Source organism: Xanthomonas sp. 3498 (assembly GCF_014199795.1).
Taxonomy (GTDB): domain Bacteria; phylum Pseudomonadota; class Gammaproteobacteria; order Xanthomonadales; family Xanthomonadaceae; genus Xanthomonas_A; species Xanthomonas_A rydalmerensis.
Genome location: NZ_JACHOH010000003.1, coordinates 225,877 through 283,356 on the forward strand (window position 1 = coordinate 225,877; position 57,480 = coordinate 283,356).

General features: G+C 69.6%; 50 protein-coding genes (2 of these 50 cut by a window edge). 18 read left to right on the plus strand and 32 right to left on the minus strand.

The window, feature by feature from the left end:
* The 9 genes from GGR66_RS10720 to GGR66_RS10760 form a co-directional block, all read right to left on the minus strand.
* Positions 1-441 carry the 5' portion of a hypothetical protein gene (locus tag GGR66_RS10720; RefSeq protein WP_160966159.1) on the minus strand. It extends 51 nt beyond the left edge of the window, so the window shows 441 of its 492 coding nt (coding positions 1-441); its start codon is at positions 439-441; its stop codon lies off the left edge, out of view.
* Positions 442-582: 141 nt separating this feature from the next.
* Entirely contained in the window at positions 583-1,827 is a 1,245-nt protein-coding gene (locus tag GGR66_RS10725) for a zinc-dependent metalloprotease (protein WP_184448249.1), read from the minus strand.
* 233 nt (positions 1,828-2,060) lie between these two features.
* The gene (locus GGR66_RS10730; protein ID WP_184448250.1) at positions 2,061-2,867 is read right to left on the minus strand and encodes a ferritin-like domain-containing protein; all 807 of its coding nucleotides are present in this window, start codon (positions 2,865-2,867) and stop codon (positions 2,061-2,063) included.
* A 117-nt stretch (positions 2,868-2,984) separates the two neighbouring features.
* Positions 2,985-4,451, minus strand: a complete 1,467-nt coding sequence (purF, locus tag GGR66_RS10735; protein ID WP_160966153.1) for an amidophosphoribosyltransferase — start codon at positions 4,449-4,451, stop codon at positions 2,985-2,987.
* Positions 4,452-4,479: 28 nt separating this feature from the next.
* Positions 4,480-5,241: a CvpA family protein gene (locus GGR66_RS10740; protein ID WP_160966151.1), complete on the minus strand. Its 762-nt coding sequence runs from the start codon at positions 5,239-5,241 to the stop codon at positions 4,480-4,482.
* A gap of 95 nt (positions 5,242-5,336) precedes the next feature.
* Positions 5,337-6,434, minus strand: coding sequence for an SPOR domain-containing protein (locus tag GGR66_RS10745; protein ID WP_184448251.1), 1,098 nt, complete (start codon positions 6,432-6,434; stop codon positions 5,337-5,339).
* Positions 6,435-6,503: 69 nt separating this feature from the next.
* Positions 6,504-7,772, minus strand: a complete 1,269-nt coding sequence (gene folC, locus GGR66_RS10750; protein WP_184448478.1) for a bifunctional tetrahydrofolate synthase/dihydrofolate synthase — start codon at positions 7,770-7,772, stop codon at positions 6,504-6,506.
* Between the two features lie 475 nt (positions 7,773-8,247).
* Entirely contained in the window at positions 8,248-8,892 is a 645-nt protein-coding gene (locus GGR66_RS10755) for a histidine phosphatase family protein (protein WP_160966147.1), read from the minus strand.
* Between the two features lie 162 nt (positions 8,893-9,054).
* On the minus strand, positions 9,055-11,214 hold the full coding sequence (locus tag GGR66_RS10760) for a S46 family peptidase (protein WP_184448252.1): 2,160 nt from the start codon (positions 11,212-11,214) through the stop codon (positions 9,055-9,057).
* A 182-nt stretch (positions 11,215-11,396) separates the two neighbouring features.
* On the opposite strand from GGR66_RS10760, the gene tdh reads away from it, so the two are divergent.
* Positions 11,397-12,428, plus strand: coding sequence for an L-threonine 3-dehydrogenase (gene tdh, locus GGR66_RS10765; RefSeq protein ID WP_160966143.1), 1,032 nt, complete (start codon positions 11,397-11,399; stop codon positions 12,426-12,428).
* Between the two features lie 85 nt (positions 12,429-12,513).
* On the opposite strand, the gene GGR66_RS10770 is transcribed toward tdh, so the two are convergent.
* The 6 genes from GGR66_RS10770 to GGR66_RS10800 are packed head-to-tail and all read right to left on the minus strand — an operon-like array spanning position 12,514 to position 17,649.
* Positions 12,514-13,212, minus strand: a complete 699-nt coding sequence (locus tag GGR66_RS10770; RefSeq protein WP_160966141.1) for a TorF family putative porin — start codon at positions 13,210-13,212, stop codon at positions 12,514-12,516.
* Positions 13,213-13,269: 57 nt separating this feature from the next.
* Complete coding sequence (locus tag GGR66_RS10775) at positions 13,270-13,503, minus strand: hypothetical protein (protein WP_184448253.1); 234 nt, start codon at positions 13,501-13,503, stop codon at positions 13,270-13,272.
* Positions 13,504-13,517: 14 nt separating this feature from the next.
* On the minus strand, positions 13,518-14,558 hold the full coding sequence (locus tag GGR66_RS10780) for a sulfate/molybdate ABC transporter ATP-binding protein (protein WP_184448254.1): 1,041 nt from the start codon (positions 14,556-14,558) through the stop codon (positions 13,518-13,520).
* A 7-nt stretch (positions 14,559-14,565) separates the two neighbouring features.
* A complete protein-coding gene (gene cysW, locus GGR66_RS10785) occupies positions 14,566-15,522 on the minus strand; it encodes a sulfate ABC transporter permease subunit CysW (protein ID WP_160966135.1) in 957 nt (318 codons plus the stop codon).
* The gene (locus tag GGR66_RS21190; RefSeq protein WP_237475279.1) at positions 15,522-16,622 is read right to left on the minus strand and encodes an ABC transporter permease subunit; all 1,101 of its coding nucleotides are present in this window, start codon (positions 16,620-16,622) and stop codon (positions 15,522-15,524) included. Before GGR66_RS21190 ends, cysW begins: the two co-directional genes overlap by 1 nt.
* 4 nt (positions 16,623-16,626) lie before the next feature.
* Entirely contained in the window at positions 16,627-17,649 is a 1,023-nt protein-coding gene (locus GGR66_RS10800; protein WP_184448255.1) for a sulfate ABC transporter substrate-binding protein, read from the minus strand.
* A 193-nt stretch (positions 17,650-17,842) separates the two neighbouring features.
* Here GGR66_RS10800 and kbl point away from each other — a divergent pair, with 193 nt between their 5' ends.
* Entirely contained in the window at positions 17,843-19,045 is a 1,203-nt protein-coding gene (gene kbl / locus GGR66_RS10805; protein WP_184448256.1) for a glycine C-acetyltransferase, read from the plus strand.
* Position 19,046: 1 nt separating this feature from the next.
* Positions 19,047-19,439 (plus strand): HNH endonuclease, encoded by a 393-nt coding sequence (locus GGR66_RS10810; RefSeq protein WP_160966129.1) that lies wholly within the window; start codon positions 19,047-19,049, stop codon positions 19,437-19,439.
* Here GGR66_RS10810 and GGR66_RS10815 read toward each other — a convergent pair.
* The 4 genes from GGR66_RS10815 to GGR66_RS10830 form a co-directional block, all read right to left on the minus strand.
* Entirely contained in the window at positions 19,390-20,178 is a 789-nt protein-coding gene (locus GGR66_RS10815; protein ID WP_317843686.1) for a pseudouridine synthase, read from the minus strand. The two genes, GGR66_RS10810 and GGR66_RS10815, sit on opposite strands and share 50 nt — an antisense overlap.
* Before the next feature lie 91 nt (positions 20,179-20,269).
* A complete protein-coding gene (locus tag GGR66_RS10820) occupies positions 20,270-20,764 on the minus strand; it encodes a hypothetical protein (protein WP_160966125.1) in 495 nt (164 codons plus the stop codon).
* 290 nt (positions 20,765-21,054) lie between these two features.
* Positions 21,055-22,152, minus strand: a complete 1,098-nt coding sequence (locus tag GGR66_RS10825) for an OmpA family protein (protein ID WP_160966123.1) — start codon at positions 22,150-22,152, stop codon at positions 21,055-21,057.
* Between the two features lie 277 nt (positions 22,153-22,429).
* Entirely contained in the window at positions 22,430-23,341 is a 912-nt protein-coding gene (locus tag GGR66_RS10830; protein WP_184448258.1) for a LysR family transcriptional regulator, read from the minus strand.
* A gap of 99 nt (positions 23,342-23,440) precedes the next feature.
* Between GGR66_RS10830 and GGR66_RS10835 the strand changes: the two genes are divergently transcribed.
* The 5 genes from GGR66_RS10835 (at position 23,441) to GGR66_RS10855 (ending at position 30,769) form a co-directional block, all read left to right on the plus strand.
* Positions 23,441-24,691, plus strand: a complete 1,251-nt coding sequence (locus tag GGR66_RS10835; RefSeq protein WP_184448259.1) for an MFS transporter — start codon at positions 23,441-23,443, stop codon at positions 24,689-24,691.
* Positions 24,688-25,992 (plus strand): SGNH/GDSL hydrolase family protein, encoded by a 1,305-nt coding sequence (locus tag GGR66_RS10840; RefSeq protein ID WP_184448260.1) that lies wholly within the window; start codon positions 24,688-24,690, stop codon positions 25,990-25,992. Before GGR66_RS10835 ends, GGR66_RS10840 begins: the two co-directional genes overlap by 4 nt.
* Positions 25,993-26,034: 42 nt before the next feature.
* Entirely contained in the window at positions 26,035-27,069 is a 1,035-nt protein-coding gene (locus tag GGR66_RS10845) for an aldo/keto reductase (protein WP_184448261.1), read from the plus strand.
* A gap of 42 nt (positions 27,070-27,111) precedes the next feature.
* The gene (locus GGR66_RS10850) at positions 27,112-28,134 is read left to right on the plus strand and encodes a zinc-binding alcohol dehydrogenase family protein (RefSeq protein ID WP_184448262.1); all 1,023 of its coding nucleotides are present in this window, start codon (positions 27,112-27,114) and stop codon (positions 28,132-28,134) included.
* A 586-nt stretch (positions 28,135-28,720) separates the two neighbouring features.
* Positions 28,721-30,769 carry an NADPH-dependent 2,4-dienoyl-CoA reductase gene (locus GGR66_RS10855; RefSeq protein WP_184448263.1) on the plus strand — a complete coding sequence of 683 codons (2,049 nt, stop codon included), beginning with the start codon at positions 28,721-28,723 and terminating at the stop codon, positions 30,767-30,769.
* 168 nt (positions 30,770-30,937) lie between these two features.
* Here the strand turns inward: GGR66_RS10855 and GGR66_RS10860 are convergent, their stop codons facing one another.
* Complete coding sequence (locus GGR66_RS10860) at positions 30,938-31,348, minus strand: Rap1a/Tai family immunity protein (RefSeq protein WP_184448264.1); 411 nt, start codon at positions 31,346-31,348, stop codon at positions 30,938-30,940.
* Between the two features lie 98 nt (positions 31,349-31,446).
* Between GGR66_RS10860 and GGR66_RS10865 the strand changes: the two genes are divergently transcribed.
* Positions 31,447-32,778 carry an MFS transporter gene (locus GGR66_RS10865; RefSeq protein WP_184448265.1) on the plus strand — a complete coding sequence of 444 codons (1,332 nt, stop codon included), beginning with the start codon at positions 31,447-31,449 and terminating at the stop codon, positions 32,776-32,778.
* 127 nt (positions 32,779-32,905) lie between these two features.
* Here GGR66_RS10865 and GGR66_RS10870 read toward each other — a convergent pair whose 3' ends face one another.
* Complete coding sequence (locus GGR66_RS10870; RefSeq protein WP_184448266.1) at positions 32,906-34,027, minus strand: ROK family protein; 1,122 nt, start codon at positions 34,025-34,027, stop codon at positions 32,906-32,908.
* Positions 34,028-34,138: 111 nt separating this feature from the next.
* Here GGR66_RS10870 and GGR66_RS10875 point away from each other — a divergent pair, with 111 nt between their 5' ends.
* The 6 genes from GGR66_RS10875 to GGR66_RS10900 all read left to right on the plus strand — a co-directional run bounded on the left by GGR66_RS10875 (position 34,139) and on the right by GGR66_RS10900 (position 41,995).
* The gene (locus GGR66_RS10875) at positions 34,139-36,637 is read left to right on the plus strand and encodes a TonB-dependent receptor (RefSeq protein ID WP_184448267.1); all 2,499 of its coding nucleotides are present in this window, start codon (positions 34,139-34,141) and stop codon (positions 36,635-36,637) included.
* A 23-nt stretch (positions 36,638-36,660) separates the two neighbouring features.
* Positions 36,661-37,557 (plus strand): glycerophosphodiester phosphodiesterase family protein, encoded by an 897-nt coding sequence (locus GGR66_RS10880; RefSeq protein ID WP_184448268.1) that lies wholly within the window; start codon positions 36,661-36,663, stop codon positions 37,555-37,557.
* A 208-nt stretch (positions 37,558-37,765) separates the two neighbouring features.
* Positions 37,766-38,920, plus strand: a complete 1,155-nt coding sequence (locus GGR66_RS10885; RefSeq protein ID WP_160967057.1) for a glycerophosphodiester phosphodiesterase family protein — start codon at positions 37,766-37,768, stop codon at positions 38,918-38,920.
* Between the two features lie 90 nt (positions 38,921-39,010).
* Entirely contained in the window at positions 39,011-40,501 is a 1,491-nt protein-coding gene (locus GGR66_RS10890) for a hypothetical protein (protein ID WP_221236412.1), read from the plus strand.
* Between the two features lie 299 nt (positions 40,502-40,800).
* Positions 40,801-41,262, plus strand: coding sequence for a cell wall hydrolase (locus GGR66_RS10895; RefSeq protein WP_019797714.1), 462 nt, complete (start codon positions 40,801-40,803; stop codon positions 41,260-41,262).
* Between the two features lie 124 nt (positions 41,263-41,386).
* Complete coding sequence (locus GGR66_RS10900; protein WP_160967055.1) at positions 41,387-41,995, plus strand: glutathione S-transferase N-terminal domain-containing protein; 609 nt, start codon at positions 41,387-41,389, stop codon at positions 41,993-41,995.
* A gap of 48 nt (positions 41,996-42,043) precedes the next feature.
* Here GGR66_RS10900 and prpE read toward each other — a convergent pair whose 3' ends face one another.
* The 10 genes from prpE to GGR66_RS10950 form a co-directional block, all read right to left on the minus strand.
* Positions 42,044-43,915, minus strand: a complete 1,872-nt coding sequence (gene prpE, locus GGR66_RS10905; protein WP_184448269.1) for a propionate--CoA ligase — start codon at positions 43,913-43,915, stop codon at positions 42,044-42,046.
* Between the two features lie 163 nt (positions 43,916-44,078).
* Positions 44,079-44,363: a hypothetical protein gene (locus GGR66_RS10910; RefSeq protein ID WP_184448270.1), complete on the minus strand. Its 285-nt coding sequence runs from the start codon at positions 44,361-44,363 to the stop codon at positions 44,079-44,081.
* A 62-nt stretch (positions 44,364-44,425) separates the two neighbouring features.
* Positions 44,426-44,692: a hypothetical protein gene (locus tag GGR66_RS10915; RefSeq protein ID WP_184448271.1), complete on the minus strand. Its 267-nt coding sequence runs from the start codon at positions 44,690-44,692 to the stop codon at positions 44,426-44,428.
* Positions 44,693-44,762: 70 nt separating this feature from the next.
* Positions 44,763-45,071 (minus strand): hypothetical protein, encoded by a 309-nt coding sequence (locus GGR66_RS10920; RefSeq protein ID WP_184448272.1) that lies wholly within the window; start codon positions 45,069-45,071, stop codon positions 44,763-44,765.
* A gap of 22 nt (positions 45,072-45,093) precedes the next feature.
* Positions 45,094-47,610, minus strand: coding sequence for a prolyl oligopeptidase family serine peptidase (locus GGR66_RS10925; protein WP_184448273.1), 2,517 nt, complete (start codon positions 47,608-47,610; stop codon positions 45,094-45,096).
* Positions 47,611-47,710: 100 nt separating this feature from the next.
* Positions 47,711-48,331 carry a glutathione transferase GstA gene (gene gstA / locus GGR66_RS10930; protein WP_184448274.1) on the minus strand — a complete coding sequence of 207 codons (621 nt, stop codon included), beginning with the start codon at positions 48,329-48,331 and terminating at the stop codon, positions 47,711-47,713.
* A gap of 79 nt (positions 48,332-48,410) precedes the next feature.
* A complete protein-coding gene (locus GGR66_RS10935) occupies positions 48,411-49,289 on the minus strand; it encodes a LysR family transcriptional regulator (protein ID WP_184448275.1) in 879 nt (292 codons plus the stop codon).
* A 70-nt stretch (positions 49,290-49,359) separates the two neighbouring features.
* Positions 49,360-50,346 carry a malate dehydrogenase gene (locus GGR66_RS10940; RefSeq protein ID WP_184448276.1) on the minus strand — a complete coding sequence of 329 codons (987 nt, stop codon included), beginning with the start codon at positions 50,344-50,346 and terminating at the stop codon, positions 49,360-49,362.
* Positions 50,347-50,382: 36 nt separating this feature from the next.
* A complete protein-coding gene (locus GGR66_RS10945) occupies positions 50,383-50,760 on the minus strand; it encodes a glutaredoxin family protein (protein WP_160967037.1) in 378 nt (125 codons plus the stop codon).
* A 90-nt stretch (positions 50,761-50,850) separates the two neighbouring features.
* A complete protein-coding gene (locus GGR66_RS10950) occupies positions 50,851-51,345 on the minus strand; it encodes a peptidylprolyl isomerase (RefSeq protein ID WP_048490063.1) in 495 nt (164 codons plus the stop codon).
* Positions 51,346-51,544: 199 nt separating this feature from the next.
* Between GGR66_RS10950 and typA the strand changes: the two genes are divergently transcribed.
* The 3 genes from typA (at position 51,545) to GGR66_RS10965 (ending at position 56,364) form a co-directional block, all read left to right on the plus strand.
* On the plus strand, positions 51,545-53,374 hold the full coding sequence (typA, locus tag GGR66_RS10955; protein ID WP_160967035.1) for a translational GTPase TypA: 1,830 nt from the start codon (positions 51,545-51,547) through the stop codon (positions 53,372-53,374).
* A 16-nt stretch (positions 53,375-53,390) separates the two neighbouring features.
* Positions 53,391-53,873, plus strand: a complete 483-nt coding sequence (locus GGR66_RS10960; RefSeq protein ID WP_184448277.1) for a DUF2127 domain-containing protein — start codon at positions 53,391-53,393, stop codon at positions 53,871-53,873.
* Positions 53,874-54,216: 343 nt separating this feature from the next.
* A complete protein-coding gene (locus GGR66_RS10965) occupies positions 54,217-56,364 on the plus strand; it encodes a ricin-type beta-trefoil lectin domain protein (protein WP_184448278.1) in 2,148 nt (715 codons plus the stop codon).
* Positions 56,365-56,448: 84 nt separating this feature from the next.
* Here the strand turns inward: GGR66_RS10965 and GGR66_RS10970 are convergent, their stop codons facing one another.
* Positions 56,449-57,480, minus strand: partial view of a mechanosensitive ion channel domain-containing protein gene (locus tag GGR66_RS10970; RefSeq protein ID WP_184448279.1) — the 3' portion only. The gene runs 126 nt beyond the window's last position; the window shows 1,032 of its 1,158 coding nt (coding positions 127-1,158); the start codon falls outside the window, past its right edge; its stop codon occupies positions 56,449-56,451.

Sequence of the window (57,480 nt, forward strand, 5' to 3'; positions counted from 1 at the left end):
GAAGTCGCCATCGACCACGTCGTACCAGCGGATCGCGCCGGAACGCTCGACGCGGAAACGGTCGCGGACCGGCTCGGTCTGTGGATCGCCCGGGCAACCGTCGCCGTGCTTCTCGCGCACCGCGATCTCGATCGCCGCCGGCGCGGAGGCCTTGGGTGCGGCCGGTGCAGAGGCTGTCGCGGAGGCCGCCTCGTCCTGCTCGTCCTCGATGGCATAGCCCAGGCACGGCAGGTCGGGATAGGCGTGATCGGCCGCCAGGCGCGCCTGCAGCAGATCCATTGCGCGGTTTTCGTCGAAGGTGTCGGCCGGCGGGGTCGCCCGCGGCGGGTCGGTCTTGGCCGTCGGCGACGGGCTATCGGCCTGCCGATCGGGGGCGGGGCCGCAGCCCGCGCTCAGCATCGCCAGCAGCAGTGTGGCCGGCAGTCGCATGCGCTTGAACATCGTCGATCCCAGGAAGTCAGTCGGCACCGACCGCGCCGGCGCCACTTCCCAGCATAGCGGAAGCGCACGCCACCGCGCCCGCTCCGCTCGTCTCCGTCACGCGTGGCGCAGGCGTGCGGCCTGCGCCACGCGCACGCCGGCTCAGCGGAACCCGGCCACCGTCGCCTTGGTGTTGACCAGCACACGCTGGTTGTCGGCGGTGCTGGCGTTGCCCATCGGCACGCCGTTGTAGGACACGTTCGGGTTGGACCAGTAGTTCAGCCGCGGGCAACTGCTGGTGCAGTTGTAGGCCATGATCGTTCGCCAGCTGTTGCCGTAGCGATAACCGTGGCCATAGGCGTACGGCGAGGTGCTGGAGTCGGTGGCCACATCGTGGCGCGCGCTCTGCAGATGGCCGATCTCGTGGGCGAAGCTGTAGTAGCCGGTGGCGCAATCCCAGTACACCGCCGCGAACGCGGTGGCGGCGGTGGAACCGATGCCCGAGGCGAGGCCGCAATAGGCGGAATTGTCGATGATCAGCACGCCGACGTCGGCCGCGGTGCTGTTGCGCGAGGTATGGATACTGTCCATGTAGCCGTCGCTGGTACCGCGGAAGCGGGTCAGGTCGGTGTTGAAGTCGCCGGACTCGGTGTAGTTGGTGGTCTCGTAGCCGGCCAGTTGCATGGTGATGCCGACGTTGCTGTTGGTGTAGCCCTGGTTGGACTCGGCCACCGCCAGTTGCACCAGCGACTGCATGTTGCCGCCGTAGCTGGTCACCGCCTTGTTGGTCGCCACCACCAGCACGCGAATGGTCGCGGGCGAACCGGACGAGGCGCCGGCGGCGGTCATGCGCTCGTCGATCACCGACTGCGGCATCTGCACGGTCGGCAGCAGGGCGTAGTCGGCCGGATGCTCGGCCGGCATGCGGCGTTCGTCGACTTCCACCAGCACATGGCCGCCGCCGGCGATCGGACGCAGGTGGAACAGCGTGCCGTTGCTGCGGATGCTGCCGGTGATGGTGTCGCCGCTGCGCACCAGGATCGCCGAGTTCAGCGGATCCAGGCCGGAGGGTGCGCGAGTCCGGGCCACCGCGGCATTGCCGAGGTTGCCGTACCAGATGCTGTTGCCGCCTTCCAACTGCTCGGTCTTCAACTGCGTGGCGGTGATGCGCTGGCCCAGCAGGTCCAGCTCGAGTTGCTGCTGTCCGGCGGTGACCGCGGCGGCGTTCACGCCAACGCGCTGCACCGCGCCGGTGGCGGGATTGGCCAGCAGGCGGCTCAGCGCCGGCTCGCCGGCGATGGACTTGGACACGTACTGGCTGCTCTGGAACAGGGGCGTTCCGGCCGCGGAGGCGGAACCGGCGACACACAGGGCAAGCATCGCGGTAAGGCTGCAGATCGACTTCATGTCGGACTCCTGGGTGGTGAGTAGGGACGAACGTCGCCCCGCGCGCGGCCGGAACGGGGAAGGCCGCGCGGGGGAGTTCGATTAGCCGCTCAGCCACCGTTCAGCGCAAGCAACAAATGCGGTCCAGGCATCAGTCGGAGATAGGCATCACGAAATCCACGCGACGCCCCTGGAATGTCGCCCACGTCGGCGCCTCGTTGCAGCACACGCCACGCCCTGTCGGCGGCGGCGCCTCAGCCGGCCTGTTGCTGCAGGGCCTGCAATTCGTCCTCGTCGAACCCGGCCAGCAGGCGCGCCTGCAGGTTGAACGGACCATGCAGGTAGCCGCCGGCGTATTCGCGCAGCAGGGCCGCGAAGCGGGCGCGCGGCTCGATCCCGGCCTGTGCGCAATACCAGCGATACCAGCGCGAGCCGGCGGCCACGTGCGCCACTTCCTCGCGCAGGATGATCTCTAGGATGTCGGCGGTGGCGTCGTCGTCGAGCGCGCGCAGCTTGGCGATCATGCCCGGGGTCACGTCCAGGCCGCGCGCCTCCAGCACCCGCGGCACCAGCGCCATCCGTGCCAGGCCGTCGTGCGCGGTCTTCTCGCACATCTCCCACAGGCCGTTGTGCGCGGCGAAATCGCCGTAGGCGTGGCCCAGCGCGCGCAGGCGGTCGCGCAGCAGCACGAAATGGCGCGACTCGTCGTCCGCCACCGCCACCCAGTCGGCATAGAACGCCGGCGGCAGGCCGCGGAAGCGGTAGACCGCGTCCCAGGCCAGATCGATGGCGTTGAGTTCGATGTGGGCGATGGCATGGATGAAGGCGGCGCGGCCTTCGGCGCTGCCGAGGCCGCGGCGCGGCAGCTCGCGCGGATGCACCAACAGCGGTCGCGGTGGCCGCCCGGGCATGCGGATCGGCTCGGGCGCCGGCGCCTCGGTCGGCATCGCCAAGTCGCCATGACGCCAGGCCGCGGCATGGCGCTGGGTCAGCGCGACCTTCTCGTCGGGGTCGGCCGCGTCCAGGCAGGCGCGCGCGGCCTGGTACAGGTCGCCGTTCACGGCGCCGCCGGCAGTTGCGCGGCCGCGGTCACCAGCGGCGCGCGACAGCCGCCGCACAACGCGGCCAGGCCCGCCAGCGCGCGCATGCGTCGCGCCCGGGCGCGGCCGCCGCGGGGCTCAGGCACGGCGCTTGCGCTTGGCCTCGTCCGAGCGCAACTGCATGATCCGCTCGAAATAGCCGGGCTCGATGCCGGTGGTGTACTGGCCGTTGAAGCACGAGGAGTCGAACGCCTTCAGTTCCGGATTGCCCTCGCGCACCGCGGTCTCCAGGTCTTCCAGGTCCTGGTAGATCAGCCAGTCGCAGCCGAGGAATTCCTGGATCTCCTGCTCGCTGCGGCCATGCGCCACCAGTTCGTCGGCGGCCGGCATGTCGATGCCGTAGATGTTGGGATAGCGCACCGGCGGCGCCGCGCTGGCCAGGTACACCTTGCGCGCGCCGGCGTCGCGCGCCATCTGCACGATCTGCCGGCTGGTGGTGCCGCGCACGATCGAATCGTCGACCAGCAGCACCACCCGGTTGCGGAATTCCAGGTGGATCGGGTTGAGCTTGCGGCGTACCGACTTCACCCGCTCGCCCTGCCCCGGCATGATGAAGGTGCGGCCGATGTAGCGGTTCTTGACGAAGCCCTCGCGGTACTTCACCCCGAGCACGTTGGACATCTCCAAGGCGGCGTCGCGCGAGGTGTCCGGGATCGGGATGATGGTGTCGATGTCGTGGTCCGGGCGCAGGCGCAGGATCTTCTCGCCCAGCTTCATGCCCATGCGCATGCGCGCCTTGTGCACCGAGACGTTGTCGATCATCGAGTCCGGGCGCGCGAAGTACACGTACTCGAAGATGCACGGGGTGTGGTCGGTCGGCGAGGCGCAGACCTCGGAGAACAGCTCGCCGCGGCCGGTGATGACCAGCGCTTCGCCGGGGCGCACGTCGCGCACGCGGGTGAAGCCGAGGATGTCCAGCGCCGAGGACTCGGAGGCGACGATGTACTCGTCGCCCTCCACGCTCTCGCGCTTGCCCAGCACCAGCGGGCGGATGCCGTGCGGATCGCGGAACGCGACCAGGCCCAGGCCCAGCACCACGCTGACCACCGCGTAGCCGCCCTTGCAGCGGCGGTGCACGCCGGCCACGGCGCGGATCGCCGCTTCCGGGGTCAGCATGCGCTGCGCGTCCAGCTCGTAGGCGAACACGTTCAGCAGCACTTCGCTGTCCGAATCGGTGTTGATGTTGCGGCGGTCGGCCTCGAACACCTGCTGGCGCAAGGATTCGGTATTGACCAGATTGCCGTTGTGGGCCAGTGCGATGCCGTACGGCGAATTCACGTAGAACGGCTGCGCCTCGTCCATGCCTTCCGAGCCGGCGGTCGGATAACGGCAGTGGGCGATGCCGACGCGGCCTTCCAGCACCGCCATGCGCTTCTCGTCGAAGACGTCGCGGACCAGGCCGTTGGCCTTCTGCACGCGCAGGCGGGTGCCGTCGGCGGTGGCGATGCCCGCCGCGTCCTGACCGCGATGCTGCAGCACGGCCAGGCCGTCATAGAGTTGCCCGGCCACGTTCTGGGTGCCGACGATTCCGACGATGCCACACATGTCAACGCTCTCCGCGGCGGGGACGCCGCTATTGGGAAGGTGGCCGTGCCTGGCCGTTGGGTTCGACCCGTGCCGGGTCGGATTGCGCCGGACGCGCCTGCGCCGGATCGATGTTCGCGGGCATCAGTTGCGACGGATCGCTCCCGGGCTGCGCGGACCGCACCCCGGGACGTCCCAGGGCCTTGGACATCATTTCCTGCAGCCCACTGGCCTGCAGGGCGTTGCCCAGCGCGGCATTATCGCCTGCCGCGGGCAAGTTGCCCAAATCCATCTGCGACACGTTCAGTTGCGGCATCTGCGACAGGTTCAACTGCGGCATCTGCGGCATGCGCCAGTCCGGCATCTGCGCGCGCATCCAGCCCACGCCGGGGCTGAGCACCGGCAGCACCATCGAATGCCGCCAGTCCGGCTCGCGGGTCAGCGGGGTGAAGCTCATCAGGAACGCCAGCACCGCGGCGAAGAAGCCGCCGCGCGCCGCGCCCAGGCCGAAGCCGAGCGCGCGGTCGGTGCCCGACAGCGCGGTCGAGCGCACCGCGGTGCGGATCACCATGCCGGTGATGCCGACCACCGCCATCACCGTCACGAAGGTCAGCGCGTAGCCGCCCAGGTAGTAGCTCATGCTCGGCCGTGAGCCGTTGGCCAACCACTGCCCGGCGTTGCCGCCGAACTGGAACGTGGCCCAGCCGGCCAGGAACCAGGACAGCGTGCCGACCACGATGCCGACGAATCCACGCAAGGCCCCGAGCAGGGCCGAGACCAGGATCACCGTCAACAGCACCATGTCGATCATGCGCGCCTCCCGCGGCCGAGCCGCTGCATCGCGCCGATCGCGCGTCGCGCCTGCCTTCCCTGGACCATCGTGCTACTCCATGGGCCGGGGCCCGATCAAGGATGTGGACGTACCATACCGCTGATGCCGACCTTGGCCGCCACCTGGGCGCGCAACTGCTCGGCATCGGCGCGGTTGGCGACCGGCCCGACCCGCACCCGGTTCAGCGCGCCCTTGTCGGTGCGCACCTGTTCGACGAAGGCGCTGAAGCCGGCCGCGCGCACCTTGTCGCGCAGGGCATTGGCGTCCTCGGCCTTGCCGAACGCGCCCAGCTGCACGGCGAAGCCGGTACCGGAAGCGGCAGGCGCAGCCGGCACGCTCGGCGCCGGCTTGGCGGCCGCCGTGGTGGCCGGCGTGGCCGCAGGCTTGGTGGGTTCGGGCTTGGTCACGGCCGGCTTGGCCGGTTCCGGCTTGGGCGCCGGCGGCGTCGCCGGCTTGGCGGTGGCGACCGGCTTGGCCGGCTCCGGCGGCAGCGCCTCGGTCTTGGCCGGGGCGGCGGGCGCGGCGGCGGCGACATGGCTGCCGGCGGCCGGCGTGGCGCTGGTCGGGGTCGCTTTGCTCGGCGCCGCGTCCAGGGTCACCACCTGGGCGTTGACGTCGTTGCGGACCTTGACCGCCTGCAGACGCACGGATTCGGCCTGGGCGCGATCGGCATACGGCCCGATCCGCACGCGCCAGGCCTGGCGCCCGCCGATGGTGGCCTGCTCGCGGAAGCCCGGCAGCTGCGCCTGCTTGAGCCGTGCGATCACCGCATCGGCGTCGGCGGCGGTGGCATAGGCGCCGAAGTTCACCGCGTAGTTGCCGGCGGCCACGCTCGGCGGCAACGGCTGCGCGGCGCTGCCGGCGGCCGGATCGGCCAGGTCGGCGGCATCGGGGTTGTTCTGGACCGGCGCCGGCGCGGCGGCGGCCGCGGGCGTGGCACCCGGCGACTTGGCCATGCCCACCGCCCCACCGCTGGGTGCATCGCCCGGGGTCACCAGCGGCAACTCGCGGGTCTGGAACTGGCCGTCGGCCGGCGCCTCGGGCGCCTTCAGCGGCACATTGGCCACGCCGCTGTCGGGCGCAGGCCCCTTCACCAGCATCGGCAGGAAGATCACGGCGAGCGCTACCAGGACGAGGGCGCCAATCAATCGCTGTTTCAGGACGGTATCCACGGAAAGGGTGAGGGGGCGGCGTGGCGGAGTGCCGTGCCGATTATAAGGTCGGCCCGCGCGAGGGCGGGATCAGCCGGCTGAATGCAGCCAGTGCAGGGCCTCGGCGGCGGTATGGAACGAGCCGAACACCAGCACGCGGTCGCCCGGCCGCGCCTGCGCCAGCACCGATTGCAGCGCCTGCGCCACGCTCTCGGCGGTGCCGGCCTCGGCGGCGGCCGTACCCGCCAGCCGCGCGCGCAACTGCGCACTACTCTGGCCGCGGCTGCCGCTCAAACCGGCCAGGTGCCAGGCATCGACCTGCGCGGCCAGCGCCTCCACCACGCCGGCGGCGTCCTTGTCGACCAGCGCCGCGAACACCGCGCAGGTGCGGCCGGCGACCGGCTGCGCCTGCAGCGCGGCGGCCAGCTCGCGCGCCGCCTGCGGGTTGTGGCCCACGTCGACCAGCACCTCCACGCCATCGCGCACGCACGGCTGCAGCCGTCCGCGCAGACGGGCGGCGGCGATGCCCTCGGCATAGGCGTTGCGCGGCAGCGACCGGCGCAACGCGCGCAGGGCGGCAATGGCGGTGGCGGCGTTGGCGCGCTGCACCGGCGCGCGCAACTGCGGCAACGGCAACTGCAGTTCGGTGCCGACGTCGCGCCAGCGCCAGCGTTCGGCGTCGATCGGCTCGTGGAAGAAGTCGCTGCCGGCGCGGATCGCGTTGGCGCCGATCGCGTAGGCGCGGCGCAGCACGCTGGAGGGCGGATCGATCTCGCCCAGCACCAGCGGCTTCCACGGCCGCGCGATGCCGGCTTTCTCCGCGCCGATCGCTTCGCGGTCGCTGCCGAGCCAGTCGGTGTGGTCGATGTCCACGGTGGTGATCACCGCCACGTCGGCGTCGACCAGGTTCACCGCGTCGAGCCGGCCGCCGAGGCCGACCTCCAGCACCGCCAACCCCAGCTTGGCCTGCTGGAACAGCCACAGCGCCGCCAGCGTGCCGTACTCGAAGTAGGTCAGCGCGGTCTCGCCGCGCGCGGCCTCCACTGCCGCAAAGGCAGTCATCAGGTCGGCATCGCTGGCCTCTTCGCCCTCGATGCGCACGCGCTCGTTGTAGCGCAGCAGGTGCGGCGAGGTGTAGCTGCCCACGCGCCAGCCGGCGGCACGCGCGATCGCCTCGATGAAGGCGACGGTCGAACCCTTGCCGTTGGTACCGCCGACGGTGATGACGTGTTTGGCCGGCCGGGTCAGGCGCATGCGCGCGGCGACCGCGCGCACCCGCTCCAGGCCCATGGCGATGTCCTGGGGATGTTGGCGCTCGATGTAGGCGAGCCATTCGGAGAGGGTGTTCATGGAGGCGATTGAACTCGACTGATGCGGCGACAGCACGCGTACCGAAGCCGCACTGCACTTTGCTGTTGTTAGGCGTCGGCGGTTGCTTGGCTTTGGCTTGGCTTTGGCTTGGCTTTGGCTTTTGCGGTTGATGTTGCTTTAGCTGTTCCGGATCCCGTGAGGCACGGCAAGCAGGCCGGACGAAAACCCCGCAGGGGCGGCGCGCAGGACGCGCGCCGTTTTTCGACGGCACATGGATGTGCCGCCGAAAAATGTCCGGCCTGCTTGCGCACCCGGAGCGCGCAGCGCGGAGGGCATGCCGCCCGGGTGTGCTTGACCAGCCTTCGGCTGTGGTAAAGCGCTTCTTTTGGTTACTTTGTTCAGCCTCTGGCTGCTGTAAAGCCTTCTTTGCACAAGCAAAGAAAAGTGACTCGCGCGCCAAGCGCGAAAGCATTTGATCTTGCCTTTGCATCAACTCAGCAGACCGTCGCAACGACCGGAAAACCTACAACGCCCGATGCTTCGCCTCGCCGAAGAACGGCGTGTGATGCGCGCAATCGTTCAGCCGCACCACTTCCAGATGCTCCACGTCCGGCCCTTCCAGCAGGTTCAGCGTGGTCGGCGCCTGGCGGAAGCTCCACAGCCGCGCGATCGGCAGGCCCAGCACCCGGCACAGGATCACCCGGTTGACCGCATCGTGGGCGACCACCAGCAGCGTGTCGTATTCGCCCAGGCCCTCGGCGGCGCGGGCCAGGCCGCGCCAGGAGCGCTCCAGCACCTGCCGCAGCGACTCGCCGCCCGGCATCAGCACCGTATCCGGCTCCTCGCGCCAGGCGCGCAGGCGCGCAGGATCCTTCTCGTTGATTTCGCTGGCCAGCAGACCTTCCCACTCGCCATGGGCGATCTCCTGCAGGTCCGGATCGGTCTGCAGCAGCGCCTCGCGCTCGGCGCCCAGGGCGAAGCGCGCGGTGCGTTGCGCGCGTGCCAGCGGCGAGGCCACGGCGCGGGTCAGCGGCACCTCGCGCAGGCGTGCGCCCAGCGCCTGCGCCTGGGCGTCGCCGACCGGCGACAGCGGGATGTCGATCTGGCCCTGGTAGCGGCCTTCGGCGTTCCACGGGGTTTCGCCATGGCGGGCGAGCAGAATGCGCATGCGCTGGATTCCTTGGGGGAAGGGCCCGTCTCGCAAACGAAAACGGAGCGGCATGATACCCGCTCCGTCGCCGGAAACCCTGCGCCGCATCCCGCGCGCCGCCGCAGCGCGCCGGGGCGGACACGCGGACGGCGGCCATGGCCGCCGTCCGTCGGGCCTGGCTCACTTGGCCAGGTTCAACTCCTTCAACAGCCGCGGCGCCGGCATCACTTCCTGCATGATCCAGTGCAGATAACGCGTGTCGACCGCGATCATCCGGGTCATCGCCGGGTCGAACACCCAGTTCGAACTCACCGACTCCCAATTGCCGTCGAAGGCCAGGCCGACCAGCTTGCCGTGCGCGTCCATCACCGGCGAGCCGGAGTTGCCGCCGGTGATGTCCAGGTCGGACAGGAAGTTGACCGGCACCGTGCCCAGCCGCTTGTCTTCCAGCCCGCCGTAACGCTTGGCCTTAGCCGCATCCAGCAGCGCCTTGGGCGAATTGAACGGCTCCACGCCGGTGTCCTTGGCGACCACGCCTTCCAGCGTGGTGAACGGGGTGTAGGCCACGCCGTCCTTGGGCACGTAGCCCTTGACGTTGCCGAAGGTGATGCGCAGCGAAGAGTTGGCGTCCGGATACACGGACTCGCCCTGGCTCTTCTTGTAGTCGGCCACGGCCTGCAGGTAGCGCGGACGCGCCAGCAGTTCCTCGCCCTCGCGGCGCTTCTGGTCCTGCTCGATCTGCAGCAGGGTCGGCATCAGCGCCACCGCATAGCGCAGCGCCGGATCGTCGCTGGCCTCGAACGCGGCGCGGTCGGCATGCAGCCACTTCAGGCGCGCATCGGTGTTGCCCAACTGGGTACCGGCCAGGCGCGCGGCGGCGGCCTGCGCATCGGCACCGGCCAGCCACTGGTCCAGCGCCGGCAGGCGCTGCGCCTTCGGCAACTTCAGGTACTGGTCGAACCAGTAGCGCTGCAACTGGCTGTCCATGGACGCGACGTAGCGGCGCTCCATCTGCTTCATCGCACCCTCGATCTCGGGCAGGTCGCGCTCCTGGTAGCCCGGCTCACGCTCGGCGTCCGGCTTGGCGCGTTCGATCGACAGGCGGTACAGCGACACCGCACTGCCGAGCGCGCCGGTACGCTGCATCTGCCGCAGCACCAGGTCGCGATCGCGCGTCGCCTTGGCCTGCTCGCCCAGCGCAAGCAGTTGCGCATGCGCCTGCAGCGCGGCCTTGCCCTCGCCGCCCTGGCGCTTGAGCCAGTCCAGCACCGCGCGTTCCTCGGCGTGCTTCTTGGCCGCCGCATCGATGCGCTTGAAGCCTTCCAACTGGCCTTCGTAGTTCTTGGCGACGTTGTTCCAGCTGGCCATGGTCGCCGCGTACTTCACCTGGATGTCCGGGTTCTGCTTGCCGGCCTGCTCGACCAGCGCGATCAGATCGCGGTACTGGCGCGCCGCGGTCGGATAGCCCCAGTCGGCGGTGGCGTCGAATTCGGAGGCCAGCGCATAGCGGTTGGTGCGGCCCGGGTAACCGGCGACCATGACGAAATCGCCGGCGCCCAGCGGCTGGTCGGCGAACTTCAGGAAGTGCTTGGGCTGGTACGGCACGTTGTCCTTGGCATAGGCGGCCGGCTTGCCGTCTTTGCCGACGTAGGCGCGGTAGAACGAGAAGTCGCCGGTGTGGCGCGGCCACATCCAGTTGTCGACGTCGCCGCCGAACTTGCCGATGCCCGACGGCGGCGCGTAGGCCAGACGCACGTCGCGGATTTCCAGGGTGCGGAACAGACGGTAGGTGTTGCCGCCGGAGAAGCTGTACAGCGCGCAGCGGTAGCCGGCATCGGCTTCGCACGCGGCGACCTGGGTCTTGTCGAAATCCTCCAGCGCCTGCGTGCGCTTGAGCGCGTCCTTGCCGGCGGCGGCCATCGCCGCCTTGGCCTGCGCGGTGACGTCGGTGATGCGGTCGAGCACATAGATGCGCGCGTTCGGGCCGGCACTCAGCTCCGCACCCTGGCTGGCGGCGCTGAAGCCGTCGCGGATCAGGTTCTTCTGCGGGGTCGAGTTGAGCTGGATCGCGCCGTAGGCGCAGTGGTGGTTGGTCACGACCAGGCCCTGCGGCGAGACGAAGCTGGCGGTGCAGCCGCCCAGCGAGACCACCGCGCCCATCGGGTCGCCGGTGAGGTCGGACAGTTGCTGCGGCGACAGCTTCAGGCCGGCCTGCTGCAGCGGCCCGGCGATGTCCGGCAACTGCTGCGGGACCCACATGCCCTCGCCGGCCTGGGCGGTGGAGACACCGGACAGGGCGGCCACGGCGGCGATGGCGACAGCCAACGAATTCGAACGCATCGAATAGCTTCCTTGATGACAGACGTTAGAGTGTAACGGCTGTCATCAATCGCCCGGACCGTGACCAATGGCACCCTGGGGCGTGTCGCCCAGTCCCGGGCACGTCCTGACCGCGCCGCAACATGGGCGCGCCGGCCGGGCGCTTATACTGCGCGCCCTCTTCCCATCGAATCTGCACCGACATGGCGCAAACAATGAAGGCGCTGGTCAAGCGCGACGCCGCCAAGGGCATCTGGCTGGAACAGGTGCCGGTGCCGGTCCCCGGCCCCAACGAGGTGCTGATCAAGCTGGAAAAGACCGCGATCTGCGGCACCGACCTGCACATCTACCTGTGGGACGAGTGGAGCCAGCGCACCATCAAGCCCGGCCTGACCATCGGCCACGAGTTCGTCGGCCGCATCGCCCAGCTCGGCTCGGCGGTCACCGGCTACGAGGTCGGCCAGCGCGTCTCGGCCGAAGGCCACATCGTCTGCGGCCACTGCCGCAACTGCCGCGGCGGACGTCCGCACCTGTGCCCGAACACGGTCGGCATCGGCGTCAACGTCAACGGCGCCTTCGCCGAGTACATGGTGATGCCGGCCTCCAACCTGTGGCCGATCCCCGACCAGATCCCCTCCGAACTGGCCGCGTTCTTCGACCCCTACGGCAACGCCGCGCACTGCGCGCTGGAGTTCGACGTGATCGGCGAGGACGTGCTGATCACCGGCGCCGGCCCGATCGGCATCATCGCCGCGGGCATCTGCAAGCACATCGGCGCGCGCAACGTGGTGGTCACCGACGTCAACGACTTCCGCCTGAAGCTGGCCGCGGACATGGGCGCGACCCGCGTGGTCAACGTCGCCAACACCTCGCTCAAGGACGTGATGGCCGACCTGCACATGGAAGGCTTCGACGTGGGCCTGGAGATGAGCGGCAATCCGCGCGCCTTCAACGACATGCTCGACTGCATGTACCACGGCGGCAAGATCGCCATGCTCGGCATCATGCCGCGCGGCGCCGGCGCCGACTGGGACAAGATCATCTTCAAGGGCCTGACCGTGCAGGGCATCTACGGCCGCAAGATGTACGAGACCTGGTACAAGATGACCCAGCTGGTGCTGTCCGGCTTCCCGCTGGGCAAGGTGCTGACCCACCAGCTGACCATCGACGAATTCCAGAAGGGCTTCGACCTGATGGAAGAAGGCAAGGCCGGCAAGGTCGTGCTGAGCTGGTAAGGCGCGCGCCGCGGCAACGCGGCGATACCGGAAAAACACGAAGGGCGCCTTGCGGCGCCCTTCGTCGTTTCACGAGACGATGCGATCAGAACGCGATCGTGCCCGAGACCACCACGCGGTGACCGGCCAGGCGCTCGGTGAAGTTCTCCGGGCCCTTGTTGTCGGTGTCGTAGTAACCCACGCTCAGCGCCAGCGGGCCGACCATCTTGCCCACGCTGACGTTGTAGTCGGTGTAGTCCTGGTACGCGGTCAGCGCGCTTTCGTAGGTGGTGCGGCCGACGTGCGCGCCGACGCTGAAGCCCTGCGGCAGCGCCCAGTTCCCGTCCAGCGCGTAGTAGAAGCTGTCGCGGTCGAGGTTGTACACGTTGTCGGTGTACGCCACGGTCAGGGTGTAGGTCTTGAGGAACTTGGTCTTGGTGATCAGTTCGTTGTAGTTCGACTTGCCGGCGCCCGGGTAGCCGTAACGGTTGACCATCACGTCGAAGTTCCAGTCCGGCGAGAAATCGACGTTGTAGCCGACGAAGCCGTCCACTTCCCAGTCCGGATCGCCCGCGCCGAAGTCGACGTTGGAGCCCCAGGTGCCCACGTACAGGCCGAACGGCGAGGTGTAGGTGAGGCCGGCCTGGAACGCCGGGCCCTTGTCGGTCTGGGAGACGCCGCGGAACACGTAGTCGCTGACCACGCCGTAGGAGCCGGTGATCGGCGAAGCCGGTTCGTCCTGGGCCAGGACGGTGAACGGCGAAGCGGCCAGTGCGACGGCCAGGGCGAGAGTGGTCTTGTTCACCGGTCATTCTCCTGTGGGTTGACGAGGGTGGGTTGCCGCAGCGGGACGCATGCGCTTTCACGCTTTTTTAACTGCTTTGATCTTGCAGTGCAACAACTTTTCGCCCAGCGCATGCCATGGCCTGACACAAGCCTGTCCTTTTGCGTCACGTGCGGACACGGCCGGCGCGCCGGCGTTGGCCTCGGACTCGACAGGCATGGACCCGGCCAGCGACCTGGCGGTCACGTCGAGGCCGATCGGGCCAGCCGCTGGTGGCACCGGCGCGCAGCCGCGCCAGTAGGCGATCGGCATGGCGCGATGGCGCCTCAGTCGGGCCGGGCGAACACCCCGAAGCGGCGCGCGCGCAGGTGCAGCGGCTGGCCCGGCGTGTAGTCCGGCACCCCCTCGCCCGCCGGCAGCTCCACCTCCACCTCGTCGTGGCCGTGCGCCAGTTGCGCGCGCAGGCGCAGGCGCGGGCCGCTGCGCTGGATCGACAGCACCGTCGCCGCCCAGCCCTCGCTGCCGGGCGCCAGGTCTTCCGGCCGGACATACAGTTCGACCGGGCCGCTGGATAGCGGCGTCGACGGCACCGGCAAGGCCAGCCCGCCGACCTGCACCGCACCGTCGTGCAGACGTGCCGGCAGCCGGTTCACCGCGCCCACGAAGGCGTACACGAACGGCGAGGCCGGCTGCTCGTAGACCTGCGCGGGACTGCCGATCTGCTCGATCCGGCCGCGGTTGAGGATCGCCACGCGATCGGCCAGTTCCAGTGCCTCTTCCTGATCATGGGTGACGAACACCGTGGTCAGGCCGGTGCGTTCGTGCAGTTCGCGCAGCCAGCGCCGCAGGTCGCGGCGGACCTGCGCGTCGAGCGCGCCGAACGGTTCGTCGAGCAGCAGCACGCGCGGCTCGATCGCCAGCGCGCGGGCCAGCGCCACGCGTTGGCGCTGGCCGCCGGACAGTTGCGCCGGGTAGCGCCGCTCCAGGTCGTGCAACTGCACCAGCGCCAGCAGCTCCTGCACCCGCGCACGAATGCGCGACTCGCTCCAGCGCGCCTCGCGGCGCACGCGCAGGCCGAAGGCGATGTTCTCGTACACGCTCATGTGCTTGAACAAGGCGTAGTGCTGGAATACGAAGCCGACCCGGCGCGCCTGCACCGACAACGCGGTGGCGTCCTCGCCGTGGATCAGCACGCGGCCGCGATCGGCGTGTTCCAGCCCGGCGATCACCCGCAGCAACGTGGTCTTGCCGGAGCCGGACGGCCCCAGCAGCGCCAGCAGTTCGCCCTGGCGGATATCCAGGCTGACGTCGTCGAGCGCGGCGAAATCGCCGAAGCGCTTGCCCAGGTGCTGCAGGCGGATGGTCATCGCAACCTCAATGTCGGTGAGTGGCGGCCAGCGCCGCGCCGTGGCGCCAGTGCAGCCAGGACTTCACGGCAAGCGTCAGCAGCGCGGTCAGCGCCAGCAGGCTGGCGCAGGCGAAGGCGGCGCTGTAGGCGTATTCGTTGTAGAGGATCTCCACATGCAGCGGCAGCGTATTGGTGCGCCCGCGGATGTGCCCGGACACCACCGACACCGCGCCGAACTCGCCCATCGCCCGCGCACTGCACAGCAGCACGCCGTACAGCAGGCCCCAGCGGATGTTCGGCAAGGTCACCCGGCGAAAGGTCTGCCAGCCGCTGGCGCCCAGGCTCAGCGCCGCCAGTTCCTCGTCGTCGCCCTGCTGCTCCATCAGCGGCATCAGTTCGCGCGCGATGAAGGGGAAGGTGACGAAGGTGGTCGCCAGCACGATGCCCGGCAGCGCGAACACGATCCGCGGCAAGCGCAGCACCACCTCGCCCAGCAGCGGCAGGGACAGCCGCACGCCCTCGTCGATCAGCGGCCAGGCCCAGCCGTTGCGGCCGAAGATCAGAATGAACAGCAACCCGGCGACCACTGGCGACACCGAGAATGGCAGATCGATCAGGCTCACCAGCAGGCGCTTGCCGGGGAAGCGGTGCTTGCTCACCGCCCAGGCCGCGGCCACGCCGAACACCAGGTTCAACGGCACCACGATCGCCGCGACCAGCAGGGTCAGGCGGATCGCCGCCAGCGCGTCCGGATCGGAGATCGCACGCCAGAACACGTCGGCGCCGCCGCGCAGCGCCTCGGTGAACACCAGCAGCAAGGGCAGCAGCAGAAACGCCAGCAGGAAGACGAGCGCGCCGCCGATCAGCAGCCGCTGCACCCAGCGCGGCTCGTCGACCACCGAGGCCTGCGCGTGCGCGGCGACGGCGGCAGCGCCGGCCTGCCCCGGGACGTGCGCGGCCAGCGCGGACACGACCGACGCCATCACGCCACCGCCCTGCCGCGCCGCGCGAACCAGGCCTGTGCCGCGTTGACCAGCAGCAACGACAGCAGCGACAACAGCAGCATCGCCGCGGCGATCGCGCTGGCGCCGCCGTAGTCGAATTCTTCCAGGCGGATGGTGATCAGCAACGGCGCGATCTCGGTGGCATTGGGCAGGTTGCCGGCGATGAAGATCACCGAACCGTACTCGCCGACGCCGCGCGCGAAAGCCAACGCGAATCCGGTCAGCACCGCCGGCCACAGCGTCGGCAGCAACACCCGGCGCACCGTCTGCCAGCGCCCGGCACCGAGCGTCGCGGCCGCCTCCTCCAACTCACGCTCGGCCTCGGCCAGCACCGGCTGCACGATCCGCACCACGAACGGCAGCCCCACGAACACCAGCGCCACCACGATGCCCAGCGGCGTGTAGGCGACCTTGACCCCGCCGGCGCCACTGCTCTGCATCAGCCCGGCATAACCGATCAGCAGGCCGCCGACGCCCAACGCGGCCAGGCCGAGCACGGCGACCGTGCCAAGCAGGCGCTGCAGTGCGCGCAATGGTGCCGGCAGCAGCGACTGGCTGCGCCGCAACAACGCGTAGCCGGTGGCCGACAGCGCCAGCAGCAACGCCAGCCGCGGCCACCACCAGGCCAGTGCCGGCAGGCTGGCCGCCAGCGCCTGCGCCGGCTGCTCCAGCCAGCGTCCGATCCAGCCGTTGCTGCCGTACAGCGCAGTCAGGGCGATGCCGGCCACCGCGGTCGGCAGGGCGAACGGCAGGTCGATCATCGCGTCGAACAGGCGCTTGCCGGGAAAGCGATAACGCACGAACACCCAGGCCACCCAGGTGCCCATCACCGCATTGAACGCCGCCGCGGCCAGCGCGGTGCCGAAGCTCAAGCGCAACGCCGCCAGCACCCGCGGCTCGCTCCACACCCGCCACACGCCGTCCCAGCCCAGCCCGCTGGTCTTGAGCAGCACCGCGAGCAAGGGGATCAGCACCACCAATCCCAGCCAGGTCAGGGTGATGCCCAGGCTCAACCCCAGGCCCGGCATCACCCGGCGCTGGCGCGGTGCACGGGCAACGGCGGCGGCGGTCACGGCCATCGCGTCACTTGCTCGCCTGGATCTGGTCGAACAGGCCGCCGTCGTCGAAGTGCGTGGCCTGCGCCTTGGCCCAGGAACCGAACGCCTGCTCGATGGTGACCAGGCGCACCTTCGGCAGCCGCGCCAGATCGGCGCGGTCGGCGTACTCGGGATGGCGCGGCCGGTAATAGTGCTTGGCCGCGATCTTCTGTCCTTCCGGCGAGTACAGGTACTTCAGGTATTCCTCGGCGACCGCGCGGGTGCCGTGCTTGTCCACGTTCCTGTCGACCAGCGCCACCGACGGCTCGGCCAGGATCGACAGCTTCGGCACCACGATCTCGAACTTGTCCTGGCCCAGTTCCTGCTGCGCCAGGAACGCCTCGTTCTCCCAGGCCAGCAGCACGTCGCCGATGCCGCGCTGGACGAAGGTGGTGGTGGCGCCGCGCGCGCCGGTGTCCAGCACCGGCACGTTGCGGAACAGCGCGCGCATGTAGGTGAGGATGCGCTCGCGATCGCCCTTGAAGATGTGGTCGGCGTAGGCCCAGGCGGCCAGGTAGTTCCAGCGCGCGCCGCCGGAGGTCTTGGGATTGGGCGTGATCACCGACACGCCGTTGCGCAGCAGGTCGGGCCAGTCCTTGATCCCCTTCGGATTGCCCTTGCGCACCAGGAACACGATGGTCGAGGTGTACGGCGCGCTGTTGTCCGGCAGGCGCGTGGCCCAGTTCGCATCGATCAGCTTGCTCTTGGCGGCGATCGCATCGACGTCGTAGGCCAATGCCAGCGTCACCACATCCGCCTCGACCCCGTCGATCACCGCGCGCGCCTGCTTGCCGGAGCCGCCGTGCGAGGTCTCCACCGCGACCTGCTCGCCGGGATGCAACTGCGCCCAATGCTTGGCGAAGGCGGCGTTGTAGTCCCGGTACAGCTCGCGGGTGGGATCGTAGGACACGTTGAGCAATTGCGTCTCGGCGGCGACCGCGGCCCCGGCGAACACGCACAGCGCGAGCGCGAGCAGCGGGCGCCAGCGGCGCGGCGGAAGGCTGGACATGGACGGTTCTCCGAAAACACACAGGCCGATGCCGCGGCCGATGCCCGCCGCGGACCATGACGCATGCTGCGCAGCGGCAGGCGGCGGGTGAAATGACTTCACGGCAGCGGCTCATGCCATTTGCGCATGACGGCCCCGGCCTTCGCGGGCGCCGCGGTAAAATCGCCGCCTCTTTCCGCCGCGCGTGCCCGTCATGACCGACTCCCGCCTCACCCAGCACTACGCCGAGGAACTGGACGCGATCCGCGCCCAGGGCCTGTTCAAGTCCGAGCGCATCATCGTCGGCCCGCAGGCGGCGGAAATCGTCCTCGCCGACGGCCGCCGCGTGCTCAACTTCTGCGCCAACAACTACCTGGGCCTGGCCGATCATCCGGCGCTGATCCAGGCCGCCAAGGACGCGCTGGACACGCACGGCTTCGGCATGGCCTCGGTGCGCTTCATCTGCGGCACCCAGGACCTGCACAAGCAGCTGGAAGCGCAGATCGCCGCGTTCTTCGGCACCGAGGACACCATCCTCTATGCCGCCTGCTTCGACGCCAACGGCGGCCTGTTCGAACCACTGCTGGGCGAGCATGACGCGATCATCTCCGACGCGCTCAACCACGCCTCGATCATCGACGGCGTGCGCCTGTGCAAGGCCAAGCGCTTCCGCTACGCCAACTGCGACATGGCCGACCTGGAAGCGCAGCTGCAGGCGGCCGACGCCGCCGGCTGCAAGACCAAGCTGATCACCAGCGACGGCGTGTTCTCGATGGACGGCTTCATCGCCCCGCTGGACGAGATCACCGCGCTGGCGAAGAAATACAACGCGCTGGTGCACATCGACGAATGCCATGCCACCGGCTTCCTTGGCGCCAGCGGCCGCGGCTCGGCCGAGGTCAAGGGCGTGCTGGACAAGATCGACATCTTCACCGGCACCCTGGGCAAGGCCATGGGCGGCGCGTTGGGCGGCTTCACCACCGGCCGCCGCGAGGTGATCGAACTGCTGCGCCAGCGCTCGCGGCCCTACCTGTTCTCCAACTCGCTGCCGCCGCACGTGGCCGCCGCCGGGATCAAGGCCTTCGCGATGCTCGACGCCGCCGACGACCTGCGCGCGCGCCTGGTCGAGAACACCGCCTACTTCCGCGAGCGCATGGCCGCCGCCGGGTTCGACATCAAGCCCGGCACCCATCCGATCTGCCCGGTGATGCTGTACGACGCGCCGCTGGCGCAGCGCTTCGCCGAACGGCTGCTGGAGGAAGGCATCTACGCGATCGGCTTCTTCTTCCCGGTGGTGCCCAAGGGGCAGGCGCGGATCCGCACCCAGATCAGCGCCGCGCACACCCGCGAACACCTCGACCGGGCGATCGAGGCGTTCATCCGCATCGGCCGCGAGCTGGGCGTCATCACCGCCTGAGATGCGCGCCGCGCTGCGCCAACGGCTGTTGCTGGCGGCGCAGACCGACGCGCAGGCGCAGCCTGCAGCCGGCGGCTGGCATAGCCGCTGCCTGCATTGCCGGCGACGCCTTGACTTGCGCGGCGACGGCGAGCCGCTGGGCCATTGTTCGCTCGAACATGTGGTGCCGCAGGCCTGGTTCGGGCGCCGCGCCGCGGCAGCGTTGTGCGCCCAGGTGGGCGACGATCCCAACGATGCACGCAACCTGGCGCTGGCCTGTGCCGGCTGCAATCACGCCAAGGGTCGCCACCACGATGCGCGCGGGCCGCAGGATGCGCGCGCCCGCGACGTCGTCGCCGCGTTGCTCAGCGCGCGGTTGGCACGCTGGCGTCCGCCGCCGGCGCCAACGCCGTGACTTCGGCGGCGCTGAGTTCGCGCCAGGCACCCTTGCCCAACTCGCCCAGCGCCAGCTCGCCGATCGCCACCCGCACCAACCGCAGCACGTCCAGGCCGAGCGCGGCGAGCAGCCGCCGGATCTGCCGGTTGCGGCCCTCGTCCAGCACCACTTCCAGCCAGGCATGGCGCTCGCCCTGGCGCAGCAGGCGCACCTGCTTGGCGCGGAGCGGTTCGCCATCGTCGACCACGCCGGCACACATCCGTGCCAGCAGCGCCGCGTCGGGCACCGCGTCCACCTGCACGTGATAGGTCTTGTCCGGGCCGCTGCCCGGATCGGTCACCCGCGCCGCCCATTGCGGGTCGTTGCTGAACAACAGCAGGCCCTCGCTGGCCTTGTCCAGGCGCCCGACCGGTGCCAGCCACGGCAGGCCGGCACCGTCGAAACAGCGATAAACGGTGTCGCGGCCGCGTTCGTCCTGCGCACTGGTGACCAACCCGCGCGGCTTGTTGAGCATCAGGTACAGACGCGCGGTGTCGGCCAGCGGCGCGCCGTCCACGGCCAGCCGGTGGCGGCCCTGCAGGATCGGGAATTCGGGATCGGTGACGATGCGCCCGTCGACGGCGACGCGGCCGGCGGCGATCCAGCGCGCGGCCTCGGTGCGCGAGCACAAGCCAAGCTTGGACAGGGTGCGGGCCAGGCCGTGACGCGGCGTGGCTGGCGCGGCGCCGCGCGCGGAAGGGCGCGGACGCGCGGGCACCGCCGGGGACGACGCCGGACGACGGGAACGCGGCGGCTTGGCCCCTCGCACTGCGCGAACGGGCGCGGCCGCAAGCGGCCGCGCGCCGGACTTACTGCTTGTTGGCGTCGGCCGGCGCCGGCGCCTCGGCGGCGGCGGCCGGTACCGGTGCCGGACGTGCCTTGACCACGCGAACGCCGCGCGCCTTCATCCAGGCGTCGAACTCCTCGGCGGTCATGCGCTTGCCGTTCTGGCTCATGTCGAACCGCCAGGGCGTGTTGTCGAAGGCGGTGGCCGGCTTGTACGCGGCCGGATCGTTCGGCTTCACCGCGCCCGGGGTGGCGTTGGCCAGGCTCTGGCAGCCTTCGGCGCGCAACCGCAGCAGCACGCGGTCCAGCGACTGGTCGCTGCTGTAGGACTGGGTCAGCACGCCGCTGGGCATGCCCAGCTGCACGTTGCGGCTGAACAACTCCGAAGCGACCGGCGCGGCCACCGTGGCCGGCAGCGCCAACGGCTTGGGCAGCAGATCGCCGGAGCAATCCGGTGCGGCGTGGGCCGCAGGAATCAGGGCGAGCGCAAGCAGGCTGGCCGTCACGATACGCAGCATCGGTTTTTTTCCATTCAGGCGAGTCGACGAGCGAGTGTAGGCAGGGCCCGGCGTGCTTTCAACTGTTACCGGCACTACATGCGCTAAATAATTGGGATTGCTGAAAAAATTCAGCTTTGACCGGCGGGCAATGCAGCTCATGCAGGAGCGGCTTCAGCCGCGACAGGCGTTCCTGGGAAGGCCCGTCGCGGCTGAAGCCGCGCCTACGGCAACACCGCATCCATTCGCCGTCCCCACAAAAACAAAGCCCGGCACGAGGCCGGGCTTTGCTTGAGACTGGAAGCGTCCGATTAGTTCTGGACGTTCAGCTCGGTACGACGGTTCTTGGCACGGCCTTCCGGATTGTCCGAACCATCCGGGTTGGTGTTCGGCGCAATCGGACGGCTCTCGCCGTAGCCGATCGGACCGACCAGACGCGAAGCGTCCACGCCGTTCTTGGTCAGGTAGTCGTACACGACGCGGGCGCGACGCTCGGACAGCTTCTGGTTGTAGGCTTCGGTACCCTTCGAGTCGGTGTGACCGGCAACCTCGACACGCAGGTCGGGGTAACGCTTCAGGATCTCGGTCGCTTCACCCAGGATCGCCACGGCGTCCGGACGCAGGTTCGCCTTGTTGAAGTCGAAGTTGACGCCCTTCAGGTCGATCGACACCGGCACCGGGCAGCCGTCCGGACCGATGGTCTGGCCAGGCTGGGAGTTCGGGCACTTGTCGTCGCAGTTGTTGACGCCGTCACCATCGTCGTCCAGGTCGGCGCAGCTCGGCGCAGCGGCCGGCGGCGGCGGCGGGGCGACCGGGGCAGCCGGCGGCGGGCCCAGCGGGATCACGACGCCGACCGAAGCCAGCACGTCGCCGAACCAGTTCTGCGACGGAGCGGCAACGCTCTGGTCGTCGAAGTCAGCGCGGTAGGCCACTTCGGCACGCACGGCAACGCGCTTGTCGAAGGTGGTCTGCAGACCGACGCCGGCCTTGGCGGCAAAGTTGCCGTCCTTGCGCTGGCCCGGGGAGACCGGACCGCCGGTGTCGAACTCTTCTTCCGAGCGCTGGTAGCCCAGGCCGAACAGCAGGTACGGGTTCCAGCCGCGGCCTTCCTGGATGAAGTGGCGACGCAGGTCGAACGAGATGCCGTACTGGCTCCAGTTCAGGTCCTGGTTCTTGTCGAAGTTCGGGTTCTGATAGTTCAGCTCACCGTCCAGCGACCAGTTCGGGTTGATGAACTTGCCCAGGCCCAGGGTGACGAAGGGCGCATCGTTGGTGGTGCGATCCTTGTCCTGGAAGTTGAAACCAGCCGAACCGGTCAGGTACCAGCGGTCGTCGAATTCCTGCGCGGACGCTGCCTGGGCGACGGCCAGACCGCCCAGCAACGCGGCGGTGAGAATTTTCTTGTTCATTAATACAACTCCTTGTTTCGGGGAGATAGAAACCGGTAGAGGCATGGTTCAGTACAGATGTCTCGTCACATCCAGACGGCCGTTTCCGCACGCCATCGCCGCGCACATTATGCGCGGCATAGTGAAGATGGCGTTAACGGGCACGTAACATGTGAAAGTCAACGCCAGCCGCTGCAAGGCCGTGGATACACCCTATACAGGTTGATGAAATCCCGCAATGCGGCGGGGAGATGACCGTTTGCGGTCGTAGACAAGCGCCCACAGGGCGACCCAGTTCTCACCGCGGCCGCGCCCAGGGCGGCGGGTCGGCCAACTCGGCCTGCATGAACTCGACGAAGGCCCGGACCCGCGGCGGTACCAGTCGGCGCTGCGGCATGACCGCGTAGATGCCGGTCTCGGTCAGCGGGAAGTCGGCCAGCACCTGGCGCAGCCGCCCCTGCCGCAGGTCCTCGGCCACGTGCCATTCCGAATGCAGGGCGATGCCCTGGCCGTTGACCGCGGCGTCGCGCAGCACCTCGCCGAAGTTGGTCTCCAGCGGTCCGGCCACGCGCACGGCGATCTCGCCGTCGGGCCCCTGCAGCCGCCAGGTGTCCTGCCTTCCGTCGCTGCCGGTCAGCAGCAGGCAGGCGTGCGCGGCCAGGTCGGCCGGCGTGGCCGGGGTGCCATGGCGGCGCAGGTAGTCGGGTGAGGCGCAGAGCATGCGCCGATTGCCGGCCAGGCGCCGCGCGACCAGGCTGGAATCGCGCAGGTTGCCGATGCGGATCGCCAGGTCGAAGCCTTCGCTGACCAGGTCCACGACGTTGTCGCTCAGGTGCACGCTCAGCCGCACCTGCGGGTGCAGCGCCATGAACCGCGGCAGCAGCGGCGACACGTAGAGCCGCCCGAACGCGGCCGACATCGTCACCCGCAGGGTGCCGGCGGCGGCGACGCCGGCCTGGCGCAGGCCGCCGGCCAGCGATTCCAGGTCCTCGACCAGCGGCCGCCCCTGCTCGGCCAGTTGCAGGCCTTCCGGGGTCGGGTGCAGGCGCCGCGTGGTCCGGTGCAGCAGGCGCACGCCGAGCGCGCGTTCCAGCCGCTGCAGCCGCTGGCTGGCCACCGCCACCGAGATGTCCAGGCTGCGCGCGGCGGCGCTGATCGAGCCGAGGTCGAGCACGCGCAGGAACAGGGCGATATCGCCGATCCGGTCCATTGTGTGGATTCCATTGAAAGTTGTTCAATATTTTTACTGTTTTTGCTGAGAACCTGCAGGCCTAGGCTGCCGTCCTCCCGCCACTTTCGGAGCCGCCGCATGGCCGCCTCGCTTGCTCCACCTCCCCACCCGCCCGCCGCCGGGCGCACGCCGATCGCGCTGTTCGCACTGACCGCCGGCGCCTTCGGCATCGGCACCACCGAGTTCGTGATCATGGGCCTGCTGTTGCAGGTCGCGGCCGACCTGCGGGTCAGCGTCCCCGCCGCGGGGCTGTTGATCTCCGGCTATGCGCTGGGCGTGTTCCTCGGCGCGCCGCTGCTGACCGTGGCCAGCCGGCGCTGGCCGCGCAAGCGCGTGCTGCTGGCGCTGATGCTGGTGTTCACCGCCGGCAACCTGGCCTGCGCGCTGGCGCCGACCTATGCGGCGCTGATGGCGGCGCGGGTGATCACCTCGCTGGCGCATGGCACCTTCTTCGGCGTCGGCGCGGTGGTGGCCACCACCCTGGTGCCGCCGCAGCGCAAGGCCTCGGCGATCTCGACCATGTTCACCGGCCTCACCGTCGCCACCCTGCTCGGGGTGCCGGCCGGCGCCTGGCTGGGCCTGCAGTACGGCTGGCGCGCCACGTTCTGGGCGGTGGCGGCGATCGGCGCCCTGGCCACCGTGGTGATCGCAGCACTGGTGCCGGCCGACCGCGACGCCCCGCCGGCGCCGCCGCTGCGCGAGGAACTGCGCGCGGTCGGTCGCGCCCCGGTGCTGCTGGGTCTGGCGACCACGGTGCTGGGCTATGCCGGCGTGTTCGCGGTGTATACCTATGTGCAGCCGCTGCTGACCCAGGTCACCGGGGTGGCCGACAGCGCGGTGTCGCCGCTGCTGCTGGTGTTCGGCGTGGGCATGATCGTCGGCAATGTGCTCGGCGGACGCCTGGCCGACCGCCGCCCGCGGCAGGCGCTGCCGCTGAGCCTGGGTGCGCTGGCCGTGGTGCTGGCGGCGCTGACCTTCGCCTTGCCGTCGGCACCGGCGATGGCGCTGGGCATCGGCCTGCTGGGCGTGGCCGCGTTCGCCACGGTGGCGCCGCTGCAGGTGTGGGTGCTGGGCAAGGCCGGCGAGGCCGGCCGGCATCTGGCCTCGAGCCTGAACATCGGCGCGTTCAACCTGGGCAATGCGCTGGGCGCGTGGCTCGGCGGCCTGGTACTCGGCCACGGCGGCAGCCTGTCGCAACTGCCGTGGGTGGCGGCACTGCTGACCCTGGCCGGACTGGCGGTGGCGCTGGCCGCACTGCGGCTGTCGCCGGCCACCGCCGTGCCCACGCCCGATACCGGCGCCGGCTGCGCCGCTGGCGGTGCGGCATGAGCCGGGCGATGGCAAGGGCCGCGCTGGCGACGGCCCTGCTGGGCACGCTGGCGCTGCCGGCCGACGCGGCGCCGCGCGACTGGGTCGCGACCTGGCAGGCCAGCCCGCAACCACTATGGGCCGCAGACTTCCCGTTCCCGACACAGACGCCGTTCCACCTGTGGCGGCAGACCGTGCGCCAGGTGGCGCGGGTCAGCCTGGGTGGCAGCGAGGTGCGGGTGGAGCTGAGCAACGCCTATGGCGACACGCCGCTGCACATCGGCGCCGCGTCGCTGGCGCTGGCCGGCGACGGCGCTGCGACCCTGCCCGGCTCGCAGCGGCCGCTGCGCTTCGGCGGCAAGACCGAGGTGACGGTGCCACCGGGCGCGCCGGTGCTCAGCGATCCGGTGGCGCTGAGCGTGCCGGACCTGGCCCGGCTCAGCATCAGCCTGTATCTGCCGCAGCCGACCGCGCCGTCCACCTTTCACTGGGAAGGCCTGCAGAGCGCGTGGCTGGCCGAGGGCGAACGCACTGCCGACGCCACGCTGGCCGACGCCACCGCGCTGCCGGTGCGGCTGTTCGTCAGTGGCATCCAGGTGCGCCGCGCCGATGCCGCCGGCGCGGTGGTGGCGCTGGGCGACTCGATCACCGACGGCGCCGCCTCGACGCCGGGGCAGGACCGGCGCTGGCCGGACCAGTTGGCCACGCGGCTGGCGGGACAGCGGGTGGCGGTGCTCAACGCCGGCATCTCCGGCGGCCGCGTGCTGCGCGACCGCATGGGCCGCAACGCGCTGGCGCGGCTGGACCGCGACGTACTGGCGCAGCCCGGCGTGCACAGCCTGATCCTGTTGATGGGCATCAACGACATCAGTTGGTATGCCACGCCGTTCGCACCCGACGATGCACCGGTGTCGGCCGAGGAGCTGATCGCCGGCTACCGGCAGCTGCTGCAGCGCGCGCAGGCACGCGGCCTCCGGGTGATCGGCGCCACCCTCACCCCGTTCGAGGGCGCGTTGCCGGACTCGCCGATCCCCGGCTACTACAGCGCGCAGAAGGAGGCCGTACGCCAGCAGGTCAATGCCTGGCTGCGCGCCGGCAACGGCTTCGACGCGATCCTGGATTTCGATGCGCTGCTGCGCGACCCCGCGCACCCCACGCGGATGCGCGCGGACGTCGACTCGGGCGATCACCTGCATCCCGGCGACGCCGGCTACGCGGCCATGGCACAGGCTGCCGCGCAATTGCTCGGCGCCAACGCGCCCGCGCGCCCTCCTGCTCCCGCCGCTGCGGGCGCGGTCGACACCGACACCGCGGCGCGCTGACGCCGTCTCTCCCATCCCCTTCCCCACCATCAGGAGTTCTCCATGGAATACCGTCATCTCGGTGCGTCCGGCTTCAAGGTCCCCGTGCTCAGCTTCGGCACCGGCACCTTCGCCGGCACCGATCCCTTCTTCGCCACTTGGGGCAATTCGGACGTGGACCAGGCGCGGCGCCTGATCGACATCTGCCTGGAGGCCGGCGTCACCCTGTTCGACAGCGCCGACGTCTATTCCGGCGGCGCCGCCGAATCGGTGCTGGGCGCGGCGATCAAGGGCCGCCGCGACCAGGTGCTGCTGTCGACCAAGGCCGGCTTCCGCTTCGACCGCGCGGTGCCCAACAGCGTCGGCTCCTCGCGCTTCCACCTGGTGCGCGCGGTGGAAGCGGCGCTGACCCGCCTGGGCACCGACTACCTCGACCTGTTCCAGCTGCACGGCTTCGATGCGCGCACGCCTGTGGAGGAGACCCTGTCCACGCTCGACGACCTGGTGCGTGCCGGCAAGATCCGCTACCTGGGCGTGTCCAACTTCTCCGGCTGGCAACTGATGAAGTCGCTGGCGGTGGCCGATCGCCACGGTTGGTCGCGCTATGTCGCGCACCAGGCCTATTACTCGCTGATCGGGCGCGACTACGAAGAGGAGCTGATGCCGCTGGGCCTGGACCAGGGCGTGGGCGCGCTGGTGTGGAGCCCGCTGGGCTGGGGCCGGCTGACCGGCAAGCTGCGCCGCGGCCAGCCGCTGCCGGACAGCAGCCGCCTGCACGACAAGGCGGTCACCGAGGCCGGCCCGCCGGTGCAGGAAGAGCGCCTGTACCGGGTGATCGACGCCCTCGAGGCCATCGCCGCCGAGACCGGCCGCAGCGTGCCGCAGATCGCGCTGAACTGGCTGCTGCAACGACCGACCGTCAGCAGCGTGATCATCGGCGCACGGACCGAGGAGCAGTTGCGGCAGAATCTGGGGGCGGTCGGCTGGACCCTCGATGCCGCCCACGTGCAACAGCTGGATGCGGCCAGCGCAGCGGTACCGGTGTATCCGTACTGGCACCAGCGCGGCTTCGCCGAGCGCAACCCGCGGCCGGTCTGAGCCGCGGCCGTGCCCTCCTTTCCCTCACGTCCAGGAGCCTCCATGAAAGCGGTCGCCACTCTCCAACCCCTGCCGATCGACGATCCGCAGTCGCTGCACGACCTCGACCTGCCGACACCGCCCGCGCCCGGCGGCCACGACCTGCTGGTGCGGGTGGAGGCGGTGTCGGTCAATCCGGTGGACACCAAGGTCCGCGGCAACGCATCGCGCGACGCCCAGCCCAAGGTGCTGGGCTACGACGCCGCCGGCGTGGTCGAGGCGGTCGGGCCCGAGGTCGAGGGCTTCGAGCCGGGCGACGAGGTCTACTACGCCGGCGACATCACTCGCGCCGGCAGCAACGCCCAGTACCAACTGGTGGATGCGCGCATCGTCGCGCGCAAGCCGGCGACGCTGGACTTCGCCCAGGCCGCGGCGCTGCCGCTGACCACCCTGACCGCCTGGGAGCTGCTGTTCCAGCGTATGCCGTTCGACTTCGACGACGCGCACAACCGCGGCCGCCGCCTGCTGGTGATCGGCGGCGCCGGCGGGGTCGGCTCGATCGCGATCCAGTTGGCGCGGCATGCCGGCTTCGAGGTGATCGCCACCGCCTCGCGGCCGCAGACCCGCGACTGGTGCCTGCAACTCGGCGCGCACCACGTGATCGACCATCGCCAGGCGCTGGCGCCGCAGCTGCAGGCGCTGGGCATCGACCAGGTGGACGCGGCGCTGAACCTGGCCGACACCGACCGCTACTGGCAGCCGCTGGGCGAGCTGCTGGCGCCGCAGGGCCACGTCGGGCTGATCGTCGAGCCGAGCGGTCCGCTGCACATCGGCGACCCGTACAAGGCCAAGTGCATCGGCATCCACTGGGAAATGATGTTCGCGCGCGCCCGTTTCCGCACCGAGGACATGATCGAGCAGCACCGCATCCTGGCGCGCACCGCCAGCCTGGTGGACGCGGGCGAACTGCGCACCACCCTGACCGAGACGCTCAACCCGATCAACGCCACCACCCTGCGCGAAGCGCACCGGCGCCTGGAGTCGGGCAGCACCATCGGCAAACTGGCATTGGTCGGCTGGGGCTGAACGGCCGCGCAGTGATCGGAACATTCGCACGATCGCCCCGCCGACCGTAACTGCTGTTGCTGTTGCTGTTGCTTCCGCTTCTGCTGATGTTGCTTCTGCGTTTGCTGTGCTTTTGATCTACCGGGCCCCCTCGGCGCGGCAGACGCGGCGGGCGAATACCCGAAGGGCGACGCGCAGGATGCGCGTCGTTTTCCGCCGGCACATGGGTGAGCCGGACAAAGGCGAAGCACTGCTTCGCCCCGGCGAACGGGCAGGCGCCGTGAGGCGCCTGCCCCGGGCTTGGCCGCGTAGCGGACAAGTGCCGTCGGAAAATGCCCGACGTGGCTGCGGACCCGGAGCGCGCTAGCGCGGAGGGCGCGCTGCGGGGTGTGTTTCTTTTGGTTACTTTTCTTTGCACAAGCAAAGAAAAGTGACCCGCGTCAGCGGAAGCTGTTGCCTTTGCTTCAAAGCTTCCTGCTTCAGAATCCCCGCGCCATAGCCAAGGCAACCTCAAAGTCAGCGTAAAGGCACGAAGGCAACGTCCCTCTTGCCGTAGCCCAAGTTTCACGGCACCCTGCGCGCTTCCGTACGCCTGCGTATCCACGCCATGTCGCCCGCCCCCGGCCAGCCCGAATCCGCCTCCGCCGCCTATCCGCACCTGTTCGCCCCGCTGGATCTGGGCTTCACCCAGTTGCGCAACCGCATCCTGATGGGCTCCATGCACACCGGCCTGGAGGACCGCGCCCGCGACTTCCCCAAGCTGGCCGCGTATTTCGCCGAGCGCGCCGCCGGCGGCGTCGGACTGATCGTGACCGGCGGCTTCGCGCCGAACGTGGTCGGCTGGCTGAAACCGTTCGGCGGCAAGCTGTCCTGGCCGTGGGAGGTGCGCCCGCACCGGCAGGTGACCGCCGCAGTGCATGCGCACGGCGCCAAGATCTGCCTGCAGCTGCTGCACGCCGGGCGCTACGCCTATCACCCCTTGTCGGTGGCGCCGTCGAAGCTGAAGGCGCCGATCAACCCGTTCACCCCGCGCGCGCTGTCGGCGCGCGGCGTCGAACGCCAGATCGATGCCTACGCGCACGCCGCCAAGCTCGCCCGCGAGGCCGGCTACGACGGCGTCGAGGTGATGGGTTCGGAAGGCTATCTGATCAACGAGTTCATCGCCCCGCGCAGCAACCGCCGCAGCGATGCCTGGGGCGGCGACGCGGCCAAGCGCATGCGCTTTGCGGTGGAGATCGTGCGCCGCATCCGCGCCGCTTGCGGGCCGGACTTCATCATCGTCTACCGGCTGTCGCTGGTGGACCTGGTCGAGGACGGCAGCGACTGGCAGGAGATCGTGATGCAGGCGCAGGCGATCGAGGCCGCCGGCGCGACCATCATCAATTCCGGCATCGGCTGGCATGAGGCACGCGTGCCGACCATCGCCACCTCGGTGCCGCGCGCCGCCTTCGCCGCGGTCACCGCCAAGCTCAAGCCGCACGTGCGGCTGCCGCTGATCGCCACCAACCGCATCAACATGCCCGACGTGGCCGAGCGCATCCTCGCCGGTGGCGGCGCCGACATGGTGTCGCTGGCGCGGCCGCTGCTGGCCGATCCGGAATGGGCCAACAAGGCGCAGCGCGGCCAGGCGCAGGCGATCAACACCTGCATCGCCTGCAACCAGGCCTGCCTGGACCACGTGTTCGAGAACAAGACCGCCAGTTGCCTGGTCAATCCCCGCGCGGCCGCCGAGACCGAACTGAACTACCTGCCGACGCGCGCGCCCAAGCGCATCGCCGTGGTCGGCGCCGGCCCGGCCGGGCTGGCCTGCGCGACCGTGGCCGCGCAACGCGGCCACCGCGTCACCCTGTTCGACAGCGCCAGCGAGATCGGTGGCCAGTTCAACGTGGCCAAGCGGATTCCCGGCAAGGAGGAATTCCACGAGACGCTGCGCTACTTCCGCTACCAACTCGAGGCCACCGGCGTGGAGCTGCGCTTGCAGACCACCGCCGATGCGGCGCTGCTGGCCGACTTCGACGAGGTGGTACTCGCCACCGGCATCGTGCCGCGCACGGTGGAGTTCCCCGGTGCCGATCATCCCAACGTGGTCAGTTATCTGGACGTGCTGCAGGGCCGGGTGCAGGCCGCGGACAAGGTGGCGATCATCGGCGCCGGCGGCATCGGCTTCGATGTCGGCGAATTCCTGGTGCACGCCGGGGAGTCGACCGCGCTGGACCCGGCGCGGTGGATGGCCGAGTGGGGCGTGGACCCGCAGTTCGAAGGCCGCGGCGCGCTGTGCAAGCCGCGTCCGGAGCCGCCGGCGCGCAGCGTGTGGCTGCTGCAGCGCAGCCCGGGCCGGCCCGGCGCGCGGCTGGGCAAGACCACCGGCTGGATCCATCGCGCCACGCTCAAGGCCAAGGGCGTGACCATGCTCGGCGGCGTCGAATACCTGGGCGTGGACGACACCGGTTTGCGCATCCGCGTGGACGGCGCCGAGCAACTGTTGCCGGTGGGTACGGTGGTGGTCTGCGCCGGCCAGGAACCGCGGCGCGACCTGCAGGCGGCGTTGCTGGCCGCCGGCCGCAGCGCGCACCTGATCGGCGGCGCCGATGTCGCCGCCGAACTGGACGCCAAGCGCGCCATCGCCCAGGGCAGCCGGCTGGCGGCGCAGTTGTAGGGCATGCGCTGACCTGACAGGCCGTCGGCGACCATCGCCGACAATGTCGCGCCGATGCACGCGGCGCTAGGCCGGGCGCGGTCGGTGATCGTCCTCGCTACCGGCGTGCAAGGCGGACGTCGTCTGCGGCAGGCATGCCTGTACGCCACCAACTACGGGCCTGCAAGCTCAACGTGCCGTGCAGGGGAACGCCGCGTGCAGCGCATGCTCCACCGGAACCGCCGCGCGCTGCCGCAACTGCGCCGGCGGCAGCGCGGCCAGCGCGGTGAACACGCGATCGACCAGTTCGTGCGCCAGCACGCCCTGCGCGCCGGCGCACCACTGCGTGCCTACGTTGGCGTCGGCGACGCCGGCGATGTACAGCCGCGCCATCGCGCTGGCCTGGGCGCGGCGCTGCTCGGCGCTGCCGACGAGCGGCGTCGCCACGGCCTGCGCATCGCCGCGCAGCAATCGCAGCAGATCGCCAGCGGACAGCTGATGCACCGCCTCCGGGCGCGCGGCCACGGACGCGGCGGCAGGCGCGCTGCAGGCGGCCAGACACAGGCACAGCAGCCGGGGCAATGACGATGACAGCGACATCGGCGGACTCCTTTGGCAACCAGGACCAGCGCTGTCGATCCCAGCAAGCCGGCGCGGCGGACTTGGTGCTGTCGCATCGTGCGGCTATAAGCCTGGGCATGCCATGCGCCTCCCCCCTGCCTACCCTGCCCCGCCTGCCGCACGCGGCGCTGGCGGCGTATGCCGGCGCGCATTTCGGCAAGAGCCTGCTGTGGTACGCCGGCGAACTGCTGCTGATCTATTCGCTGACCGAACACGCCGGCCTGCGCGCGATCGCGGCCGGGTTGGTGCTGGCGCTGGGCCTGCTGCTCAGCGCCGCGATCGGCCTCGGCGCCGGCTGGGGCCTGCGCCGACGCCTGCGCGACGTGCGCAACGCCGGACGCCTGCAATGGCACGGCCTGGCCGCCGCCGCGCTGGCGCTGCTGCTGGTGTTCGCTACGCCGTTGCTGCCGTCGCCGTGGCGGCTGGGCTACGTGCTGGCGGTGAGCCTGCTGTTCCGGCTGGCCTACGCGGCCTGCGACGTGGCCCAGAACACGTTGCTCAGCCTGGCGCAGTGGCCGTGGCGCGGCCACGACGGTGCCAGCGCGCTGCGCCTGGCCGGCAGCGGCGCCGCGGCGCTGCTGATCAGCAGCGTGGTCGGTGCGGTGCTGGCCCGCGGCGCCGATGGCGGCGGCCTGGCGCTGCAGGCCAGCGCGGTGCTGGCGGCCGTGGCGATGCTGTGCGCCTGGCAGTTGCAGCGGGTGCTGCGTCGTCCCACCGCCAACCACCCGGCACCGGCCGACGCGACGGCCGCAGCCGCGACCGACACGGCGCCCTCGTGGCGCGCGATTCCCTGGCAGCCGCTGGCGCTGATCGCGGCGGTCTCGCTGACCTTGCCCGCGTTCACCAAGCTCGCTCCATACGTGGCCGCCTACGGCCTGCTCTCGCCCGGCTGGGGCAGTGCGGTCCTGATCGCCTATGCGCTCGGCACGGTGCTGGTGCAGCCACTGGCCGCGCGCTGGGGCCGACAGCGCACGCCGGCGCAACGGCTGGCCTGGCTCGGCAGCGCCCTGCTGCTCTGCGCGCCACTGTTCGCGCTGGCACTGCCGGCGCAGCCGTTGCTCAGCCTGGCCGCCGCGGCCTGCATCGGTGCGATCGGCGGCAGCGGCGGACAACTGGTGTGGGCCTGGCACGCACAACGCACCGCCACCCGCGCCGTCGCCCAGCACGCGCTGAGCTTCGCCGCGCTGACCGCCGCCGCGCAGGTGGCACTGGCCGCCGGCGTTGTGCTGATCGGCCTGCTGCTGGACGCGCTGGACTACCGCGACGGGCACTGCCTGCTGCTGTGCTGGGCGATGGCGGCCGGTCCGCTGTTGTGCGGGGCGCTGTGCCTGCTGCTGGCGCTGCTCACCGGGCGTCGCCGGCCATTGGCTGCCGACGCCGGCATGGCGGCGACCGCCAACGGCGGTTGAGGCGTTGGCACAGGGTCGGCGGCAGCGCCGCCGCCGCCGCTGCGGCCCCGAAAGGCCACGGATCTGACGCAGGATCGCCCGCCACGCAGCGGCATCGGCCCTGCGGCGTAGCGCGCGCAGTCGTGCGCTAGGCGAAGAAGGCGCGCTGCAACGGCATCAACGCCGCGCCCAGGGTCACCGCGTCGCCGACGGTGCGGGCGATGCACAGCTGCGGCAGCGGCGGCGCCAGGCCATGCCGGTTGGGCGCGCGCGGGATGCGGATGCGCTCGATCAGGCGCGCGCCGATCGTGGCCGGCAGGCGCCCGCCGATCACGATCGCCTGCGGATCCAGCGCATAGGCCAGGTAGGCGCACAGCTGCGAGAACGGCGCCTCGGCCATCTCCAGCCAGGCGTCCACGCCCGGGGTGTGCGCGTCGATCACGCCCAGCATCTGCTCGACCCCGGCGTAGTCCTGGCCGGCGGCGCGCACCAGGGACAGCAGCGCATCCAGGTTCGGATAGGCCATGCCGCCGACGGTCCAGATGCCGCCGAACTCGCCGGCATTGCCGCGGTAGCCGCGGAACAGCCGGCCATCGGCGATGATGCCGCCGCCGAAACCGTTGGTCAGGTGCAGGTACACGAAGTCGCGACACTCGCGGCCGACCCCGTACAGGCTCTCGGCCACCGCCGCCGCCGCGCCGTCGTTCTCGACCGTCACCGCACAGCCCAGCGCCTCTTCCAGGATCGGCACCAGGTCCACCTGGGTCCAGTCCTCCAGCGCCGGCGGCCCGGCCATCTGCCGGCCCTGGCCGGTGAAGAACGCCGAGATCGCCATGCCCACGCCGACCACCCGCGCCGGGTCCACCCCGGTCTCGGCCAGCAGCTCGGCACGGAATCGCTGCAGTTGCGCCAGCACCGGCGCACGGCGCATGTCGGCCAGGCCGATGCGGCGCTGACCACGCACGTTGCCGGCGAAATCCACCAGCGCCAGCGCCACCACGTCGCCCATCAGGCCGATGCCGAAGGCGTAGGCGTAGTCCGGCGCCAGCCGCACGTCGACGCTGGGATTGCCGCGGCCCTCGGCGGCACGGGCGCTGAGCTGGACCATGCGGTCCTGCACGAAACCCTGCAGCAGGCGCGCCACGGTGGGCTGCGACAGATCCAGGTCGCGGCTCAGCGCCGCCTGGGTCTGTACCCCGGTCTTGAACACACGGTCGAGCAACTGGCGGCCGCCGGCACTGACGCGCGGCGGGAAATCGGGATGCGGCATAGGCGGACAGAAGCGTGATGGATGCACAACCGCAACAACCTAGCATGTGGACACAGAAGTTTCATACATGGTAAATAGTATTACCCCCACATTCTTTTACTGGGGGTCTTCATGCGTACCGTTCATCCGCACCCGAGCCTGCTGGCGATCGCGCTCGCGTCCATCCTCGGCAGCGCCACTGCCGTCCATGCCGAGGACGCGCCGGCACCGCCGGCCGATGCCACCACCACGCTGGACCAGATCGTGGTCACCGGCACGCCGCAGGGCCAGTCGCAGAAGGACGCACCGTTCGCGATCAGCGTGGTGTCCAAGGAACGCCTGGAGCGCAGCACCCCGAGCAGCAGCGTGGACATGCTGCGGGCGGTCCCTGGCTTCTCCGCCGAACCCTCCGGCGGCCAGGGCGGTGGCCAGAACCTCTACGTGCGCGGCCTGCCCGCAGGCGGCTGGTACTACGTGCAGTACCAGGAAGACGGCCTGACCCTGTTCGACGAGCCGCAGGAAAGCTTCTTCAACGTCGACACCCTGTTCGCGCTGGACATGATGACCGAGCGCCTGGAAGTGGTGCGCGGCGGCACCTCGCCGCTGTTCGCGACCAACGCGCCGGGCGGCACGGTCAATGCCATCACCCGCCACGGCACCGCCACGCCCGAGGGCGCGGTGCGCATGACCGTCGGCAGCGACGGCCTGCGCCGCGAGGACGCCTACAGCGCCGGCCCGCTCAGCGAGAACGTGCTGTACAGCATCGGCGGTTATCACCGCAGCGACGACGGCCTGCGCCGTACCGGCTACACCGCCGACCAGGGCGGCCAGCTGCGCGGCAACCTGACCTTCCTGATGGGCGATGCGATCCTCGACGTCGACGCCAAGTACCTCAACGACCGCACCGCCTTCTACAACCCGATTCCGCTCGCCGACCCGCGCAATCCGTCGCAATCGCTGTCGTCGCTGCTCGATCCGCTGGACGGCACACTGCTATCCAACGACCTGCGCCACACCACGGCGCTCACCTTCGACGGCAACGGCCCGCTGGCGCGCAACCTGGACCTGGCCGACGGCATCCATAACAAGGTCAAGCAACTCGGCACGCACCTGGAATGGGACCTGGGCGATGGCCTGACCCTCAACAACCGCATGCGCTTCGTCGATGCGGAAGTGGACTACACCGCGCTGTTCTCCGGCGCCGCGCCCTACGACGCCGGCGCCTACCTCAACACGCAGCTCGGCCGCGCGCGCAGCGGCTTCGGCGCGCGCGTGGCGCGGGTCGGCTACGTCACCACCCGCAACGGCGCCGCCTACGATCCGGCCGCGGCCGACGGCCTGGTGCTGGAGAGCGGCCTGTGGAATGCGCGCACCCATCTGCGCACGCTGTCCGACGACCTGCGCCTGAGCAAGGCGTTCGACGACACCGCGCTGGGCAAGCACACGCTCACCGCCGGCCTCAACGTGCAGCACGTCGAATTCCGCCAGGACCGGCTGCAGAACACCGTGCTCACCACGCTGCAGAACAACGCGCAGCGCCTGGACGTGCTGGCCTACGACGCCGCCGGCAACGTGGTCGGTTCGGTCACCCAGAACGGTTTCGTGCGCTACGGCAACGGCGTCACCAGCGGCTTCGCCAACGCCACCTACCTGTCGCCGTACCTGTGGGATTCGGTGCGCTTCGGCCGCCTCGGCCTGGATGCCGGCGTGCGCTACACCCGCTACAACGCCAACGGCGGCGTGTACGCCAACACCACGCGCAATCTCGGCGATCCGACCACGCTGGCCGACGACAACGTCGGCGGCCTCAGCGGTGCGTTCAGTCCGCGCACCGATCACCGCCATGCCACGCAGTGGACGCTGGGTGCCGAGTTCGCGCTGACCCCGCAACTGCAGACCTTCGCCCGCTACACCCAGTCGCAGCGCCTGCCGCGGCTGCAGAACGTCTACCAGACCCAGAACGCGGACGTCACCGACATCGACCAGGCCGAAGCCGGCCTGCGCGGCAGCTTCGGCGACACCTTCTCGTTCTCCACGGTCGGTTTCTGGAGCCGCTTCAACGACCTATCGATCAGCGCCATCGTGCTCGACAACACCGGCGCTGTGCAGAATCTGGCACTGGTCGGCAAGACCCGCACCCTGGGCCTGGAGTCGGAGTTCACCTGGCGGCCGTCGCCGCTGTTCGGCATCACCGGCTCGGCCACGCTGCAGGATCCGCAGACGCGCGGCCTGAGCAATGCGACCACCGGCCTCAGCTACGGCGACCTGGACGGCAAGCAGATCTCGCGCATTCCCAAGTTCATGGCGTCGATCAGCCCGACCCTGTACTTCGACATCGACGGCCGGCCGGTGGAACTGTCGGCCACCGCCTATCGCATGGGCCAGCGCTACGTCGATTACACCAACGCCACCGCCCTGCCCGCCTACACCACCTACGACCTGGGCCTGTTCGCGCGGCTGAGCGAGCACCTGGAACTGCAGCTGCACGCGGCCAATGTCAGCAACGCGCTTGGCCTGACCGAAGGCAATGCGCGGGTGGACACCTTGTCCGGGCAAGGCACCGCCGACGCGATCTACGCGCGGCCGATCTTCGGCCGCAACTACAACGCATCGCTGACCTGGAGGTGGTGAGCATGCACTGCCGGAGACTGTTGATGAGCGCAGTGCTGTCGCTGCCGATCCTGGCCCTGGCGGCCACGCCGAGCCTGCCCGACCGCCTGCGCGACCCGCACGGGCCGCCGCTGGTGGTCTCGCACCGCGCCTGCTGGAAGTTCGCGTCCGAGAACACCCTGGACGGCATTGCTGCCTGCATCGCACGCGGCGTGGACATGGTCGAGATCGACGTGCGCACCACCCGCGACGGTGGGCTGGTGCTGATGCACGACGAGACCGTGGACCGCACCACCGACGGCCACGGCGCGGTGGCCGATCTGACGGCGGCGCAGATCGCCGCCTTGCGCGTGCGCAGCCAGGGCGGCGGGCGCGACAGCACGCTCACCGCGCGGCATCCGCCGACACTGGCGCAGGCGCTGGCCGTGGCGCGCGGCAAGGTGCTGGTGAACCTGGACATCAAGGCCGCGGCGCTGGACCAGGTGATCGACGCGGTGGAGGCCGCCGGCGCGCAACGCGACGTACTGCTCAACGTGCCACTGGACGTACCGGCGGCGGTGCTGCAGCGCGCGCGCAAGGCCGATATCGCGGTGCAGGCGCTGTACCTGCAGCGCGATTCGGCGCTGTCGCCCGAGCAGGCCTTGCGCCGCGCCGCGCGCCTGCGGCCGGCGGTGGTGCAGTTGATGTTCGACGACCCGGCGGTGCTGGACATCGCGCAACGCGAACTGGCGCCGCACGCGCGGCTGTTCGTCAACACCATGACCAACGACATCGCCAGCGGCAGGCCGATGCGGCTGTCGGCCAACTACACCGACCAGCGCGCGCTGCGCGATCCGGCCGCGGTCTGGGGCGGGCTGCGCAAGCACGGCGTGAGCATGATCCAAACCGACGAACCGTTGGCATTGCAACGCTACCTGCACGGCACGGACACGTCCCGGTAGCCGGTCTCGTTCCCAATCCTGGCGACGCGGCGCGATCGCCACGCGCCGCGTCGCCAGGAGTCCAGTTTCAGACGGGCGGCATGCACTGCCAGGACGATGCCCGTCGCTTCGAGCACTGCACCACTGACGACCGCGCTCACTGGCATGGCGGCGGCGGCGCGTTGCGTTCCTTCACTTCATTCCATCAACCCCGAACGGAAGAGAGCACATGAAACTGCCCAAGAAACCCGCCAAGGCCCTCGCCCTGGCGCTGGCCTGCGTCTCGCTGAGCGCGCTGTCCGGCATGGCGTCGGCCGCCAGCAACTGGAACCCGGAACACATCCTCAACGTGATGAAGAATCCCTACCAGGGCAATCACGCCGACGTCGTGGTGATCTCGCATCGCGGGCTGGTCGGCAACGGCTGCGCCGAGAACTCCACCTGCTCGATCCTCGATACCTACAACGAGAACATCGAAGCGATCGAACTGGACGTCAAGCAGGCGTCCGATGGCGTCCTGTGGCTGTTCCACGACCAGAATGCCGGCCGCGTCATCGACCACAACCCGGGCTTCAACATCTTCCAGCCGGCAGCCAATCCGTCGGGCTGGAATCCGGACATCAGCACCCTGAGCAGCCATGATCTGATCAACATGTACCTGCGCGACAAGAACTTCGCCAAGACCAACGACCATCCGGCCTCGCTGGGCATCGCACTGGATGCGGTGAGCCACTATGCCAACCACATGGTGGTGGTGCTGGATCTGAAGTCGCTGGACGCGGTGTCGCGCGCGGCCGACCAGGTCAATGCGTTCAAGATGCAGAACCAGGTGGTGCTGAAGTTCAGCGCCTCGCTGCTGCCGAAGACACCCAGCGACATCACCCGCTTCACCAAGGGCGTGCCGTTCGCACCGACCGTCTATGCGGGCGACATGGACAGGATCGCCGACAACTACGTCGGCCTGTGCGGCTTCACCGCGCCCAATACGCCGCAGTGCCGGGTCAGCGCGTGGATCACCGAAGTGCGCAAGCAAAGCGGCTTCGCCTGGCTGGAAATCGGCAACAAGCAGCCCCGCCGCGGCGACCCGACTGCCGAGCTGCTGGCCGCGAACCAGGCGCAGAAGCAGGCGATCGGCGCCTTCTCGCCGGTGCCCGAATACCGCCTCAGCAGCCATGACGGCCAGCACTTCGTGCGCAGCAACGGCACCTGCTGCGCATCGCTGGACGACTACCTGACGAAAACCAAGTACTTCGGCAACGAGACCGCCGACGACCGTCCGAACTTCCGCGCGCAGGTCACCGCCGGCTTCACCAGCATCATCACCGACGATCCGCTCGGTGTGATCCGCGCCAACGTCCCGCGCAACACCGCGCGCTACAACTGACCACTGGATGGTCGCGCCGGGGAGTGCGCTCCCCGGTCCTGCACGGCGCCCTTGCGCCGTGCAGTCCGTCGTCCGCCTTCAGGAGCTCCCATGCGTTCCGCCCCACGTCCCCGCCATCTGCTTCTCGCGCTGCTGGTCGCCGGCGCGTGCGTGCCGCTGCTGCAACGCGCGGCCACCGCCCACCGCGCGCAAACCGCAGCGCCCGCCTCTCTCGCAACGCACGCGCCTGCCGACCCGGCGAGCGCACAGACCCCGCTGCACACCGACGTCCCGTCGGTGAACCGCAATGCCATGCCCGGACCGCCCGCAAGTGCGGTGCTGGCCGCGGCGCAGGCGCTGCCCGCCGACTTCCAGGCCGATGTGCTGCTGCGCCTCGCCGCCTCCCCCGATCTGCAAGCCGATGGCGACCGTGCCACTGCCGCGCAACGGCTGACGCGACAGGCCGTGGCATTGGCCGAGCGCGCGCAACGGCGCATGCCCGGCCTGGCCCGTGTCGGCTACGTCAGCGAAGAGAACCCCGACGAATTGCGCGCAGTGCGCACCGCCGGCCTGGACCGGCTGACGCTGCAGACGCGTGCCGCGCAGCGCGCCACGCCGGCACAGGCGCAGGCGCTGTTCGCGACACTGCCGACACCGCAACCCGGCAGTTGCGATGCGGCCTACCTCGACGATCCCAGTCCGGTCTATGCGTTGACTACTGCACTGCAGCCGACACAACCGACGGCGCGCGCAGCCGCGGTGAGCGCACGTGTGGACGCGGCGCAACACGAAACCGACACCGCGCCGGCGCTGAAGATGGCACTCGCCGCTGCGCCGCTGGACAGCGCAGGACAGGCACAGCTCGCCGACAGCCTGACGCGCATGCTCGCGCGCATCCGCGGCGACGATGCCGGCTTCACCGCCACCGAACTGAGCGTCGCCGGCGACATGCCGCTGGTGCTGCAACAGCTCTCCGACACCGCGCTGCGCGAGCGGCTGCACAGTGCCTACCGCGGCTACGTTGCCGCGCACCTGGCGCAGACGCGGTGTCCGTCCAGCGTGCTCGGCAACCACTGGCTGCTGGAGCAGCGCTTCGTCGCCGAGCTGCCCAGCGAACGCATCCTGCCCGCGCAACCGGTCACGGCCCAGCCGGTGGACGAAGACGCGATCTCGCTGATCCGCCAGGCCGGCTACAACATCCGCACGCAGTTGCTGGATCCTGACGCTGGCGCCGACGCCCTTGCCACGGAAAAGGCCTCGCTGGATTTCCTCGACCAACTCGACCACGGCGTGCTGCAACAGACCGCGGCCAGCGACGACAGCGGCCGCGTGCAGCGCGCGCGCCTGCGCGAACTGCTGCGCTATCTCGAGTATGCGCCAGCCGGCACCGCGCGCGACCGCGGCATGAACCTGCTCGCCACGCTGTTGAGCGGACCGTACTACGCGCGCGATCACGACACCTGGTTCGGCGATCTGCACGTGCTCGCCGAGCAAGCGCAACGTTGGTCCGATCGCGAACAGCGCCTCGCGCAACTGAGCGGACATGCCGATCCGGTGGTCAAGGTGTACGCGATGCTGATGCAGCGCAAGCAGTTTCCCTGAGCCTGATGCGCCGCATCGCGGCGCTGCGCCATGCCGTCGCGCGGCCAGGCACGACGGCGTTGCCACAGTGCGAGATGTGAACCCTGTCAAGACTCGAGGTTCAGTTGCGATTCGGGAAGCGGCGCCTATTGTGCGCCCCTCTTCCGACCCGCCCATCTTGGCGGGTCCCGCCGGACTTCAGATTGCCGGCACCCGGGCGGCCCGTGACAGGCCGCCTCCCCATGACGCCAAGCCGCATCGCTTGCCGCGCCACTCCGGCGCGTCACCTCGACGACGGCCCATACGGAGCAAGGAGTACGATGAAACTGGCCTGGATCCTCTGGCTATCGCAATTGTTGCCGCAACCCGCTGCCGATTCGCTTTGCCTCAGCACCACCGTGTACCTGGAAGCGCGCGACCAGACGCTGCGCGGGCAGCAAGCCGTCGCCGAAGTCGCATTGCGGCGTCTGGACAGCGGTCTGTGGGGCGATTCGATGTGCCAGGTGGTCACCGCGCGCAAGCAGTTCGCGCCGGGCCTGGTGAAGCCGGGCACCGAGCTGAAGAACGACGACGCCTGGGCCGACGCGGTCAAGGTCGCCTTCGCCGCCGAGCGCAACTGGGCGCTGCCGCAGGGCCAGCGCAAGGAGATCGTGCCCGGCGCCAGCCACTTCGCCGCGCATGCCATCGCCAGCCCGAGCTGGCGCAATGCCTATCAGGTCGCGACCATCGGCGACCACACGTTCTATCGCGTGCAGAAGCTGCGCCCGCGCAACGCCTCCTGATCCTTCGCCACGCAGGCACATCCGACGCAAGCTCCCGCACGCCACGCACGGTGTGCCAGTGATCGCCAAGCGCCCCGCGCAGCGGGTACGCTCTGGCGTCCTGAATGATGCGGAGCCGCATGCCATGAAACTCTATTCCAAGCCCGGCGCCTGTTCGCTGGCCGATCACATCGCGCTGCGCTGGGCCGGATTGCCGTTCGAACTGAAGCTGCTCGATGCCGCCGCGATGAAGGCGCCTGCGTATCTGGCGATCAATCCGGCCGGCGCGGTGCCGGCGCTGCAGGTGGACGACTGGGTGCTCACCCAGAATTCGGCGATCCTCAACTACATCGCCGATCTCGCGCCCGACGCGCACCTGGCAGGCGACGGCAGCCCGCGCAGCCGCGCCGAAGTGCAGCGCTGGCTGGCCTTCCTCAACGCCGACCTGCATCCGGCCTTCCATCCGCTGTTCGGCAGCACCCGCTATCTCGACGATGCCGCGGTGATCGCGCGCACCCAGGAACACGCACGCGAGCGTGTGCGCACGCTGTATGCGCGCGTGGAGGCCGCACTGGAACAGCAGACCTGGCTGGGCGGCGCACGCCGCTCCATCGCCGACGCCTATCTGTTCGTCACCCTGCGCTGGGCGCGCGCGCAGCAGATCGCGCTCGGCGCCAACCTGCAACTGCATTTCGAACGCATGTCCGCCGATCCGCAGGTGCAGGCCGCGCTGCAGGCCGAAGGCCTGAGCTAAGCGTTGCCGCGAACGCCGGCGCATCTGCGCCGGCGTCGTCATGCGGCGTCAACCGCGCAAGGCGCGGCGAATCTCCTCCAGCGCACCGGGATCGTCCAGCGTCGACAGATCGCCCGGATCGCGCTGCTCGGCCAGTGCCTGCAGCGAACGCCGCAACAGCTTGCCCGAGCGCGTCTTCGGCAGTGCCTGCACCAGATACACCTGCGCCGGCCGCGCCACTGCGCCGAGCCGCTGCACCACGCACTGGCGCAGTTCCTCGACCACCGCCGCAGCATCCGGCGCGACATGCTTCAGCGTCGCGAACACCACCGGCACCTGCCCTTTCAATTCGTCGTGCATGCCGATCACCGCGACTTCGGCCACGTCGGCGTGGCCGGCGATGGCTTCCTCGATCTCGCGCGTGCCCAGGCGATGCCCGGCGACGTTGATCACGTCGTCGGTGCGGCCGAGGATGAAGGTGTAGCCGTCCTCATCGCGGATCGCCCAGTCCAGCGAGCTGTACAGCAGCGTGTCGAAGTGGCTGAAGTAGCTGCGCAGGAAGCGCGCATCGTCGTTCCACACCGTGGTCATGCAGCCCGGCGGCAACGGCGGTTCGATCACCAACACGCCCTTGCGCCCGGCCGGCACCTCCACGCCATGCTCGTCGACGATGCGCGTGCGGTAACCGAGATTGGGAAAGCCCGGCGAACCCGGTTTCACCGGCCGCAGCTCGACGCCCGGCAACAGGGTCAGCACCGGCCAGCCGGTCTCGGTCTGCCAGTAGTTGTCGATCACCGGCTTGCCCAGCGCTTCGCCGATCCACAGTGCGGTCGGCTCGTCCAGCGGCTCGCCGGCCAGGAACAGATAGCGCAGCGCGCTCAGGTCGCGCTCGCGCAGGTAGCGCGCCGGGTGCTTCTTGAGCACACGGATCGCGGTCGGCGAGGAGAACATGGTGCGCACGCGGTACTTCTCGCACAGCGCCCACCACACACCCGGATCCGGTTGCACCGGCAGGCCTTCGTACAGCAGCGAGGTCGCGCCGACGATCAGCGGGCCGTACACGTTGTACGAGTGCCCCACCGCCCAGCCCACATCGGAGGTGGAGAACATGGTCTGTCCGGGGCCGCAGTCGAACACCGTGCGCATCGACAGTGCCAGCGCCACCGCATGACCGCCGACGTCGCGCTGCACGCCCTTGGGTTTGCCGGTGGTGCCGGAGGTGTACAGCAGGTAGCTGGGCTCGTTGGATTCCAGCCACACCACGGGTACCTGCGTATCGCCGACCTCGGCGCGCAGCGCGGCATAGTCGACGTCGCGCCCGGGTACGCGCGGCTGCGCCGGATCCAGCCCACGCGAGACGATCAGCACCGTCGGTGGCGGCGCACTGGCTTCGGCGCACGCGGCATCGACCAGCGGCTTGTAGGGGATGCGCTTGCCGCCGCGGCTGCCGGCATCGGCGGCGATCAACAGCTTGGGCCTCGCATCGTCGATGCGCAGCGCCAGGTTGTGCGCGGCGAAGCCGCCGAACACCACCGAGTGCACCGCGCCGATGCGCGCGCAAGCCAGCATCGCGTAAACCGCCTCGGCCATGTTCGGCATGTAGATGACCACGCGGTCGCCGCGCTGCACGTCCAGCCGCTGCAGCACCGCGGCGAAGGCGTTGACCTCGCGGTGCAGCTGCGCGTAGGTGATCTCCTGGGTCTGCCCGGTTTCGCTGGACACCGCGACCAGCGCCAACTGCGCGGCGCGCGCGGGCAGGTGCCGGTCCACCGCGTTGTGGCACAGGTTGGTCAGCCCGCCGACGAACCAGCGCCGGAACGGCGGCGTGTCGTACTCCAGGATCGCCTGCGGCGGCCGCTCCCAGTGGATCGCCTGGGCCTGCTCGGCCCAGAATTCCTCGGGTTGCTCGATCGAACGTCGGTACAGCGTCGCGTAGTCCATGCCGCCCCTCCCAAGGCCGGTGCGCCGGCTCCGAGCATAGTCCTTTGGCGGGGAGGGCGTCGTTCCGACCTTGGTCGAAGGGGCCTAGACGGAGAACGCGGATCCGGCCTCGGTGCAGCACGCGCTATCGCACCTTTCAACGAAAAACTGCTGCGACGCCGCGTCAGCTCGAGGTGTCCTTGGCGAGCCAAGCCCTCATCGGCGCTATCGTCTCAGCGAAGCTCTGGAACCGTTCTTCGCGAATGAAATCGTCGTCGGGATATCCGAACCAGTAATGCACTGTCACCTGCTCGCCGCGACGCCGCACGTCCACAGAGTGCGTCTTCTTTTCGCCGAGAGCGAACAAGAGCGGCACCGTGCCATCCCACCTGCAATATGCGAAGTACCCTTCTGCAACCAACACGTTTACAAGGCGCTCGATCTCAACCGCGTCATCAGCGTGATGCATGCAGAACTCCTTAGCCACGATCCACGAGTGCTGCGAAACAGCATCGGCTCGAACGAGCTTCGTCAGGCGCGCTCATCGACCGCACGCAGCAAGACGATGTTCACACAGTCTTCCGACTCAAGTACCCAACCCGCGGCAGGCGTGTCGATCATGATGCCTTCGCCGAACTCGGACCGAAACCACTCTCTTGAGGCGACGTCTTCTTCCGGCGGAAAGTCGCCAGTGCTGACGACAAAGAGCACTTGCGATGGGCGTTCGTCGTCATGCCACCTGACCAGGTCCCCACGACGCACGGGAATCGTTGTACCCGGATAGCAGGGTCTGGCCATGCCTTGCCTCACGCCTGAATCGAGCCGCGCCGCAACGCGGCGTCGGCTGGACAAATCGCCGGATGCGGCACTACTTCCCCGGCACCGTAAACGTCACCACCACATTCTTCGGCGCCTGCTCGAAGCGCGCGACCACCGAGGCCTTGCTGAGTTGCACGATCTGCTCCAGCGGCTTGTGCGGGACGCCCTGGAAGTTGACCGTGACCTGGTCCAGGGCGCCGTTTTTCCAGTTGAAGCCGACCTGGGGCTTGCTGCCGACCGACGCTTCCAGGTCGGCAGCCACCTTCCGCGAATGCGCGTACGCATCCTTCACCGTGTCGACGGCATCGCATGCCGTGAGCGCCAGGAACAGCGGCGTCAGGAACAGGATCGATCGCATCGTACGCTCCCGGACCGCCCAGCTACTGCTTCTGCACCGCCGCGCTCGCCGCCGACGCCGCACGCGGCGGCGCCTGCTTCACGTAGCGGTCGAACCACTCCAGCATTTCTGCCACCACGTCCTCGTTGGACTCGCGCGCGGTGTACCAGTGCGGTTCGAACGGCAGCAGCACCAGCCGCGCGGTGCCGCCGAGGCCGCGGATGGCCTGGAACATGCGCGGCGCCTGGGTGGTCTCGGTGCCGGGGTTGGCGTCGTCCATGCCGTGCACCAGCAACAGCGGCTCGTTGATCTTGTCGGCGTGGAAGAACGCCGAGGCCTGCGCGTACACCTCCGGCGCGGCCCAGAACGAACGCCGCTCGTTCTGGAAGCCGAACGGGGTCAGGGTCTTGTTGTAGCTGCCGCTGGTGGCCACGCCGGCGCGGAACAGGTCGGTATGCGCCAGCAGGTTGGCCGCCATCAGCGCGCCGTGGCTATGCCCGGTGACGCCGATGCGGTCGCGGTCGACCACGCCCAGCGCCACCGCCTTGTCCACCGCCGCCTGTGCATTCTCCACCAGTTGCTGCAGGTAGGTGTCGTAGGCGGTCTTCGGGTCGCCGACGATCGGGAACGCGGCATCGTCGATGATCGCGTAGCCGGCCAGCAGCAACAGTTGGTAGGAATGCAGGCGGGTGAAGTCGCGGTCGTTGGCGCCGCTGACCTGGCCGGCCTTGGAGGCATCGGCGTAGTCCAGCGGATAGGCGTAGAGGATCGCCGGCACCCGCGTGCCTTCCTTGTAGCCGGGCGGCGTGTACAGGGTGAAGGACAGTTCCACCCCGTCCTTGCGCTTGTAAGTCACCAGACGTTTCTGGATCTGCCGCACCACCGGGGTCGGGTCGGGGAAGCGGGTCACCGGTGCCAGGGTGGAGGCGACCACTGCCTCGCCGGCCCCCGCGGCCGGCTGCGCCTGGCCCAGCGTGCGCAGGTACACGTTGGGCGGGTCGCTCGGCGACTGCCGCCAGGTCAGCAGGCGGCTGGTGTCGTCGCCGGCGAATCCGGCAAAGGCTTCGTCGACGTCGGCGCCGCTGCGGAACAGGCGCTGGGTCTTGCCGCTCGCCAGCTCGTAGCGGTCCAGGAACGGCCGGTCGCCGGCCGGGGTGGCGCCCTGTCCGCTCAGGAACAGCGCGCCGTTGTCCTCGCGCAGCACGTACTCGCCGTTTGGCAAGCGACGCAGCTCGGGCGTGCCCGGATCGGCGTACAGATCGTCGGTGGACAGGTCGAACAGCACCCGTCCGGCGCTGCCGGGGCGGTCCGCGTCCAACAGCGTGGTGCGGCGCCAGTGGCGGTTCTCGTCGTACTCGTCCAGCAACACCTGCCCACCCTGCGCGAACCAGCTCAAGCCGGCGTAACGCTGGGTCACCTTGGCCAGTTCGCGCGGCTTGCCGGTGAACGGCGCCGACAGGGTCAGCAGCTTGTCGCGGGCAGGAACGCTCGTCTTCCAGTCGCCGCCGTCCAGCGCCTCGGCCCAGACCAGGGTGGCCGGCTGGTTGGAACGCCAGCCGTAGGCACGCGGCCCGGTCGGCACGCCATGCACCGGCACCCGGTCGGCCACCGGCAGGTTGGCCAGCACGCGCTCGCTACCGTCGGCCAGGTCCAGCACCGCCACGTCGTGGGCGAAGCGGCCGTAGGTGGTGACGTAGGAATACGGGCGCTGCAGGCGCTCCACGCGCACGTGGCGGCCGTCCGGCGCGCCGTCGACCACCGAGTACACCGCCGGCTTGGCGATCGTGCGCAGTTTGCCGCTGGCGGCATCCACGGTGACCAACTGCGAAGTGGCGTAGTAGGTGAACTGGGCCTCGTCCTCGGGACTGGACAGGGTGTCGCGGGCCTCGTAGGTGCTGCTCTCGCCCTTGCCGCGGATCGCTTCCTTGACCTCCGGCCCCGGCGGCACCGCCGCCTTCACCGGCGCCGCGCCCAGATCCTGCGGCACCGTGCGCACCAGCAGCGTGTCGCTGCCGCCCAGCCACTGGATCTCGCCGCCCAACACGGGGTTGAGCTGCACGCCGTCGATGCGGCGCACCGCGCCGGTGGCGACGTCGCCCAGCCACAGTTCGACGCGGTCGGCCGCGGTGTTGTTGAAGGCGAAGCGGCGCCCGTCCGGCGACCACACCGGTTGTGCCGGACAGGCGCCGGCCGGCAGGGTGATCGCGGTCTGCTTGCCGCTGGCCACGTCGACCAGGCTGAAGCCGTCCAGGCAGGCGCGGATGCCGTAGCCGTTGGACATGTCGTGGCGCGCGTGGGTACGCGGCTCCACGCGCACCCCGGCCAGTTTCAGGTACGGCTCGGCGACGCGCGCGATCGGCGGGTAGGCCTGGCGCTCCACCAGCAGCAGGGTGCGCCCGGTCGGGTCCAGCCGCGGCGACGGATTGAGCGGCGCGCGCATCACGCCCAGCAGCGGCTCGGGCGGTTGCCGGTAACCGCTGTCGGCGGTGGCGGCATGGGCGGCAACAGGCAACGCACTGGCGAGCGCCAGCGCGCCGACCCAGCGGAACGGCATGAGCATGATCGAAACCCCCTTTCGAATGGCCCCGGCAACGTAGCACGGCCGCCGCGCAGCGGCCGAGCGCCGAAGGTCATGCCCGGCCGGACCGCGCCGCCCCGGCTCAGGACGGCGCCAGCGCCTGCTCGGCGGCCAGCGCCGCCACCACGCTGGGACGCTGCGCGATGCGCGCCGCATAGGCGGCCAACGCCGGATGCGCGGCCAGCGACAGGCCGAACCGCGGCAGCCAACCGAGTACGGTGAACAGGTAGGCATCGGCCACGCCGAAGCGCTCGCCGAGCAGGTACGGCCGCGCGCTTAGCGCGGTCTCGGCATGGCCATAGCGCTGCAGCAGGCGGGCGGCGACCGCGGCGCGCCGCTCCGGCGCCAGCCCGGCATCGAACAGCGGCACGCTGCCGGCATGCAGTTCGCTGTTGATGAAGGCCAGCCACTCGTACAGGCGATAGCGCGGCAAGGCGCTTGCCTCCGCCGGTGGCACCAATGCCGCCTGCGGACAGCGGTCGGCCAGGTACAGCAGGATCGCCGGCCCCTCGGTCAGCACCTGGCCGTCGTCCAGTTGCAGCGCGGCCACATAACCCTTGGGATTGATCGCCCGGAAATCCTCGCCCTCGGCAGTACGCTTGCTGCGGTTGTCCACCCGCACCAGCCGGAACGGCAACTGCAGTTCGCGCAGCACGATGTGCGGCGCCAGGGAACAGGCGCCAGGAGCGGCATAGAGGTGCATCGAAACGGTCTCGCAGGGGCACCGGACAGTCGGCGCGCGCAGTGTGCGTGGCACGGGGGCCTGTCGAGAAACAAGAATGTCAGGGCGCGCCAGTAGCGCTGCTAATGGCTTCGTCCAGGAACCCGCGCAGTTGCAGCGCGGCCGGCGCCACGTGCGCAGCGGCGACCAATGCGAAGCGGCGCTGCAGCCGCGGCTGCAACGGCAGGACCTGCACGCCGTCGCGCGCGGCCGGCAGCACCGACGCCGGCAGCAGGCTGACGCCCGCGCCATCGCGCACCAGGGTCCACGCGCTGGACCAGTCGCGCACCTGCAGGCGCAGGTCGGCGATCGTCAGTCCCTCACGCTCGGCCAGGCGCTGCGCATGCAACCAGCAACCGCCGGTAGCCAGTACGAACGGCAGCGCCAGCAGCTCCGTCAGGGCGATGTCGCGCGCCTGCGGACGCGCCAGCGCCGGCGGCAGCACCGCCAACCATTCGTCCGTGCCGAACACCGTAGCGTCGCGCTCCGGCGCCGGATCCAGCACCACGCCCAGGTCGACGTTGCCGGCCGCCAGCCAGGCCTCGACCTCTTCGTCGCTGCCTTCCAGCCAGACCACGCCCATGTCCGGATGCGCCCGCTCGAACGCGCGCAGGCGCGGCGCCAGCCAGGGCCGCGACGAGGCGAACCCGGCTACCCGCAGCGACGGCGCGGCGGGCGCACGTTGCGCCCTGGCCAGCGCCTGGACGTGCGCCAGCTCGGCCAGCATCGCCCGCGCATGCTCCAGCGCATGCGCTCCGAACGGCGTCGGCTGGATCCGCCCGCGCTCGCGCAGCAGCAGCGCTGCGCCCAGCACGTGCTCCATCTGCGCGATGGCCTGGCTGGCGCCGGACTGGGTGATGCCGCAGCGCGCGGCGCCTGCGCTGATGCTGCCGCACTCGACAACGGCGACGAACAGCCGCCAGTGGATCAGATTCATCATGTCGGTCTTCCCACAACGCGAAACGCCGGGCAGGGCCCGGCGTTCCGTGACGACGCGATCGCGGTGGCGATCAGCCCAGCAGGTGGGCCACGCCGCTGCGCTCTTCTTCCAGTTCGGCCAGGGTCTTGTCGACGTACTTCTGGCTGAAGTCGTCGATCGGCAGATCCTTGACGATGGTGTACTTGCCGTTCTCGGTGGTGACCGGGAAACCGAAGATCACGCCTTCCGGGATGCCGTAGGAGCCGTCGGACGGCACGCCCATCGTCACCCACTTGCCGTTGCTGCCAAGCACCCAGTCGCGCACGTGGTCGATGGCGGCGTTGGCGGCCGAGGCGGCCGAGGACAGGCCGCGCGCTTCGATGATCGCCGCGCCGCGCTTGCCCACGGTCGGGATGAAGGTGCCGGCGTTCCATTCCTGGTCGTTGATCGCATCGGCGATGGAGGCGCCGTCGGCGGTGGCGAAGCGGTAGTCCGGGTACATGGTCGGGCTGTGGTTGCCCCACACCACCAGCTTCTCGATGCCGCCGACCGGCTTGCCGAGCTTGAGCGAGAGCTGGCTCAGCGCGCGGTTGTGGTCCAGGCGCAGCATGGCGGTGAAGTTCTTCGGGTTCAGGTCCGGCGCCGACTTCATGGCGATGTAGGCGTTGGTGTTGGCCGGGTTGCCGACCACCAGCACCTTGACGTCGCGCTTGGCCACCTTGTTCAGCGCCGCGCCCTGCGCGGTGAAGATCTTGGCATTCTCCAGCAGCAGGTCCTTGCGCTCCATGCCCGGGCCGCGCGGACGCGCGCCGACCAGCAGGGCGATGTCGGCGTCCTTGAACGCGACTTCGGCGTCGTCGGTGCCGACCATGTCGGCCAGCAGCGGGAACGCGCAGTCTTCCAGCTCCATCATCACGCCCTTCAGCGCGGCCTGGGCCTTCTCCATCGGCAGTTCCAGCAACTGCAGGATCACCGGCTGGTCCTTGCCCAGCATTTCGCCGGAGGCGATACGGAACAGCAGGGCATAACCGATCTGGCCGGCGGCGCCGGTCACGGCAACACGAACGGGTGCTTTCATGGGGGATTCCTCTGCTAAGAAAGTGGGTGGGGTGGATCAGTAGACGCGATAGCCCAGCGGCTGCAGGTGCAGGTCCAGGGCGGCGGTGTCGTAGCCTTCGACCACGTGCTGGCCGATCACGGTGATTGGCACGCCTTCCAGGCCCAGCGCGGCGGCGGCCTGGCGGCCGGCCTCCTGCTCCACGTCCAGGACCGTGTAGCGGACCTGGGCGCGGGCGAAATCGGCCTGTTGCCGGCGGCAGTAGCCGCACCAGTCGGCGGCGAGCATGACGATGCCGTCGTCGCCGGTCAGCAGGCGCGGGTCGCCGGCAGCCAGTGCGGCCGACGGTGCCGAGGCCGCGCTGCGCCACCACGCGTGCACGCCGCCGCCGATCACGAGCAGCAGCAGGCACAACACAAGGGGGCGCATCGTCATCGGCGGTCGGGTGCGGCAGTCAACCGGGAAATGGTAGCACGCAGGGTCTGCGCGCCCGGCCGCAGGACCGGACGCGCGGACAGCGCCGGATCAGGCGTCGAGCGTGCGGTTCCACTCGGCGACGCGGTCGGCCTTGGCCGCCAGCACCGCGTCGGCGTCGCCTTCGATGGTGATCTTGTTGATCACGTCGCCCTGGGCGACGCTGTCGACCACATCCAGGCCCTCGAGCACCTTGCCGAACACGGTGTGCTTGCCGTCCAGCCACGGGGTGGCGGTGTGGGTGATGAAGAACTGGCTGCCGTTGGTGCTGGGGCCGGCATTGGCCATGGACAGCACGCCGCGGTCGTGGCGCACGCCGTTGTTGGTCTCGTCCTCGAAGCGATAGCCCGGGCCGCCGCGGCCGGAGCCTTCCGGGCAACCGCCCTGGATCATGAAGTCGGCGATCACGCGGTGGAAGTTCAGCCCGTCGTAGAAGCCGCGCTTGGCCAGGTTCACGAAGTTGGCCACGGTCAGCGGGGCCTTGTCGGGATACAGCTCGATCTTGATCGGGCCGCGGGCGGTGTCGAAATGGGCGATCAGGGACATGGGATTCCTTGGAAACGGGGGCGTCATGAGGGGCGCATAGGATACACGGCGCCTTGTTCAGGCTTCGCCCGCGCCCGCCGCCGGCGCCTGAACGGGCCTGCCCGGCCTGCCGCCGCCGGGCGCCGGCAGGCGCCACGGGATCCGGGTATACTAGGTGGCTTCCTTTCCTTCCTTCTGGCGCCGGCTGGCCCCCTTTCGCATGTCCATCGAAAATCTTCGCAATATCGCCATCGTCGCCCACGTCGACCACGGCAAGACCACCCTCGTCGACTGCCTGCTGAAGCAGTCCGGCACCCTGTCCGAGCGCACGGTGCTAGCCGAGCGCGTGATGGACAGCAACGACCAGGAAAAGGAACGCGGCATCACCATCCTGGCCAAGAACACCGCCATCACCTGGCAGGGCAACCGCATCAACATCGTCGACACCCCCGGACACGCCGACTTCGGCGGCGAGGTGGAGCGCGTGCTGTCGATGGTGGACACCGTGCTGATCCTGGTCGACGCGATGGACGGCCCGATGCCGCAGACCCGCTTCGTGACCCAGAAGGCGTTCGCGATGGGCTTCAAGCCGATCGTGGTGGTCAACAAGATCGACCGTCCCGGCGCGCGCCCGGACTGGGTGATCGACCAGGTGTTCGACCTGTTCGACAAGCTCGGCGCCACCAACGAGCAGCTCGACTTCCCGATCGTCTACACCTCGGCGCTGAACGGCTACGCCTCGCTTGACGACAGCGTGCGCGACGGCGACATGACCCCGCTGTACGAAGCGATCATGCGGCACGCGCCGAAGCCGGACGTGGACCCGGACGGCCCGTTCCAGATGCGCATCAGCCAGCTGGACTACAACAACTTCGTCGGCGTGATCGGCATCGGCCGCATCCAGCGCGGCGTGCTGAAGAAGAACATGCCGGTGGCGGTGATCGACCGCGAAGGCAAGAAGCGCCAGGGCAAGGTGCTGCAGGTGCTGGGCTTCCTGGGCCTGGAGCGCATCGAGCAGGACAGCGCGCAGGCCGGCGACATCGTCGCCATCTCCGGTATCCAGGAGCTGACCATCTCCGACACCGTGTGCGCGCTGGAGGCCCCCGAGGCGCTGCCGCCGCTGACCGTGGACGAGCCGACCATCTCGATGACCTTCCAGGTCAACAACTCGCCGTTCGCCGGCAACAAGGACCTGTCCGGCGGCAAGTTCCTGACCAGCCGCCAGCTCAAGGACCGGCTGGAGCGCGAGACCGTGCACAACGTGGCGCTGAAGGTGCAGCAGCTGGAAGACGCCGACAAGTTCCTGGTCTCCGGCCGCGGCGAGCTGCACCTGTCGGTGCTGATCGAGAACATGCGCCGTGAGGGCTTCGAGCTGGCGGTGTCGCGCCCGGAAGTCATCATCAAGGAGATCGACGGCAAGCTGATGGAGCCGGTCGAGCAGCTGGTGGTGGACATCGAGGAACAGCATCAGGGCGGCGTGATGGAAAAGCTGGGCACCCGCAAGGGCCAGCTGAAGAACATGGAGCCGGACGGCAAGGGTCGCGTGCGCCTGGACTACATGATCCCGGCGCGCGGCCTGATCGGCTTCCAGAACGAGTTCCGCACCCTGACCCAGGGCTCGGGCCTGCTGTTCCACGTGTTCGACCACTACGGCCCGAAGGAACAGGGCGCCATCGCCAAGCGCCAGAACGGCGTGATGATCGCCAACGCGCCGGGCGCCACCCCCGCCTACGCGCTTGGCCCGCTGGAAGAGCGCGGCCGCCTGTTTGCCGCCGAAGGCGACAACGTGTATGAAGGGCAGCTGGTCGGCATCCACTCCAAGGACAACGACCTGACCGTCAACGCGATCAAGACCAAGCCGCTGACCAACATGCGCGCCTCGGGCAAGGACGATGCGATCAAGCTGACCCCGGCGATCAAGTACACGCTGGAGCAGGCGCTGGACTTCATCGAGGACGACGAACTGGTCGAAGTCACCCCGAAGGAGATCCGCTTGCGCAAGAAGCACCTGACCGAAAACGAGCGCAAGCGCGCCGGTCGCGCAGGCTAAGCGGCAGCGCACGCCTATGGCCGCCGACAAGGCGTACAACCCGGATCCGCACGCGCATCCGGGCCTGCACCTGATCGCACTGCTGGAGGCCGGCAAGGGCCTGCTCGCGGTGTTGGCGGCCACGGGGCTGGAACTGATGGGTCCAGCCCCGCTGCGCGCGGGGGTGGACAAGCTGATCGTGCGCTTCAGCCTGGATCCGGACCACGGTGCCCTCCCCTCGCTGCTGACCATGATCAGCCCCGGCGCGGTGCACCTGGCCGCTGCCGGCATGCTCGCCTACGGCGTGTTGCACATCATCGAGGCCTGGGGCCTCTGGCGCGCCAAGGCCTGGGCCTCGCTGCTGGGCTGTATCTCCGCAGCCATCTACCTGCCGTTCGACGTCTACGCGATCGTGCGCCACCCCGGCTGGGCCTCTTGGGCGGTGCTGGCGATCAACCTCGCCGTGGTCGGCATCCTGGCCCGCGATCTGGTGCGGCGCCGGCGGCATCCTCGGGCCTGAGCTGCATTGCCCGATGCAAGAGGCGGGACGCCGCTCCCGCAGCGTGTCGCTCGACACGGCGCATCGCCACCGTCATTCGCCCAGCGCCTGGGTGTTGCCTGATACCAGACCAGCCGCCACGATTCCCTAATTCCCATCACGTTGTGCATGGACGCATTTCACGCAATGCGATTCTCGCTGCGCTAAAGCGTTCACTCGTCTACAGAATCGACCGCACCTGCCGATGCTGTTTTGGCGTAGTTTGGGCGCGTCCGGAACGCGTGCCATGGCAGCCAACCGGCCGATGGCGGAGACTGGTATAGGGGATTCACCGATGCGGTTCGCAGAAGCGATGGGATGGAGTGTGGCCGCACTGCTGTGCGCGGGCTTGAGTGCCTGTGGCGGTGCGATCGGCGACAAGGGCACCACAGCGTCCAACCGGACAAGGCAGCAGCCGACGGCCCTGGCTAATGGCACGGCCGCCACGGCAGCGGCCGCCGTACAGCACGCCGCCTTGTTCGACGCGAAAGACAGCGGCGCGCTGATCCGCTATACCAGCCGCACCCCGACCGGACACGACGGCGCGTTCGCCCTGTACCCGATCACCGTCAGCGAGGCGCATGCCATCAAGGCCAGCGTCGACGGCACGATGACGTTGCCCACGCCCGATGGAAAGAACCTGCGGATCGGCTTCCTGAGCCGGCGCGACGCCAAGGGCGGCATCTGGACCTGGGTCGGCCGGGCGGACGGCCAACCGCTGGGCAACGAAACGGTCATCAGCTTCGGCAAGGACGCGGTGTTCGGGTCGCTGGGCACCATCGATGGCATGACCTACCAGCTCACCACGATCGAAGGAAAGCCTTACATCATGGCGGCGGCCAGCGCCGACCTGCATTCCGCCGGAAGCCGCACGGACGGGCGGCGCCTGGCCGATGCGGTCATCCACCTGCCCGCCGGCGACACCGCACAGGGCTACATCGCCGGGTACAGCAGCCTGGCGCAGGTCAACGCGCAGGCGGGCAGCACCTCGACCAACACGATCGACGTGTTGCTCGGCTATACGCCCGGCTATCGGGACTACCGCGGCGGCATCACGGCGATCGACACCGTGCTCACCAATCTGGTGGAGACGGCGAACCTGTCCTTCGCCAACGCCAACATCAATGTGCGCTATCGCTTGGTCGGGACCGTGCAGGTCAGCTACCCGGACAACACGTTGAACGACAACACCCTCGACGAACTCACCGGGGTCAGCCAGGCCACCGCCGCGGCGCTGGTGCCGCTGCACGACGCGCGCGATCGCCTTGGCGCCGACATGGTTGGCCTGGTGCGACGCTTCAATGGTGCCCAGCAGAGCTGCGGTGTGGCCTGGCAATCCGGCGGCACCGATTCGCGCTGGGGATACGCGGTGATCTCCGACGGCGTGGACGGCGGTTACTACTGCACCCGTGGCACCCTCGCCCACGAGTTCGGCCATCTGCTCGGCTCCGGGCACCAGCACGAAACCGGCCAGGAGCCGGGCTTCAATTTCGGCCATCGCAGTGACGTGGGCAGCTTCCACACCACGATGGCCTACGCGATCAACGGGCAAAGCGAGATTCTGGTGTACTCGTCGCCGTCGATCACCACCTGCAACGGGCAAGCCTGCGGCGTGCCGGACCAGGCCGACAATGCCCGTGCCTTCCTAACCACGGTGCCCAACGTCGTCCAATACCGGCAGACCGTGGTGCCGCTGGATGATTCCAGTTCGCCCGGCCAGGTCATGGGCCCCTCCGGCAAATGCCTCGATGTCGCGGGTGGAGCGACCGGCAACGCCGCGGCCGTCCAGGTCTGGAGCTGCAACGGGTTCCGCCAGCAGAAGTGGTCGTTCCAGCGCGGCAGCCGCAGCCTGCGCGGGGAAGGCACCGACAAGGTCCTCGACATCAGCGGCGTGAGCCGCGCCAATGGTGCACCGATCCAGCTCTATCAATCGCTGAACACGGAGAACCAGGGCTGGCACTTCACCAGTTCCTCGCTCATCGCCACCGGCGGCAAGGTGTTGGACGTCGTGTCTGCCGGGTCCGGCAATGGCGCGCGACTCCAGCTCTGGGACAACCTCGGCGGCGCCAACCAGCGTTGGTCGTACATCCCCGCGACCGGCGAAATCCGGGTCTCGACCGGGCGCTGCCTGGACGTGGCGGAATTCGGCGTGACTACCGGGACGCCCGTACAGATCTGGGACTGCACCGGCACCAAGAACCAGATCTGGCAGCTCGGCAAGAACGGGTCGATCGTCGGCTATGGCGGCAACTGCCTGGAAGCGGTAAACCTGGCCCAGAACGGTACCGTCGTGCGCATGGCCGCCTGCACCGGCACGAGCGCGCAAGCTTGGCGGATCCGCGGCGAGATCCGCAGCGACTTGAACGGCAAATGCCTGGACGACTCGGCCGGCGGCACCCGCAATGGCGCCATCGCGCAGATGTGGGAATGCCTGGGCAACGTCAATCAGCTCTGGGAAGTGCAACCCAACTGACGTGATCGCCGGATAGGCCAAGCCGTCGCCGGCAGAGCACGTCCCCGGCGACGTGCTCTGCCGGGAACGTGCGCGCGGTGCTGCTTACCCAGCGCCGCGCTGAACGGCAGAAGCGCTGGCACCCGCCCCATCCTCCGCACCGGGCGAACGCATCGCATCGGAGTCGCTGGCGCGTATCGGCGGATGTGACAGCCGCACCGGCTCCGGCGCCACTTCGGCGCGCAGCAGCGGCAAGGCGTAAGGGTGCTCGCGCACCAGGAAGTCCAGCATGCGTTCGCGCACGATGCAGCGCAGGTCGAAGGCATCGCCGGAGTTGCGCGCGCTGACCAGCAGGCGCACCTGGATCGTGCGCTCGCTGGTATCGGTCACCTGGGTCACGCAGACCCGTCCGTCCCATAGCGGCTCGCTCTTGCAGATCCGCTCCAGCTCGGCGCGCACCTGCGCGATCGGCGTGCGGTAGTCCAGCCACAGGAACGCGGTCCCGAGCAGGTCGGCGCTGCTGCGCGTCCAGTTCTGGAACGGGTTTTCGATGAACCAGGTCAGCGGTACCACCATACGCCGCTCGTCCCAGATCCGCACCACCACATAGGAACTGCCGATCTCCTCGATGCGGCCCCACTCGCCTTCGACGATGACCACGTCGTCGAGCCGGATCGGCTGGGTCAGCGCGATCTGCAGGCCGGCGATCAGGTTGCCGAACACCGGCTTGGCGGCGATACCGGCGACCAGGCCGATGATGCCGGCCGAGGCCAGCAAGGTGGTGCCGATCTGCCGCACCGCCGGGAAGGTCAACAGAACGATCGAGGTGCCCAACAGGATGATCGTGCCCATCACCACCCGCGCCAGCACCCGCGTCTGGGTCTGCACGCGGCGCGCGGTGAGGTTGTCCGCCACCTCGATCGGATGGCTGCGCAGGATCGCCGTTTCCAGCGCCGCCACGCCGCGCACCAGCAACCAGGTCACGCAACCGATCATGCCGATGTGCAGCAGGTGCTGCAGGTCGGTCAGCGCCTTCTCGTCCAGCGGCGTGGATTCGAGCGCGAAGCTGAGCATCAGCATCGGCAGCAGGAAGGCGACCGGCACGCTGACCACGCGCACGATGCGCGCACGCCGGTA

Bases quoted from the DNA above. Each gene is read 5' to 3' on its own strand.
- GGR66_RS10725 (WP_184448249.1), bottom strand. From the start codon at position 1,827: ATGAAGTCGATCTGCAGCCTTACCGCGATGCTTGCCCTGTGTGTCGCC.
- purF (WP_160966153.1), bottom strand. From the start codon at position 4,451: ATGTGTGGCATCGTCGGAATCGTCGGCACCCAGAACGTGGCCGGGCAA.
- GGR66_RS10740 (WP_160966151.1), bottom strand. From the start codon at position 5,241: ATGATCGACATGGTGCTGTTGACGGTGATCCTGGTCTCGGCCCTGCTC.
- GGR66_RS10755 (WP_160966147.1), bottom strand. From the start codon at position 8,892: ATGCGCATTCTGCTCGCCCGCCATGGCGAAACCCCGTGGAACGCCGAA.
- GGR66_RS10760 (WP_184448252.1), bottom strand. From the start codon at position 11,214: ATGCGTTCGAATTCGTTGGCTGTCGCCATCGCCGCCGTGGCCGCCCTG.
- tdh (WP_160966143.1), top strand. From the start codon at position 11,397: ATGGCGCAAACAATGAAGGCGCTGGTCAAGCGCGACGCCGCCAAGGGC.
- GGR66_RS10775 (WP_184448253.1), bottom strand. From the start codon at position 13,503: ATGCCGATCGCCTACTGGCGCGGCTGCGCGCCGGTGCCACCAGCGGCT.
- GGR66_RS10780 (WP_184448254.1), bottom strand. From the start codon at position 14,558: ATGACCATCCGCCTGCAGCACCTGGGCAAGCGCTTCGGCGATTTCGCC.
- cysW (WP_160966135.1), bottom strand. From the start codon at position 15,522: ATGGCGTCGGTCGTGTCCGCGCTGGCCGCGCACGTCCCGGGGCAGGCC.
- GGR66_RS21190 (WP_237475279.1), bottom strand. From the start codon at position 16,622: ATGGCCGTGACCGCCGCCGCCGTTGCCCGTGCACCGCGCCAGCGCCGG.
- GGR66_RS10800 (WP_184448255.1), bottom strand. From the start codon at position 17,649: ATGTCCAGCCTTCCGCCGCGCCGCTGGCGCCCGCTGCTCGCGCTCGCG.
- kbl (WP_184448256.1), top strand. From the start codon at position 17,843: ATGACCGACTCCCGCCTCACCCAGCACTACGCCGAGGAACTGGACGCG.
- GGR66_RS10810 (WP_160966129.1), top strand. From the start codon at position 19,047: ATGCGCGCCGCGCTGCGCCAACGGCTGTTGCTGGCGGCGCAGACCGAC.
- GGR66_RS10820 (WP_160966125.1), bottom strand. From the start codon at position 20,764: ATGCTGCGTATCGTGACGGCCAGCCTGCTTGCGCTCGCCCTGATTCCT.
- GGR66_RS10825 (WP_160966123.1), bottom strand. From the start codon at position 22,152: ATGAACAAGAAAATTCTCACCGCCGCGTTGCTGGGCGGTCTGGCCGTC.
- GGR66_RS10830 (WP_184448258.1), bottom strand. From the start codon at position 23,341: ATGGACCGGATCGGCGATATCGCCCTGTTCCTGCGCGTGCTCGACCTC.
- GGR66_RS10835 (WP_184448259.1), top strand. From the start codon at position 23,441: ATGGCCGCCTCGCTTGCTCCACCTCCCCACCCGCCCGCCGCCGGGCGC.
- GGR66_RS10840 (WP_184448260.1), top strand. From the start codon at position 24,688: ATGAGCCGGGCGATGGCAAGGGCCGCGCTGGCGACGGCCCTGCTGGGC.
- GGR66_RS10845 (WP_184448261.1), top strand. From the start codon at position 26,035: ATGGAATACCGTCATCTCGGTGCGTCCGGCTTCAAGGTCCCCGTGCTC.
- GGR66_RS10850 (WP_184448262.1), top strand. From the start codon at position 27,112: ATGAAAGCGGTCGCCACTCTCCAACCCCTGCCGATCGACGATCCGCAG.
- GGR66_RS10855 (WP_184448263.1), top strand. From the start codon at position 28,721: ATGTCGCCCGCCCCCGGCCAGCCCGAATCCGCCTCCGCCGCCTATCCG.
- GGR66_RS10860 (WP_184448264.1), bottom strand. From the start codon at position 31,348: ATGTCGCTGTCATCGTCATTGCCCCGGCTGCTGTGCCTGTGTCTGGCC.
- GGR66_RS10865 (WP_184448265.1), top strand. From the start codon at position 31,447: ATGCCATGCGCCTCCCCCCTGCCTACCCTGCCCCGCCTGCCGCACGCG.
- GGR66_RS10870 (WP_184448266.1), bottom strand. From the start codon at position 34,027: ATGCCGCATCCCGATTTCCCGCCGCGCGTCAGTGCCGGCGGCCGCCAG.
- GGR66_RS10875 (WP_184448267.1), top strand. From the start codon at position 34,139: ATGCGTACCGTTCATCCGCACCCGAGCCTGCTGGCGATCGCGCTCGCG.
- GGR66_RS10880 (WP_184448268.1), top strand. From the start codon at position 36,661: ATGAGCGCAGTGCTGTCGCTGCCGATCCTGGCCCTGGCGGCCACGCCG.
- GGR66_RS10885 (WP_160967057.1), top strand. From the start codon at position 37,766: ATGAAACTGCCCAAGAAACCCGCCAAGGCCCTCGCCCTGGCGCTGGCC.
- GGR66_RS10890 (WP_221236412.1), top strand. From the start codon at position 39,011: ATGCGTTCCGCCCCACGTCCCCGCCATCTGCTTCTCGCGCTGCTGGTC.
- GGR66_RS10895 (WP_019797714.1), top strand. From the start codon at position 40,801: ATGAAACTGGCCTGGATCCTCTGGCTATCGCAATTGTTGCCGCAACCC.
- GGR66_RS10900 (WP_160967055.1), top strand. From the start codon at position 41,387: ATGAAACTCTATTCCAAGCCCGGCGCCTGTTCGCTGGCCGATCACATC.
- prpE (WP_184448269.1), bottom strand. From the start codon at position 43,915: ATGGACTACGCGACGCTGTACCGACGTTCGATCGAGCAACCCGAGGAA.
- GGR66_RS10910 (WP_184448270.1), bottom strand. From the start codon at position 44,363: ATGCATCACGCTGATGACGCGGTTGAGATCGAGCGCCTTGTAAACGTG.
- GGR66_RS10915 (WP_184448271.1), bottom strand. From the start codon at position 44,692: ATGGCCAGACCCTGCTATCCGGGTACAACGATTCCCGTGCGTCGTGGG.
- GGR66_RS10920 (WP_184448272.1), bottom strand. From the start codon at position 45,071: ATGCGATCGATCCTGTTCCTGACGCCGCTGTTCCTGGCGCTCACGGCA.
- GGR66_RS10925 (WP_184448273.1), bottom strand. From the start codon at position 47,610: ATGCTCATGCCGTTCCGCTGGGTCGGCGCGCTGGCGCTCGCCAGTGCG.
- gstA (WP_184448274.1), bottom strand. From the start codon at position 48,331: ATGCACCTCTATGCCGCTCCTGGCGCCTGTTCCCTGGCGCCGCACATC.
- GGR66_RS10935 (WP_184448275.1), bottom strand. From the start codon at position 49,289: ATGATGAATCTGATCCACTGGCGGCTGTTCGTCGCCGTTGTCGAGTGC.
- GGR66_RS10940 (WP_184448276.1), bottom strand. From the start codon at position 50,346: ATGAAAGCACCCGTTCGTGTTGCCGTGACCGGCGCCGCCGGCCAGATC.
- GGR66_RS10945 (WP_160967037.1), bottom strand. From the start codon at position 50,760: ATGACGATGCGCCCCCTTGTGTTGTGCCTGCTGCTGCTCGTGATCGGC.
- GGR66_RS10950 (WP_048490063.1), bottom strand. From the start codon at position 51,345: ATGTCCCTGATCGCCCATTTCGACACCGCCCGCGGCCCGATCAAGATC.
- typA (WP_160967035.1), top strand. From the start codon at position 51,545: ATGTCCATCGAAAATCTTCGCAATATCGCCATCGTCGCCCACGTCGAC.
- GGR66_RS10960 (WP_184448277.1), top strand. From the start codon at position 53,391: ATGGCCGCCGACAAGGCGTACAACCCGGATCCGCACGCGCATCCGGGC.